Consider the following 44,988-nt stretch of genomic DNA (forward strand, 5'->3'; position numbering starts at 1 on the left):
GCGCGGCCAGGCCCGTCACGCCCATGCCGACCAGCGCGGGCGTGTTCGGCATCGTGCGCACGACGCGCGCGTAGCCGCCGAGCCAGCGGGCGAGATCCGTGCCGCGGATGCCGGCCGCGATGCTGATCACGAGTTGCGACTTCAGGTGCGGCGCGAGCGCCTGCGCGACCTCGTGCAGCACCTGCGGCTTCACCGCGAGCACGATCGCGTCGTAATCGGCGAGCGTCGCGTCGACGGCCGCGCCGGTGCGGATGCCGAACTGCTGCGCGGCGCGCGCGCGGACGTCTTCGTTGACGTCGATGGCGTACAGGCCGTCCGCGGCGACGCCGCGCTTGATCAGGCCGCCGATCAGGGCCGCGGCCATGTTGCCGCCGCCGATGAATGCGATTTTCATGATGTCGGGAATGAGCGAGTGAGTGAACGGAAAGGCGGAAAAGGGCGCGGCATTCAGTGCGCGTAATCGCGCGCGCCGAAGATCGCGGTGCCGACGCGCACGATCGTCGCGCCTTCGAGCACGGCCGCGTCGAGATCGGCGGACATGCCCATCGACAGCGTGTCGAGCGGCAGGCCGTCGGCGCGCAACGTGTCGAACAACGCGCGCAGTGCGCGATGCGGCGCGCGTTGCGCGTCGGTGTCGTCGGCCGGTTCGGGAATCGCCATCAGGCCGCGCAGCCGCAGCGACGGCAGCGCGGCGACCGCCCGCGCGACCTCGGCCACGTCGGCCGGCGCGACGCCGCTCTTCGACGCCTCGCCGCTGATGTTGACCTGCACGCACACGTTGAGCGGCGGCAGGTGCGCGGGGCGCTGTTCCGACAGGCGCTGCGCGATCTTCAGCCGGTCGACCGAATGGACCCAGTCGAAGCGCTCGGCGACGGGGCGCGTCTTGTTCGATTGCAGCGGGCCGATGAAATGCCATTCGAGGCTCGCGCGCAGGTCGGCGAGCGCGTCGATCTTGTCGATCGACTCCTGCACGTAGTTCTCGCCGAACGCATGCTGCCCGGCCGCATGCGCGGCGCGTACGTCGTCGGCCGGGAACGTCTTCGACACGGCGAGCAGCGAGACGGTGGCGGGATCGCGGCCGGCCGCGCGGGCGGCGTCGGCGATGCGGCGGTGAACGGAGGCGAGGCGGGCGGCGAGATCGGACATGACGGGCACGAAAGCAGGCACGGAAGCAGCACGGAAGCGGGCATGAAGCCGATGCGCCGCGACACGCGGCGCATCGACCCGTTCATTATACGGACGCCGCGCGTGCGCCCGTCCACCCGTTGCGCGCCGGGACGAGGCCTAGCCGTACAGCAAATGCTCGACGAGCTGGACCCAGTGGGCGACCGGCACCTGCGTGCCGCTCTGCAGATGCGCGATGCAGCCGATGTTGCCGGACACGATCATCTGCGGCTCGAGCGCCTGCAGCTTCAGCAGCTTCTGCTTGCGCAACCGGTACGACAGCGACGGCTGCGTCAGCGAGTAGGTCCCGGCCGAGCCGCAGCACAGGTGGCTGTCGGCCGGCAGCCGCACGTCGATGCCGAGCGTCTCCAGCAGGCGCTCGACCTTGCCGCGCGACTGCTGGCCGTGCTGCAGCGTGCACGGCGGGTGATAGGCGACCGTATGGATCGCGCGGCGCCGCGCGATCGTCGCGAGTTCGGCCTCGAACGCGAGCAGCACGTCGGAGACGTCGCGCGTCAGCGACACGATGCGCTGCGCCTTCTCCGCGTAGGCCGGATCGTCGCGCAGCAGGTGCGCGTATTCGAGCACCGTCGCGCCGCAGCCCGACGCGTTCATCACGATCGCCTCGACGCCCTGTTCGACGTGGGGCCACCACGCGTCGATGTTGCGGCGCGCATCGTCGAGCGCTTCGTCGTGATAGTTCAGGTGCAGGCGGATCGCGCCGCAGCAGCCCGCGTCGGGCGCGACGACCGTCTCGATGCCGAGCGCGTCGAGCACGCGCGCGGTCGCGATGTTGATGTTCGGCAGCATCGACGGCTGCACGCAGCCGCCGAGCATCAGCATCTTGCGCGGATGCGTGCGGTGCGGCCATTCGAGCAGTCGCGTGCGCGGCGGCACCTTGTCGCGCAGCCGCTTCGGCAGCAGCGGCCGCACGTGCTGGCCGAGCCGCATCATCGGCGAGAACAGCGCCGCGTTCGGCACGACGCTCGCGAGCACGCGGCGCATCAGCCGCTGCTGCGCGGGGCGTTCCACCTGCGCCTCGACGTGCTTGCGCCCGATCTCGACGAGCCGGCCGTACTGGACGCCGGACGGGCAGGTCGTCTCGCAACTGCGGCACGTGAGGCAGCGGTCGAGATGCTGTTGCGTGCTGCGCGTGACGGGTGCGCCTTCGACCATCTGCTTGATCAGGTAGATGCGGCCGCGCGGGCCGTCGAGTTCGTCGCCGAGCAGTTGATAGGTCGGGCAGGTCGCGGTGCAGAACCCGCAGTGCACGCACTTGCGCAGGATCGCGTCGGCCTCGTCGCCGTCGGGCGTATTGCGGATGAAATCGGCGAGATTCGTTTGCATCCAGCCCTCAGAGCTCAGGGTAAAGCCGGCCGCGATTGAAGATGCGCGCGGGATCGAACGCGCTCTTCAGCCCGCGGTGGATTTTCATCATCGGCGCGGGCAGCGGCGTGAACACGCCCGCGCTGCGGTCGTAGGTGTCGCCCGCGCGGAACAGCGTCGCATGGCCGCCGGCCTGTTTCGCGCTCATGCGCACGGTTTGCGCGTCGGCGTCGGTGATCCACCAGCGCTGCGCGCCGCCCCATTCCATCAACTGGGTGCCGGGCAGGTGCATCGGTTCGGTGATCGACGGCAGCGACAGGCGCCACAGCGCATAGCCGGGCGGGATGCCGTTGAAGAACGGGTCGGTATGCTCGCGCAGGCCGGACCAGAAGCGCTCGGCCTCGACCGCGTCGACGACTTCGCCGCCGAGCAGCGTCTTCGCGGATTTCACGGCGGCTTCCGCGCCCGACAGGCGCAGCACGAGCGTGCCGTTGCGCCACGCGCTCGCGCTGACCGGCAGCGGATGGCCGCCCCATTCGTTGAGCTTGCGCACCGCGTCGGTCGCGGTCATCTCGAACTTCAGCGTGACCTCGGCGACGGGCATCGGCAGCACCTTGATCGACAGGTCGAGCATCAGCCCGAGCGTGCCGAGCGCGCCGGCCATCAGCCGCGACACGTCGTAGCCGGCGACGTTCTTCACGACCTGCCCGCCGAAGCGCAGCATTTCGCCGCGGCCGTTCATCAGCGTGGTGCCGAGCACGAAATCGCGCGGGGCGCCGCAGGTGGCGCGGCGCGGGCCCGCGAGGCCGGCCGCGACGCAGCCGCCGACGGTGGCCGTGCGGCCGAAGTGCGGCGGCTCGAACGGCAGCATCTGGCCGCACTCGGCGAGGGCGGTTTCCAGCTGCGCGAGCGGCGTGCCCGCGCGGACCGTGACGACGAGTTCGGCCGGGTCGTACGACACGATGCCCTGAAACGCACGCGTGTCGAGTATTTCGCCCTCGAGCGCCTGGCCGTACCAGTCCTTGGTGCCGCCGCCGCGAATCCGCAGCGGCCGGCCGTCGGCACTGGCGGCGCGGATGCGCTCGGCCCATCCGGCGACGATGTCGTCCTCTTCCATGTCCTGTTGCTTTCTCGTCTCGTTGTTCGGTCGATTGTACCGGGGTGGCGCGATTCCACATCGCGACTATCCCTAAGCCCCGTATCGGATGCGGCCTGCCGGCGCCGGCGCCCGAACGCGTCGCGCGGGCGCGGCAGACCCCTGCACCACGGCCGCCGGTGCGGGGCGCGACCCGCGCGCACCGCTCAGAAGCGCGGCAGGTCGGGGTGCGGCAACAGACCGCCGCGCACGTGCTGGCGACCGTATTCGGCGCAGCGCGCGCGGGTCGGGATGCCCTTGTCCGGATTCAGCAGCCCGGCCGGATCGAATGCGCGCTTGACCGCGAAGAACGCGTCGCGCTCCTGCGGCGAGAACTGCACGCACATCGAATTGAGTTTTTCGATGCCGACACCGTGCTCGCCGGTCACACTGCCGCCGAATTCCACGCAGCATTCGAGGATTTCCGCGCCGAACTGCTCGGCGCGGTGCAACTCGTCCGGGTCGTTCGCGTTGTACAGGATCAGCGGATGCATGTTGCCGTCGCCCGCATGGAACACGTTGATGCAGCGCAGCCCGTAGCGGGTTTCGAGCTGCTCGATGCGTGCGAGCAGCGGGCCGATCGCGCGGCGCGGCACGGTGCCGTCCATGCAGTAGTAATCGGCGGAAATGCGCCCGGCGGCCGGAAATGCGTTCTTGCGGCCGGACCAGAAGCGCAGCCGCTCGTGTTCGTTGCGCGACACCTGGATGCGCGTCGCGCCGTGTTCGCGCAGCACGGCCGTCATCCGGACGATTTCCTCGGCGACTTCTTCCGGCGTGCCGTCCGATTCGCACAGCAGGATCGCCTTCGCGTCGAGGTCGTAGCCCGCGTGCGTGAACGCCTCGACCGCTTGCGTGGCGGGTTTGTCCATCATCTCGAGCCCGGCCGGGATGATGCCCGACGCGATGATCGCCGCCACCGCCTCGCCGCCCTTGACGACGTCGTCGAAGCTCGCCATCACGAGCTGCGCGGTCTGCGGCTTCGGAATCAGCCGTACCGTGACCTCGGTGACGATCGCGAACATCCCTTCGCTGCCGATCATCACGGCGAGCAGGTCGAGGCCCGGCATGTCGAGCGCGAGCGAGCCGAATTCGACCACCTCGCCGTCGATCGTCACCGCGCGCACGCGCATCACGTTGTGCACGGTCAGACCGTATTTCAGGCAGTGGACGCCGCCGGAATTTTCCGCGACGTTGCCGCCGATCGTGCAGGCGATCTGCGACGACGGATCGGGTGCGTAATACAGGCCGTACGGCGCGGCCGCCTCCGAGATCGCGAGGTTGCGCACGCCGGGCTGCACGGTCGCCGTGCGCGCGTACGGATCGACCTCGACGATGCGCGTGAAGCGCGCGAGCGACAGCACGACGCCGAGCGCGATCGGCAGCGCGCCGCCCGACAGGCTCGTGCCGGCGCCGCGCGGCACGATCGGCACTTCCATGCGGCGGCAGATCTGCACGATCCGCTGCACCTGCGACTCCGTTTCGGGCAGCGCGACCGCGAGCGGGAGCCGGCGGTACGCGGACAGGCCGTCGCATTCGTACGGCGCGGTGTCCTCGTCGCGGTACAGCAGGCAGTGCGTCGGCAGTACGGCCATCAGCGCCTGCACGACTTCGCGCTGACGCTGCGCGCGTGCGGCGCTCGACAGTTCGACGGGAGCGTTCATGAGGTCTCCTGCGTGCGGCGCGAGCTCGCGCCGCCGGGTCAGCACGTGAAAATCTTGCCTGGATTCATCAGGTTGCGCGGATCGAGCGCGAGCTTGATCGCGCGCATCGTGTCGATCGCGTTGTCGCCGTGCTCCTTCGGCAGGAAGCGCATCTTGTGCAGCCCGATGCCGTGCTCGCCCGTGCAGGTACCGCCCAGCCGCAGCGCGCGCTCGACGATCCGGTCGTTGATGTGCTCGGCTTCGGCGAGTTCCTCGGGCTTGTCGGGATCGATCAGGATCGCGACGTGGAAATTGCCGTCGCCGACGTGGCCGACGATCGGGCAGGGCAGCGACGACGCGCGCAGGTCGACCTCGGTTTCCTCGACGCACGCGGCGAGCTGCGAGATCGGCACGCACACGTCGGTCGTCACCGCTCGGCAGCCGGGCTTCAGCTGCAGCATCGCGAAGTACGCGTTGTGGCGCGCGGACCAGAGCCGCGTGCGATCCTCGGGGCGGGTCGCCCATTCGAAGCCCTGGCCGGCGTTCTGGCCGGCGAGCGCCTGCACGAGTTCGGCCTGTTCCTTCACGCCGGCCTCGGTGCCGTGGAATTCGAAGAACAGCGTCGGCGCTTCGGTCAGCGTCAGGTTCGAGTGGCGGTTGATCGAGCGCACCGCGAGCGCATCGACGAATTCGACGCGCGCGATCGGCACGCCGATCTGGATCGTCTCGATCACCGTGCGCACCGCGTCGCCCATCGTCGGGAACGTGCAGATCGCGGCCGACACGGCTTCTGGCAGCGGGTGCAGGCGCAGCGTGATTTCGGTGATCACGCCGAGCGTGCCTTCGGACCCGACGAACAGGCGTGTGAGGTCGTAGCCGGCCGACGACTTGCGCGCGCGGGAACCGGTTTTGACCACGCGGCCGTCCGCGAGCACCGCGGTCAGGCCGAGCACGTTCTCGCGCATCGTGCCGTAGCGGACGGCGTTGGTGCCCGATGCACGCGTGGCCGTCATCCCGCCGATGCTGGCGTCGGCGCCCGGATCGATCGGGAAGAACAGGCCGGTATCGCGCAGCGCTTCGTTGAGCGCCTTGCGCGTGATGCCGGGCTCGACCGTCACGGTCAGGTCCTCGGCGTTGATCGACAGCACGCGGTTCATTTCCGACAAATCGAGCGACACGCCGCCGCGCACCGCGAGCAGGTGACCTTCGAGCGACGAGCCGGCGCCGTACGGGATCAGCGGCACGCTGTAGAGCGAACACAGCGACACGACTTCGCGCACGTCGTCGGTGCTGCTCGCGAACACGACGGCGTCGGGCAGTTGCGGATCGAACGGGGATTCGTCGCGGCCGTGATGGGCGCGGACCGCGTCGGCGGTCGACACGCGCTCGCCGAAGGCGGCGCGCAGCGCATCGAGCATGGCGGGGGGCAGCGGGCGGCGCGTGGCGGCCGGCGGGGCAGGGTGATTCACGAATGTCTCCTGACTGCTTGTCGAACTGTCGGCCCATTCTACGCTGTAACGTCCGCTGCGCCTCCCGCCGCGGGCTGCGATAATCGCGTTCCAGCCACCCGGGCCGCATGGCGGCCGCGCACGAGAGGACATTCGCATGGGCAACCGCTTGAGCAAGATCGCGACGCGCACGGGCGACGACGGCACCACCGGCCTTGGCGACGGACGGCGCATCGGCAAGGACGACGCGCGGATCGCCGCGATCGGCGACGTCGACGAACTGAACTCGAATCTCGGCGTGCTGCTGGCCGAGACCCTGCCGGACGACGTGCGCACGGCGCTCGTCACGATTCAGCACGACCTGTTCGATCTTGGCGGCGAGCTGTGCATTCCTGGCCACGCGGTGCTCGACGACACGCATCTCGCCCGCCTCGACCGGTGGCTTGCCGACTACAACGCGACGCTGCCGCCGCTGAAGGAGTTCATCCTGCCGGCCGGCTCGCGCGCGGCGTCGCTCGCGCACGTCTGCCGAACCGTGTGCCGCCGCGCGGAGCGCTCGATCGTCGCGCTCGGGCGCGGCGACACGCTCAATGATGCACCGCGGCGGTACGTGAACCGGCTGTCCGACCTGCTGTTCGTGCTGGCGCGCGTGCTGAACCGCGCCGACGGCGGAACCGACGTGTTATGGGAGCGCGGGCGCGTCCGTTAGCCTGCCGTCACATTTTTGCGCACTGCGACAATTTGCCCGGCGAGCGCTCTCCTTTAAACATGTATTCTATGTGCATGTTTAAAGGAGAGCGAACATGACCCACCTCACCGCTGACCAGATGGCCCGTGTGAAGGCCACCGCCCCCGTCCTCGCCGAGCACGGCGCGACGATCACGAAGCATTTCTATCAGCGCATGTTCGCGCGTCATCCGGAACTGAAGAACCTGTTCAACCAGACGCACCAGAAGACCGGCAGCCAGCCCGAGACGCTCGCGAAGGCCGTTTATGCGTATGCGGCGAACATCGACGACCTCGGTGCGCTGGGCGGCGCGGTGTCGCGCATCTCGCACAAGCACGCCAGCCTGAACATCCGTCCCGAGCATTACCCGATCGTCGGCGAGAACCTGCTCGCATCGATCGTCGAAGTGCTCGGCGACGCGGTCGATGCCGACACGCTCGAGGCATGGCGCGTCGCGTACGGCCAGCTCGCGCAGATCCTGATCGGCGCCGAGGCCGATCTGTACGCGAACGCCGCGTGGAGCGGCTTCCGCCCGTTCAGGGTCGCGCGCAAGGTACGTGAAAGCGACGAGATCACGTCGTTCTACCTGACGCCGGCCGACGGCGGCGCGGCGCCGACGTTCGAGCCGGGCCAGTACATCACGGTGAAGCGCTTCGTCGGCGATCTCGGCGTCGACCAGCCGCGCCAGTACAGTCTCTCGGATGCGCCGCACGGCAAGTGGCTGCGCATCTCGGTGAAGCGTGAGGCCGGCAAGCCGGAAGCGATTCCGGCCGGCAAGGTATCGACGCTGATGCATGACGGCGTCGAAGAGGGCGCGATCGTCGAAGTGACCGCGCCGATGGGCGACTTCTCGCTGAAGCGCGACGTGGATACGCCGGTCGTGCTGATCTCGGGCGGCGTCGGCATCACGCCGATGATGTCGATGGCGTCGACGCTGATCGCCGCGGGCAGCCCGCGCGACGTGCGGTTAATTCACGCCTGCCGTTCGGGCGCGGTGCACGCGTTCCGCGACTGGTTGAACGATACCGTTGGCGAACACGCGAACGTCAAGCGTACGGTGCTGTACGAGCTGGTGGGTCCGAATGATCGCGCCGGCATCGACCACGACCTCGAAGGGCGTCTCACGCCGGAGCGCGTGAAGCACTACGCGCTGGTGCCGGATGCCGATTACTACATCTGCGGGCCGGTCGCGTTCATGAAGGCGCAGCGCGACGCGCTCGTCGCGCTCGGCGTCGCACCGGAACGCGTGAACACCGAAATCTTCGGGTCGGGTGCGCTCGAGTGATGCGCGCACGGACGATCTCCGGCCAATAAAAAGCCCGGCGCGAGCCGGGCTTTTTCGTTGCGACGCAGGCGATCGGTCAGTTCCCGCTACCGCGCGCGACGCGGCGCGCCTTCACCGATTCCGCGAGGCCTTCGAGCACCTTCACGCTGTCGTCCCACGCGATGCACGCGTCGGTGATGCTCTGGCCGTAGGTCAGCGCACAGCCTTCCTTCAGGTCCTGGCGGCCCTCGACGAGGTGCGACTCGATCATCACGCCGACGATGCGTTCGTCGCCGGCCGCGATCTGGCGGCCGATGTCGGCGCACACCGGGATCTGGTTCTCGTGCTTCTTCGAGCTGTTCGCGTGGCTCGCGTCGATCATCAGGCGCGCGGCGAGGCCGGCCTTGCCGATGTCCGCGCATGCGGCGTTCACGCTGTCCGCGTCGTAGTTCGGCGCCTTGCCGCCGCGCAGGATCACGTGGCAGTCCTCGTTGCCGGCCGTCGACACGATCGCCGAATGGCCGCCCTTGGTCACCGACAGGAAATGGTGCGGCTGCGACGCGGCCTTGATCGCGTCGACCGCGATCTTCACGTTGCCGTCGGTGCCGTTCTTGAAGCCGACCGGGCACGACAGCCCCGATGCGAGCTCGCGGTGCACCTGCGACTCGGTCGTGCGCGCGCCGATCGCGCCCCACGAGATCAGGTCGGCGATGTACTGCGGGCTGATCATGTCGAGGTATTCGGTCGCGGCCGGCAGCCCCATTTCGTTGATCTGCAGCAGCAGCTCGCGCGCGGTGCGCAGCCCTTCGTTGATCTTGAAGCTGTTGTCGAGGTGCGGATCGTTGATGAGCCCCTTCCAGCCGACCGTCGTGCGCGGCTTCTCGAAATAGACGCGCATCACGATTTCCAGTTCGCCCTTGAAGCGCTCGCGTTCCTTCACGAGCCGGCCCGCGTACTCGATCGCCGCCTTCGTATCGTGGATCGAGCACGGCCCGATCACCACGATCAGCCGGTCGTCCATCCCGTGCAGGATGCGGTGCATCGACTGGCGCGAGTGGTAGATCAGCTCGGACGCGGCTTCGGAGCACGCGAATTCGCGGATCAGGTGGGCGGGCGGCGTCAGTTCCTTGAGTTCGCGGATGCGGACGTCGTCGGTGTTGTGCGGGGGCATGCTGTTTCTCCTAATTTTCCGGGGCGCCGTTCGGTCAGTGCGCGTGCGGCAGATTCATCAATTCGGGCGATTCAGTGGTGTCGGTCGGGGCTGCTGAACGGCTGCGGCGGCGACCGGCTGGCGAAGGGCGAAAAAAAACCGCCGGGTTCGCCGGCGGTTTTTTCGGGAATTTCGGTTGCGCTTTACGCGCCATCAACCCTCTCGATCCGCCAGCGGTCTGAGATACCAAAAAAAGTAAAAGTAAAACTTGGCGGACATGACGGAAATTCGGCTCGTCAAAAAAGTTGATTCGGAATTTATACCCGGTCCCCGCGCGGCTGGCAACCGGGGGCGCTCGAAAATGCGGACAATCCGCGCGTTTTCTTCAAAATGCGCGGATTGTCTGCGCCACGATGCGGTTATGCCGTACCGCCGACCGTCATCTTGTCGATCCGCAGGGTCGGCTGGCCGACGCCGACCGGCACGCTCTGGCCTTCCTTGCCGCATACGCCGACGCCCGTGTCGAGCGACATGTCGTTGCCGATCATGCTCACGTACTTCAGCGATTCCGGGCCGCTGCCGATCAGCGTCGCGCCCTTCACCGGGTAGGTGATCTTGCCGTTCTCGATCATGTACGCCTCGGACGCCGAGAACACGAACTTGCCGTTCGTGATGTCGACCTGGCCGCCGCCGAAGTTCACCGCGTACAGGCCGTTCTTCACCGACGCGATGATTTCCTGCGGATCCTTGTCGCCGTTCAGCATGTACGTGTTCGTCATGCGCGGCATCGGCAGCGCCGCGTACGACTCGCGCCGCGCGTTGCCGGTGACCGGCATCTTCATCAGGCGCGCGTTCAGCGTGTCCTGGATGTAGCCCTTCAGGATGCCGTCCTCGATCAGCGTCGTGCACTGCGTCGGGTTGCCCTCGTCGTCGATGTTCAGCGAGCCGCGGCGGTTCGGCAGCGTACCGTCGTCGACCACCGTCACGCCCTTCGCGGCGACCTGCTCGCCGATCCGGCCGGCGAACGCGGACGAACCCTTGCGGTTGAAGTCGCCTTCGAGGCCGTGGCCGATCGCCTCGTGCAGCAGCACGCCCGGCCAGCCCGGCCCGAGCACGACCGTCATCGCGCCGGCCGGCGCGGGGCGGGCGTCGAGGTTGACGAGCGCCGCGTGCACCGCGTCGTCGACGTAGCGCGACAGGACTTCGTCGGTGAAGTAGCCGTAGTCGAAGCGGCCGCCGCCGCCGCCCGAGCCGATCTCGCGGCGGCCGTTCTGCTCGGCGATCACCGTGACCGACACGCGCACCAGCGGCCGGATGTCGGCCGCGAGCGCGCCGTCGCTGCGCGCGACCAGTACGACGTCGTATTCGCCGGCGAGGCCGGCCATCACCTGCGTGATGCGCGGATCGCGCCCGCGCGCCATCTGCTCGATGCGTTCGAGCAGCTTCACCTTGGCCGTCGCGTCGAGCGATGCGAGCGGGTCGGACGGCAGGTACAGGTCGCGGCCCGAAATGCCCGTCAGCGACGTGGCCGCCTTGATCTTCTGGCGGCCGCCGCCGGCCGCCGCGATCGCCTTGGTGGCGGCGGCGGCTTGCGCGATCGCTTCGGGCGACAGGTCGTCCGAGTACGCGAACGCGGTGCGGTCGCCCGCGACCGCGCGCACGCCGACACCCTGGTCGATGCTGAAGCTGCCCGATTTGACGATGCCTTCCTCGAGGCTCCACGCTTCGCTGCGGGTCGCCTGGAAATACAGGTCCGCGTAGTCGACGCGATGCGTGAAGATGTCGGCGATCGTGCGCGTGAGCAGGCTTTCGTCGAGGCCGTACGGCGTGAGCAGGATGTCCTTCGCCAGCGCGAGGTTGCGGATGCCGGGTTCGATGATGTTCATGCGGATATCGGGATTCTCAAAAAGTTGTCGGGTGCTGCCGGGCAGATGGGTGGGCCGCACGGCGTTTCAAGCGGTGCGGCGGATTCAGGTCAGCACGCGGTGCCGCCACGCGGGCAGGCTCTGGCGTACGTCGGCGATGCGTTGCGGATCGAGCGTGCCGAGCACGACGCTGGCGCCCTCGTCACGCACCGCGACGATCTCGCCCCACGGGTCGATCAGCATGCTGTGGCCCCACGTGCGCCGGCCGTTCTCGTGCTTGCCGCCCTGCGCGGCCGCGAGCACGTAGCACTGGTTCTCGACGGCCCGCGCGCGCAGCAGCATTTCCCAGTGCGCGCGGCCCGTCGTATACGTAAACGCCGACGGCACGACCATCAGCGCGCAGTCACCCATGCGGCGATACAGCTCCGGAAAGCGGAGATCGTAACAGACCGACAGGCCGACCTGCCCGAACGGCGCATCGAACGCGACGACCGTGTCGCCCGCGCGGATCGTGCGCGCCTCGTCGAACGATTCGTCGCCTTTCTCGAAGTTGAACAGGTGGATCTTGTCGTAGCGTGCGGCCTCGTTGCCGGACGGATCGAACACGAGCGTCGTGTTCAGCACGCGATCGGGTTCCGGCGCCTTCAGCGGCAGCGTGCCGCCGATCACCCAGATGCCGTGGCGGCGCGCGGCGTCGGCGAGGAACTGCTGGATCGGGCCGTCCCGGTACGGTTCGGCGAGCGCGAGCTTGTCGGTGTCGCGGTGGCCCATGAAGCAGAAGTACTCGGGCAGCAGCACGAGTTGCGCGCCTTCACCGGCGGCTTCCGCGATCAGGCGGCGCGCTTCGGCGAGATTGCGGGTGACGTCCGGCGTGCTCACCATCTGCAGCGCGGCGACCTGGAAGGGCGTGGCGGAACGGGCGGGGTCGGTCATCGCGGAATCGGTTGCGTCATAAATGGGGTGCGGCCCGGCGCGCTGCGCGGATCGATGCGCGCTCAATGGCTCGAGGCATCGGCCGGACCGTGATTCATCTTACCCTGATCGCTTCCCACCCGCTCGATGTGCGGGTGCGCCCACGAGCCGGTGATCGCGTAGTCGAGCGCGAACGCGCGCGACAGCGTCTGGGACAGCGCGTAGTTCGCGGCCAGCACGCCGACGCCGAGCAGCGGATTGATGATGGCCGCCCCGATCGCGGCGGCGCCCGCGCTGATTTTCGGCGCGACATGCGCATGCAGGTCCTGCGTTTCGGTGCCGAGATCGACCGCCCCGCGCACGGTGACGTTCGCGGGGCCCGTCATCATCGAGAAGTCGTCGGTGCGCGCGATCCCGTTCGAAATCCGGCCGGTACCGGTGATCTTGTCGAACGGTAGCCCCTTGCCGACCACGTCGCGGAAATTCAGCGTCAGGAAGCGCGCGAGGCTCTGCAGGCTCAGCACACCGAGCAGTTTCGCCGCGCCCGGGTCGACCTTCAGGATCTTCCCGTGTTCGAGATCGAGCGCGACCTGGCCGCCGAGCGACGGGAAGTCGACCGCGGTCGGGCCGCCGCGCCAGCCGACCTTGCCCGTGACAAAGCCGTGACCGTCCGCGAGCGTGCGCGGCAGGCCGACCCGGTCGAGCAGCGCGCCCGCATTGTCGATGTCGAGCTTGAAGTCGAACACGGTGCGGCGCGGCGCGTCGTTTTCGTCGGCGCCGCGGGCCAGCGCGCGGCGCGAGGTGCGCCAGTTGCCGGTCGCCGTGAGCTTCGCGGCCGGGTTCGCCAGTTCCAGCTTGTCGAGCTGCCACACCGGCGTGCCGTCTTCGTCGATGTTGCGCGCGTTGACGACGAGCCGGCCGATGTCGTGATCGCGCGCGACGACCTGGTCGACGATCAGGTCGATCGACGGCATCGGGCGGTCGGTCGGCGTCGGCAGGTTCATCGCGCGGCCGACGAGGTCGTGCTGCGAACTTTGCGGCACGACCAGCTTCGCGAGCCGCGCGTTCAGTACGCCCGCGCCGTTGTGACCGCCGCCCGGCGCCCACGACAGGTAGCCCGAAACCTGGTTCGACGCGATGTTCGCCTGCCAGAGGTCGTCGACGTGCGACGCGCCGACGATCACGTTCTCCCAGTTGCGCTTGAGCAGCTTCAGCGTGCCGAAATGGAACGCGAAGCGCTTCGGCGCGAAGCTCGCGAAATCGACGCGCGGTGCGGCCTGCGGTTCCGGCGCGCGCGGCGTGTCGGGCTTCAGCGTGTGGGCGAGGGCGAGCCACGCGTCGGCGTCCAGCTCGGCGACGTCGACGGCCGCGCTCACGCCGTCCTGCGGCATGTCGGGCATCCGGTGGATGCCCATCGCGCCGCGTACCGCGCGCAGCGGCTGGCCGCGCGTCGCGTCGAGCAGGTAGGTCGCGGTCACCGGGCCGAGCGTCAGGTCGGCATGTTCGAGGCGTTTGCCGTCCACCTGCGGCGCCGGCTGCAGCGTGAAGCGGAACGGCATCGGCGTGCCGGCCGGTTTCGCGAACGGCGCCGGGAAGTTCAGCGCGACGCCCGTCAGGTCGGATTGCGCGCTCACGTCGGGCAGGCGGCCCGGCGCGCCGCGCACCGCGACCTTGTACGGTGCGTCGCCGACCACGTGCTCGAGCAGCGCGGCGGCCGCGCCGTGCAGGTTCAGGCCGCGGGCGGCGTCGAGCGCGAGCCGGCCGTCGACGTCCACCGCGTACGGGCCGTGCGACCGGAAGGTGCCGTTCGCGCGCACCGGGCCGCCGAGGAAGCGCCCCGACAGCGCGTGCAGCGACGCGCCGGCCTCGGTGAAGCGCACGCTGCCGCGCAGGGCCGACAGCGGCGGCACGCCGCTCGTCGACAGCGTGTTGCCGCCGAACGCGAGCGCGCCTTCGACGTGCGTGTGCGGATGAGGGACGTGTTGCGGAATCGTGATCTTCAGCGCGAGCGACGCGGGGCCCTGCGCGTCGATCCGCTGGCCGATATGGTTGCTCATCGTGCCGAGCGAGCTGTTGTCCGCGTAGTCGATCAGGTCGGTGAGCGGGCCCTGCGCATGGCCGTCGATGATCAGCGGCGAGTGCGACGGATTGCCGAGGTCGTCGATGCGGCCCGCGACCTTCGTCAGCGCGACGCGCTTGTAGTGCGCGCGCTCGATGTCGAAACGCAGCTTGTTCTGCGCGAGTTCGAACACGCCGTCGATCCCGTCGAGCGCCGGCCAGACGCTCGGCGTGCCGTTCGCGAGCTTGCGCGGCGGGTACGGCGTCGGCTCGAAGCGGCCGCCGGTGAACGGCGCGACGATATGGAACACGCCGGCGTCCGGCTCGTGTTCGAACGGGAATTTCTCGAGCGGGCCGCGCGCGACGATCGACGCGCCCTTGCTCACGGTGCCGTCTTGCAATGCGTGGCCGAGATAGTCGCGCAGGTGCTCGGACATCCCGGTCGGCAGGTAGCGCGGAATGCGCGCGACCGACGCGCGGGCGAAATCGGCGCGCAGGTCGAGCGTGCCGCGGCCGTGGCCGGGGTTCGTGTACGAGCCCGACACCGCGATTTCGGCATCGGGATTCGACACGAGCAGGTCGGGCAGCGACACGTCGACGCGCGCATGCTTGTCGCCGGGCGCGGGCGTGATCGTCCATTTGGCATTGCCGCGCAACCGGTCGAACGTCAGGCGCGGCTCGTCGAATTCGCCGGGCACGGTGACCGCCGCTTTGACGGTGTCGATATGTGCGGAGCCGCCCGTCTCGTTTGCATCGACGCGGCCCCACAGGTTCTCGACGCCCGGCCAGCCGGCGCGCGGGTGACCGCGCGGCGAGAGCCCGGGCGGCGGCTCCTGCGCGGCGAAGCTGATGCCTTGCAGATCGCCGAGGAAGCGGTAGCGGACGATCGGCGCGGCGCCCATGCGCCGCTCCTCGTCGGCGAGATCGGCATGCGCGGGTTTCGCGCGCTCGACCTCGATGTGATAGTTCGACACCATCCCGCGCGGGTCGATCTTGATCAGCTCGTTGCGCAGGCGCGCCGGCAGCGGCAGCCCGCGGATGAATTCGCTGAGGATGCCGAGATCGACGCGGTCGCCGACCACGCTGAGCAGTTGCCCCTGGTTCGCGGTCGGCACGCGGTAGCGCGCCGTCAGCGTCGACAGCGCGAGCGAGCGGGCGAGCGGCGTGCCGTCCGGCAGCGGCGGCTGGCCGAGCTCCGCATTGAAGCGGGTCAGGTGCAGCGTGTAGTCGTGCCCCGCATCGAGCACCATGTCCCAGCCGAAGCCGACCGTCGGCACGTCGAGCCGAGGCTGCGTCGGGCGCACGCGCAGCGCGACGTCGGCGCCTTGCAGGTCGCCGCCCGCCGAGCGCAGGTGGCCGTCGCCGAAGGTCGCCCAGATCGCGTTGTCGATCCGGCCCGCATGGATCGTGAGCGGCACGTCGAGATAGCGCGTGAGCGTCTGCAGGTCGACGGGGCCGGTCGACAGGTAGGCGTCGCCGGTCCAGTTCGCCGGCTTGCCGATCGGCGCGAGCGGTTTGTGCTTGAAGCGCGCGCGGAAATCGAGCGGGCCGAGCAGCAGCGTGCCGTTCGCGGGCGCCTGCAGCGCGGCCTTGTGCACGCGGCCGTCGTTGAGCACCGCGATCCGGATGCCGGACAGCACGAGCTCCGGCGCGGCGTGCTGCGCATCGCGCCAGCGCAGCGTGCCGCCGCGCAGCACGATCGCCTCCTGTTTCAGCAGCCAGGTGCCGAACGTGTCGTTGCCGCCGTGGGTGGTGGCGACGCCGACGCCCGCGACGCTCAGCGAGCCGTCGGCCGCCCGCGCGACCACGAGATCGGGCTGGTCGACGATCAGGCTCGACAGCGCGGGCGACAGCCGCAGCAGCGACATCCACGACAGCGCGGCCGTCGCGTGCGGCACCGACAGCGCGACCTTGCCGTCACGGCCGCGAATCGTCAGGTTCGTGAGTTCGACGCCCGGCTGCATGCCGGACCAGTTCGGGGAAAGCTTGCCGATCGAAAGTTGGGCGTGGAGCTTGTCGGACACGGCGCGCTCGATGCGCGGGCGGAATTCGTCGATGCGGGGCAGCACTACGTAGCGCAGCCCGAGGAAGGCGCCGGACGCGATGAAGTAGGTGCCGATCCCGACTGCCAGCGTCACCCTGAACACGCGACGCAGGACCGGATGATCGTGCTTCGGAGGTCCCGCTTCGGGCGCAGCTACGGCGGATTCCTGACGGTCGGACATGCGGCGGACGGGCGGCGATATGGTAGTTTTGCAGATTGACGTTGAAATGTATCACAGGGGTTCGTGCCGGCGGCCGTTGGGGGCAGCACGGCACGGGCTTTCCGGCGCGCGGTGTCGCGACGGGCGCGTGCGCGTCCGGCGGGGCCGCGCCGAGTCCATGAGGCTGGCCGGCAGCGGGGGGCGCACACGCCGGTTCGCTGCCGGCCGGCCTTTTCCGCCAGGCCGCTTCTCGATGACCGACGCATCCGCCCTGATCAGCACGTCCTATTCCCGATACCTTGCCCGCGCGGCTGCCGCGCGGCCCGCGCTGGCCGAACAGATTGCCGCGTGGGCGGCCGCGCCGCTCGGCCGCGCGCAGCTCGACGCGCGCCTGACCGAGCTGCTCGCGACGCCCGCCGGCACGGCCGCGCCGGGCGAGGAGCAACTGAAGCGCGCGCTGCGGCAGTTGCGCGCCGAGGCGTTCGGCGCGGTCGCGGAACGCGACCTGCGCGGGCTGGCGGACGTCGCCGAGGTCACCGGCGCGATGACCGATCTCGCCGAAGTGGCCGTGCAGCGCTCGCTCGCGCTGCTGTCGGCCGAACTCGAGGCGCTGTACGGCGAGCCGCGCGGCGCCGACGGCCAGCGCGTCGTGCTCGGCGTGGTCGGGATGGGCAAGCTCGGCGGCCGCGAGTTGAACGTGTCGTCGGACATCGACCTGATCTTCGTCTACGAGGACGACGGCGAAACCACCGGCGGCACGCGGTCGCCGCTGTCCACGCAGGAATACTTCACGCGGCTCGGCCGGCGCCTGATCGGCGTGCTGTCCGAGGTCACGGCCGACGGCTACGTGTTTCGCGTCGACATGCGGCTGCGCCCGAACGGCGATTCGGGGCCGCTCGTCTGCAGCATCGGCATGCTCGAGGAATATTTCTACGTGCAGGGGCGCGAGTGGGAGCGCTATGCGTGGATCAAGGGGCGGCTCGTGTCGGAAGGCGACAGCGACGCCGCGCAGCGGCTGGCGGCGCAGCTGGAATCGATCGTCAAGCCGTTCGTCTACCGTCGCTATCTCGATTTCGGCGTGATCGGTGCGATCCGTTCGCTGCACCAGCAGATCCGGCACGAAGCCGCGCGGCGCGCGTCGATGCGGCCCGACAAGGCCGACGACATCAAGCTCGGGCGCGGCGGGATCCGCGAGATCGAGTTCAGCGCGCAGGTATTCCAGCTGATCCGCGGCGGCCAGGATGCGGAATTCCGCGTGCGGCCGACGCTCGCGGTGCTGCGGCATGCGCAGGCGCGCGGGCTGATCGGCGACGACGTGTGCGCGCGCCTGACCGATGCCTACAATTTCCTGCGCACGCTCGAGCACCGGCTGCAGTACCGCAACGATGCGCAGACGCACGCGATGCCGGTCGAACCCGACGAGCGCGCGGCGCTGGCCGCGTCGCTCGGTTTTGCCGACTATGCGGCGCTGATGACGGTGCTGGACGAACACCGGAACTTCGTCGAGGCGCAGTTCGACCAGATCTTCGCGGACAAGGTGAAGGGCGGCGGCCCTTGCACGGCGGGTGACGACACGGCAGCCGCGTGGATCTGGAGCGGCGCGCTGGCCGACGACGGCGAGGACGACGCGCTGGTCGCGCGCCTCGACGGCCTCGGGTTCGCCGATCCGGCCGCCGTGCTCGCGCGGCTGCGCGCGATCTGGCAGTCGTCGCGCTATACCGGGCTGCCGGAAAAGAGCCGGCAGCGCTTCGACAGCGTCGCGCAGCGCGCGCTCGACGCCGCGCCGACGATCGACGCCGCGCGCCGCGACGACACGATCGTGCGCCTGTTCGATCTGCTCGAGACGGTGAGCCGGCGCGGCGTCTATCTCGCGCTGCTGACCGAATATCCGGCGGCGCTCGACCGTGTGCTGTCGGTGCTCGGCGCGACGCGCTGGGGCGGCGGCTACCTGATCCGCCACCCGCAGCTGCTCGACGAATTGCTCGATGACGAGGCGATCGCGAGCCCATTCGACTGGCCCGCGTTCAAGGATGCGCTGCGCGCGCGGCTCGCGGCGGCCGACGGCCCCGAGCAGCAGATGGACCTGCTGCGCCACGCGCAGCACGCGGAGGTGTTCCGGATCCTGCTGATCGACCTGGCCGGGCAACTGTCGGTCGAGCATGTGAGCGACCGGCTGTCCGAGCTGGCCGACGCGGTGCTCGACGTGACGATCGAAGTCGTCTGGTCGCAGCTCGCGAAGCGCCACCGCGACGTGCCGAAGTTCGCGGTGATCGCGTACGGCAAGCTGGGCGGCAAGGAGCTCGGCTACGCGTCGGATCTCGACCTGATCTTCCTGTACGACGACCCGGACGAGCGCTCGGCGGACGTCTACACGACCTTCACGCGGCGCCTGATCACGTGGCTCACGACCGCGACCGGCGCGGGCGCGCTGTTCGACATCGACCTGCGGCTGCGGCCGAACGGCGAGGCCGGGCTGCTCGTCACCGATCTCGACGCGTTCCGCCGCTACCAGTTGCGCGAGGGCGATGCGGCGAACACCGCGTGGGTGTGGGAGCACCAGGCGCTGACGCGCGCCCGCTACAGCGCGGGCGACGCGCAGATCGGCGCGGCTTTCGAGGCGATCCGCCAGCAGGTGCTGACGACGCCGCGCGACGGCGGCGTGCTCGCGAAGGAGATCGTCGACATGCGCGGCAAGGTGTTCGCCGGCCATCCGAACCACACCGAGCTGTTCGACCTGAAGCACGATCGCGGCGGGATGGTCGACATCGAGTTCATCGTCCAGTACTGGGTGCTGCTGCATGCGTCGAGCGACGCCGAGCTGATCCGCAATACCGGCAACATCGCGCTGCTGCGCGAGGTCGCGCGTTTCGGGCTGATGGGCGAGGACGAGGCCGAGCGTGTCGGCGCGGCGTACCGCAAGTACCGGAAGCTCCAGCACAAGCTGCGGCTCGACGGGATGGAGAAGGCACGCGTCGATCCGGCAGTGGTGGCCGACGAGCGGGCGGCCGTGACGGCGCTGTGGGAGCGCGTGTTCGGGGCCGTTGATGTTCAGGGCGGCTGAAACGGGCGTTTGAGGCGCGCGTTCGAATTCCACGGACGATTCGGCGGCGCAAGGCGGATGCGATCGAGCGGCCGATCGTCCGTCCGTGAAAAAAGACCGGCGCACACGCCGGTCTTCCTGCATTCGGCCAACGCGGTGCCAGCGTCAGGCCGCCAGCATTTCCTTCGCGTGCTTGCGTGTGGTGGCCGTGATTTCGAGCCCGCCGAGCATCCGCGCGACTTCCTCGACGCGGCTCGCCTTGTCGAGCGCGACGACCGACGACACCGTGCCGCCGCGCTCGTCGGCGCCTTTCGCGACCTGGAAATGATGGTCGCCGCGCGCGGCGACCTGCGGCAGGTGCGTCACGCACAGCACCTGGCGGTCGCGGCCGAGCTGGTGCAGCAGGCGGCCGACCACTTCGGCGACGCCGCCGCCGATCCCCGTGTCGACTTCGTCGAAGATCAGCGTCGGCGTCGGGCTCGCCGCGCTGGCGATCACCGCGAGCGCGAGGCTGATCCGCGCGAGCTCGCCGCCCGACGCGACCTTCGCGAGCGGCCGCAGCGGCACGCCCGGGTGCCCGGCCACGCGGAACTCGACCTGTTCGAGCCCGTGCGGGCCGCCGTCGGCGAGCGGCACGAGCGCGACTTCGAAGCTCCCGCCCGCCATCGACAATTCCTGCATGCCGGCCGTGACGGCCGTGCCGAGCGCCTTGGCCGCCTGTGCGCGCGCCTTCGACAGGCGTTTGGCATCGGCGAGATAGGCTTCCCGCGCCTTGGCCTGCGCCGCCTCGAGCGCGCCGAGATCGGCGGCCGCGTCGAGCGCGGCGAGTTGCGCGCGGCGCGCCGCATGCTCTTCGTGCAGCGTGTCGGGCGGCAGCCGGAACTTGCGGGCGGTCGAGTGCAGCGCGTCGAGACGCGTTTCGACCTGCGCGAGCCGCTCCGGGTCGAGATCGACGCGCTGTGCGTAATGCGACAGCGAATAGACGGCTTCCTGCAACTGGATCTCGGCCGGCTCCAGCGACGCGAGCGCATCGCCGAGCGCGGTGTCGTAGTCGGCCAGGCTGCGCAGCTTCGACACGATCGCGCCGAGCTGCGCGAGCATCGCGTCGTCGGACTCGGACAGCGCGTTGAGCGCGCCGCGCACGCCTTCGATCAGGTTCGCCGAATGCGACAGGCGCTTGTGTTCGTTGCTGACTTCGTCCCATTCGCCGGCTTGCGGCGCGAGCTTGTCGAGTTCGGCGAGCTGCCACGCGAGCTTTTCGCGCTCGAGCTGCAGTTCGCGCTCGTGCGCCTTCGCGGCGTCGATCGCCTGCGTCGCGTCGCGCCATACGCGCCACGCGCGCGCGACGTTCGCGGCATCGGCGACGAGCCCCGCATGCGTGTCGAACAGCTCGCGCTGCGCGTCGGGCCGCATCAGCAGCTGGTGCGCGTGCTGGCCGTGGATGTCGACGAGCATCTCGCCGAGTTCGCGCAGTTGCGCGAGCGTCGCGCTGGTGCCGTTGATGAATGCGCGCGAACGGCCGTTCGCGTCGATCACGCGGCGCAGCATCACGCTGTCCTCGGCGTCGAACGCGTGTTCGTCGAGCCAGCGCGCGACGCGGTCGTGCGGCGTGAATTCGGCCGTGATGTCGGCGCGACCGCAGCCGGTGCGCACGACGCTCGCGTCGGCGCGTTCGCCGAGCGCGAGGGCCAGGGCGTCGATCAGGATCGATTTACCGGCGCCGGTTTCGCCGGAAAAGACGGAAAAGCCGCTGTCGAATTCGAGATCGAGCGCGGCGACGATGACGAAGTCGCGGATCGAGAGGTGGCGGAGCATGGTGTCGGGAGCAGCGGCGTCAGGACGCCTTGTCGTCTTCGTTCGATGCGTGTTCGTTCCAGTGCAGCTTCTTGCGCAGCGTCGTGTAGTAGCTGTAACCGATCGGGTGCAGGAACGGCACCGTGTGCTTCGAGCGGCGCACCTCGATCGTATCGTTCAGTTCGAGCGACGTGAACGACTGCATGTCGAAGTTCACGTTGACGTCGCGGCCGCCGACGATCTGGATCGCGATCTTCGAATCGTCGGGCAGCACGATCGGCCGGTTCGACAGCGCGTGCGGCGCGATCGGCACGAGCACGACGCCCGCCAGCTGCGGATGGAGGATCGGGCCGGCCGACGACAGCGCGTACGCGGTCGAGCCGGTGGGCGTCGCGACGATCAGGCCGTCCGAGCGCTGGTTGTACATGTAGCGGCCGTCGACCGACGCGCGCAGCTCGACCATCCCGGAGAAGCCGCTGCGGTTCACGACGACGTCGTTGAACGCGAGCGCGTGGTAGATCGGTTCGCCGTCGCGCACGATCCGCGCCTCGAGCAGCGAACGCTCCTCGCGCTCGAACTTGCCGGCCAGCATCACGGGCACGAGCGCCTGCATGTCGGATGCCGCGATGTCGGTGATGAAGCCGAGCCGCCCGTGGTTGATGCCGATCAGCGGGGTCCGGTACGGCGCGAGCTGGCGGCCGATGCCGAGCATCGTACCGTCGCCGCCGAGCACGATCGCCACGTCCGCTCGTGCCCCGATTTCGGCCGGGGTGAGCGCCGGATAGCCGGCGATGCCGATTTCCCGCGCGGTATCGCCTTCGAAGACGACCTCGAAGCCGAGCGTGGCGATGCTGTCCGCCAGCGTGGCGAGCGGTTCGGCGATGCCGGGCGTGTTGCTCCGGCCGACGAGCGCGACAGTCTTGAACTGATTACCGGTTTTCATGCCGGCATTACACCATAGCTCGTTGACGAAAAGAACCGGCTGTGCGCCGACGGGGCCGGATCGGGCCGCCCCGCGCAACGGTGGCCGACGGTACTCGCCGCAGTCGCGCGGTTGCGCTAAAATTTTCCACCATGCTAGATCCTCGCGCACGAACCCTCCTGAAAACCCTGATCGAACGGTATATCGCCGACGGTCAGCCGGTCGGCTCGCGCACGTTGTCCCGTTACTCCGGGCTCGAGCTGAGCCCGGCGACGATCCGCAACGTGATGTCCGACCTGGAGGAACTCGGCCTCGTGTCGAGCCCGCACACGTCGGCCGGCCGCATTCCGACGCCGCGCGGGTACCGGCTGTTCGTCGATACGATGCTGACGGTCGAGGCGCCGATCGACGCCGAGGCCGTCGCGCGCCAGGTGCAGAACACGCTGCAGGCCGGCGAGCCGCAGCAGCGGGTGGTCGCGGCTGCCGCGAGCGTGCTGTCGAACCTGTCGCAGTTCGCGGGCGTCGTGCTGACGCCGCGCCGCAGCCACGTGTTCAAGCAGATCGAGTTCATGCGCCTGTCCGACAAGCGCATCCTGCTGATCATCGTCACGCCCGAGGGCGACGTGCAGAACCGCATGCTCGCGACGCCGCGCGACTATTCGCCGTCGCAGCTGACCGAGGCGTCCAACTACATCAATGCGCATTTCGCCGGCCTGTCGTTCGACGAGGTGCGCCGCCGCCTGCGCGACGAGATCGACCAGTTGCGCGGCGACATGACGACGCTGATGCACGCGGCCGTGACGGCCAGCACCGAGGTGCCCGACACCGAGGACACCGTGCTGATTTCCGGCGAGCGCAACCTGCTCGAGGTGGCGGATCTTTCTTCCGACATGGCGCGGCTGCGCAAGCTGTTCGACGTATTCGACCAAAAGACGGGCCTCCTGCAACTGCTCGACGTGTCGAGCCACGCCCAGGGCGTGCAGATCTTCATCGGCGGCGAATCGACGCTCGTGCCGATCGAGGAAATGAGCGTCGTCACCGCGCCGTACGAGGTGAACGGGCAGATCGTCGGCACGCTCGGCGTGATCGGCCCGACCCGCATGGCGTACAACCGCGTGATCCCGATCGTCGACATCACCGCGCGCCTGCTGTCGCTCACGCTGAGCCAGCAATAACCGGTGACCCGCCGGCGGTGGCGGGCAATCGCCGGCCAGATCCCGCCCCGCTATCGTGCCGCGCCGCCGCTCGCGGCGACAGTCGGCCGAACGGCACGGGGCGGCCCGCTATAATCGAGGACCGTCCGGTCCCGTGCCTCGAGCACGTTCTTGCCCATGCGTTTCGATCTTGAGCCGCCTTCGAGCGTCGCGGCCGCCCATCGCATCGGTGTGCTGCTGATCAATCTCGGCACACCCGACGCGCCCACGCCGCGCGCCGTACGGCGCTACCTGGCCGAATTCCTGTCGGACCCGCGGGTCGTCGAAATCCCGCAGGCCGTCTGGCAGGTGCTGCTGCGCACGCTGATCCTGCCGCTGCGCGGCCGCGCGTCCGCGAAGAAATACGCGGCCGTCTGGATGCCCGAGGGTTCGCCGCTGCGCGTATACACCGAGCGCCAGACCGACAGCGTGCGGCATCTGCTCACGTCGAACGGCTATCACGTGATGGTGGACTACGCGATGCGCTACGGCAGCCCGAACATTTCGCATGCGCTCACGCAGTTCAAGCGCGCCGGCGTCGAGCGCGTGCTGCTGATGCCGATGTATCCGCAATACTCGGCGTCGACCACGGCCACCGCCTTCGATGCCGCGTTCGACGCGCTGGCGCGCATGCGCAATCAGCCGGAAGTGCGCACGGTGCGGCACTACGCCGACCATCCGGCCTATATCCATGCGCTGGCCGAGCAGGTGCGCCAGTACTGGGTGCAGCACGGCCGGCCCGATTTCGCGGGCGGCGACAAGCTGGTGCTGAGTTTCCATGGCGTGCCCAAGCGCACGCTCGATCTCGGCGACCCGTATCACGACCAGTGTCAGCAGACGGGCGCCTTGCTGATGGCCGCGCTGGGGTTGTCGACCACCGAATGCCGCGTCACGTTCCAGTCGCGCTTCGGCAAGGCCGAATGGCTGCAGCCGTACACCGCGCCGACGCTGCGCGAATTCGGCGAGGCCGGCGTGCGGCGCGCCGACGTGTTCTGTCCCGGCTTCACGGCCGATTGCCTGGAGACGATCGAGGAAATCGGCATGGAGGTGCGCGACGAGTTCCTCGCCGGCGGCGGCAAGACTTTCCACCGGATTCCGTGCCTGAACGGCGCGTCCGCGTGGATCGGCGCGCTCGGCGAGATCGTCGCGGAGAATCTGCAGGGCTGGCCCGTCAAGGCTGCGCAGCCCGAACCGGTCAACTGAGATGAAACGACTGCCGCGTCCACTGCACCCGCTGCCGCCCGAAGGCGCGGCCGGCCTTTGCAGGGCGGCCCGGCGGAGACTGACATGAACTACAAGATTTCCACGGAGCCGGGCGCGAAGCTGCGGATCGACAAATGGCTGTGGGCGGCCCGGTTCTTCAAGACGCGCTCGCTCGCGACCGATGCGGTCGACAAGGGGCACGTGAAGATCGGCGGCGCGGCGGTCAAGCCGTCGAAGGACGTGCGGGTCGGCGACGAGGTGGAGATTGCGATCGACGGCATCGTCTGGCACATTGCCGTGCTGGGCGTGTGCGACGTGCGCGGGCCCGCGAGCGTCGCGCAGACGCTTTACGAGGAAACGGAAGCGGGGCGGGCCGCGCGGCTCGCCGAACTGGAGCGGCGCCGCACGTATCGCGAGCCGGCGGCCGAACTGCACGGCCGGCCGACGAAGCGCGACCGGCGCATCATCGACAGATTTTCTGGTGGGAGCTGAACATCTGGTCGAACGTCGCCCGCGCGCTTCCGTATTCGGTCGTGCGGTCGGTGACGGCTCCCGACAGGCAGATGGTGGTGGTGCCGGCAATGAGTACCAGCGCGACCACCGATATCGCAAAGGTCAGTTTCACGGTACTCCCCTCGACAACAAGGGTGAAAACGGCGCCAGGTGGATGTCAGGCGACGGTCAGCTCAGGGTAAACACGCTTTCCGACGCTTGAATGGAGTGTAGTGCAGCCGGCCTGTGCGGAGCTAGTCCTTGCCCGGTAAGCGTTGTTACAGGCCGTTTCGCCCGATCCGGCGGACTATGCGACGCCTGCACCGGAAAGTGCGCGGTTGTTTCGCGGCATTGGCGAATGCCGGCGAAAGACCCTCTTGAAATCGCAGTTTTCGCCCTTATTTGCACCAGTAATGTGCGGTGCCGCCGGGTATACGTCCGACGGTTGCCGATTTGGCTTCAACCTCTAATCGACTTTCAGCGACATGGAAAACACGCAAGAGAACCCGACTACCCCATCGGCCGAAGACATCGGCAGCGAGAAGCAGGCGGCGCAAGGCGCCGCACCCGCTGCCGAAGCTGCCGACGCGGCACTCGCGGAGGCTCAAGCCAAGGTCGCCGAGCTCCAGGAAAGCTTCCTGCGGGCGAAGGCCGAGACCGAGAACGTGCGCCGCCGCGCGCAGGACGACGTGTCGAAGGCGCACAAGTTCGCGATCGAGAGCTTCGCGGAACACCTGCTGCCCGTGCTGGACAGCCTGGAAGCGGCCGTCAACGATACCTCCGGCGACATCGCGAAGGTGCGCGAAGGCGTCGAGCTGACGCTGCGCCAGTTGACGAGCGCGCTCGAGAAGGGCCGCGTCGTCGCGATCAACCCGGTCGGCGAGAAGTTCGATCCGCACCAGCACCAGGCCATTTCGATGGTGCCGGCCGAGCAGGAGCCGAACACCGTCGTCACCGTGCTGCAAAAGGGTTACATGATTGCCGACCGCGTGCTGCGCCCGGCGCTCGTCACCGTCGCGCAGTCGAAGTAAGGCAGCGGAAATGGTGCCCGCCGGCGTCGATCCGGCCGCGTTCGACGCGTTCGACATGCAGGCGCTCGACGCCGGCACGTTCGACGCGGCCGTCGGCGGCGCGGGCGATGCGCTGGCCGTGGTGTTCTTCTGGGGCGTCGACTGCTTCAACTGCGAGATCGCGAAGAAGGCGATGCTCGCCCAGCCCGACGCGATCCGTGCGCTCGGCCTGAAGTGGTTCCATTGCAACGTGTACGAACACCATGAACTGGGGCGCCGCTTCGGGCTGCACGGCGTGCCGACGTGGTTCTTCTTCCACCGCGGCAAGCGGCTCGGCCGCGCGACGGGCTGGCATGGCCTCGCGCAGTTCCAGGCAGCCGTCGCGGCGGCGCGGGGGAAGATCGCCACGGCGGCCGGTGCCGCGGCGGCCGCTACACCGGCCGGCGAGCGCGCCGCCGGCCCGCACGATCCGCTAGCCGGCGACGATTGAAAAAATTTAATATCCGCATCGCTCGTCCGGTCTTGAAAACGGATCGGACGGACGCATTTCGGGAACAGAGTTGAATTCTGGCGTGCGAAATCGCCCAAAAACGCGGCGTTTCGTGCAGCAAACAAGCATTTCTGGAGATTAGGAAAAAATGGGAAAGATCATCGGTATTGACCTCGGCACCACGAACTCGTGCGTCGCCATCATGGAAGGCAACCAGGTCAAGGTCATCGAGAACTCGGAAGGTGCGCGCACCACGCCGTCGATCATCGCGTACATGGACGACAACGAAGTGCTCGTTGGCGCGCCGGCCAAGCGCCAGTCGGTGACCAACCCGAAGAACACGCTGTTCGCGGTGAAGCGCCTGATCGGCCGCCGCTTCGAAGAGAAGGAAGTCCAGAAGGACATCGGCCTGATGCCGTACTCGATCATCAAGGCCGACAACGGCGACGCATGGGTCGAAGCGCACGGCGAAAAGCTCGCGCCGCCGCAGGTCTCGGCTGAAGTGCTGCGCAAGATGAAGAAGACGGCCGAAGACTACCTCGGCGAGCCGGTCACGGAAGCCGTGATCACGGTGCCGGCGTACTTCAACGACAGTCAGCGCCAGGCGACCAAGGACGCCGGCCGCATCGCGGGCCTCGAAGTCAAGCGGATCATCAACGAGCCGACCGCGGCCGCGCTCGCGTTCGGCCTCGACAAGGCCGAGAAGGGCGACCGCAAGATCGCCGTGTATGACCTCGGCGGCGGTACGTTCGACGTGTCGATCATCGAGATCGCGGACGTCGACGGCGAAATGCAGTTCGAAGTGCTGTCGACCAACGGCGACACGTTCCTCGGCGGCGAAGACTTCGACCAGCGCATCATCGATTACATCATCGGCGAGTTCAAGAAGGAGCAGGGCGTCGACCTGTCGAAGGACGTGCTCGCGCTGCAGCGCCTGAAGGAAGCCGCTGAAAAGGCGAAGATCGAGCTGTCGTCGGGCCAGCAGACCGAAATCAACCTGCCGTACATCACGGCGGACGCGTCGGGCCCGAAGCACTTGAACCTGAAGATCACCCGCGCGAAGCTGGAAGCGCTGGTGGAAGACCTCGTCGAGCGCACGATCGAACCGTGCCGCATCGCGATCAAGGACGCAGGCGTCAAGGTGTCGGACATCGACGACGTGATCCTGGTCGGCGGCCAGACCCGCATGCCGAAGGTCATGGAGAAGGTGAAGGAGTTCTTCGGCAAGGATCCGCGCCGTGACGTGAACCCGGACGAAGCCGTCGCGGTCGGCGCGGCGATCCAGGGCCAGGTGCTGTCGGGCGACCGCAAGGACGTGCTGCTGCTCGACGTGACCCCGCTGTCGCTCGGTATCGAGACGCTCGGCGGCGTGATGACGAAGATGATCAACAAGAACACGACGATCCCGACGAAGCATGCCCAGGTGTACTCGACGGCCGACGACAACCAGAGCGCCGTGACGATCAAGGTGTTCCAGGGCGAACGCGAAATGGCAGCGGGCAACAAGCTGCTCGGCGAGTTCAACCTCGAAGGCATCCCGCCGGCACCGCGCGGCGTGCCGCAGATCGAAGTGACTTTCGACATCGACGCGAACGGCATCCTGCACGTCGGCGCGAAGGACAAGGCGACCGGCAAGGAAAACAAGATCACGATCAAGGCGAACTCGGGGCTGTCCGAGGCTGAAATCGACCAGATGATCAAGGACGCGGAAGCGAACGCAGCGGAAGACCACAAGCTGCGCGAGCTGGCCGATTCCCGCAACCAGGGCGACGCGCTGGTGCACAGCACGAAGAAGGCGCTGACCGAGTACGGCGACAAGCTGGACGCGGGCGAGAAGGAAGCCATCGAAGCGTCGCTGAAGTCGCTTGAAGAAGTGCTGAAGGACACGTCGGCCGACAAGGCGGCGATCGACGCGAAGGTCGAGGAACTCGGCAAGGTTTCGCAGAAGCTCGGCGAGAAGATGTACGCCGACATGCAGGCCCAGCAGGCGGGTGCGGCCGGCGCGGCTGGTGCGGCGGAAGGCGCGGCCCACGCGGGCGGTGCGCAACAGGCTGCCGACGACGTCGTCGACGCCGAGTTCAAGGAAGTGAAGAAGGACTAAGCCGGGTTGCAATGACACCGTACGCCGCGCGCGCGAAAACGCGCGCGGCGCGGCTGACAAGCGGTCTGTCTTTCCTTCCGGATGGCCGGATCGACTCCACGCCTGGCGGGCCTTGCGGCCCTCCGGGCACATTTGTTTTTTGGCGGGTGCTGCGCGAGCCGTCCGCGGACGGTGCAGCGCCAGACGAGTCGAGAGACTTTACTGCGGGCGAAAGGAGCCGCCGCGTGCGCGATGCGTGGCGGCACAGTGAATCGATATGGCGAAACGGGATTACTACGAGGTTCTGGGCGTCGCGAAGAATGCGAGCGACGACGAAATCAAGAAGGCATATCGCAAGCTTGCGATGAAGTATCACCCTGACCGCAATCCGGACAGCAAGGATGCGGAAGAGCATTTCAAGGAGGCGAAGGAAGCCTATGAAATGCTCTCGGATGGTCAGAAGCGGGCCGCGTACGACCAGTACGGCCACGCGGGCGTCGATCCGAACATGGGCGGTGCGGGCGCACAGGGTTTCGGCGGCTTCGCGGATGCATTCGGCGACATCTTCGGCGACATCTTCGGCCAGGCTGCGGGCGGCGCCGCGCGCGGCGGCCGCGGTGGCCCGCAGGTGTACCGCGGCGCCGACCTGCGCTACAGCATGGAAATCACGCTCGAGCAGGCCGCGCATGGCTACGACACGCAGATCCGCGTGCCGAGCTGGGTGTCGTGCGAGGTTTGCCACGGGTCGGGCGCGAAGCCCGGCACGAAGCCGGAAACCTGCCCGACCTGTCATGGCCAGGGCACGGTGCGCATGTCGCAGGGCTTCTTCAGCATCCAGCAGACCTGCCCGAAGTGTCACGGCACGGGCACCTATATCCCCGAGCCGTGCGCGCATTGCCACGGGTCGGGCAAGGTGAAGGAAACCAAGACGCTCGAAGTGAAGATCCCGGCCGGGATCGACGACGGGATGCGCATTCGCTCGGCCGGCAACGGCGAGCCTGGCATCAACGGCGGGCCGCCGGGCGACCTGTACGTCGAGATCCACATCAAGCCGCACTCGGTGTTCGAGCGCGACGGCGACGATCTCCACTGCCAGATGCCGATCCCGTTCACGACCGCCGCACTCGGCGGCGAGATCGAGGTGCCGACGCTGGCCGGCCGTGCGTCGTTCCCGGTGCCGGAAGGCACGCAGTCGGGCAAGACGTTCCGCCTGCGCGGCAAGGGCATCAAGGGGTTGCGCTCGAGCATCGCGGGCGATCTGTACGTGCACGTGCAGGTCGAGACGCCCGTGAAGCTGACCGACCAGCAGCGCGACCTGCTCAAGCAGTTCGAGAAGTCGCTGGCCGAAGGCGGTGCGCGTCACAGCCCGCAGAGCAAGAGCTGGTTCGACCGTGTGAAGAGCTTCTTCGAGTAACGGCATGACTGAAGGCAACGAGAGCGCGTCGTTCGCGCTCTTGGACGATTGCGACTCGACCGCGTCCGCGCGGTCGAGTCGTTTGTATTCGGGCTTCGTGCGCGAACGCGTGTGCACGGACCCGGCGCAGCTCGACGCCATCGATGCGGCGCTCGCGCAGGATTTGCGCGACGGGCTGCATGCGGTCGTCGTCGGCGATTACGCATTCGGACGCAACCTGCAACGGGCGCAGCCGGGCCATGCCCCGCTGCGCTTTTTGCTGTATGCGTGCTGCGAGCGGCTGTCGCGCGACGAAGTCGACGCGTGGCTCGCGCAGCAGGACGGCGGCGGCACGCCGTCGATCGCGGGTGTCGCGCATGTCGCGAAGAGCGTGTCGCGCGATGCGTTCGATGCGGCGATCGGCGCGGTGCACGACGCGCTGCGCGCGGGCGATTCGTATCAGGTTAACTACACGTACCGGCTGAATTTCGACGTGTTCGGCACGCCGCTCGCGCTGTACCGGCGGCTGCGCGCGCGCCAGCCCGTCCGGTACGGCGCGCTGATCGCGCTGCCCGGCGGCGCGTGGGTCGTATCGTGCTCGCCCGAGCTGTTCGTCGAGAAGCAGGGCGACGTGCTGCGCGCGCGGCCGATGAAGGGCACCGCGTCGCGTTCGGCCGATCCGCGCGAAGACGCGGCGGCCGCCGCGTTCCTCGCGAGCGATCCGAAGAATCGCGCGGAGAACGTGATGATCGTCGATCTGCTGCGCAACGACGTGTCGCGGATCGCGCGCACGGGCACCGTCAAGGTGCCGGCGCTCTTCTCCGTCGAGCCGTATGCGTCGGTGTGGCAGATGACGTCGACGGTCGAAGCCGGCTGGCGCGACGGCACGACGTTCGCGCAGATGCTGCGCGCGCTGTTTCCGTGCGGATCGATCACCGGTGCGCCGAAGTACAAGACGATGGAATTGATCGACGCGATCGAGTCGACGCCGCGCGGGCTCTATACGGGTGCAATCGGCTGGCTCGATGCGCCGAAGGACGAGGCTGGGCAGGCAGGCGCTGCCGCGTCCGGCGGCGTGGCCGGTTGCGGCGATTTCTGCCTGTCGGTGGCGATCCGGACGCTGACGCTCGATGCGGTCGACGTCGACAACAACGACACGGACGGCGCGGACGGCACGGGCACCGCCATCGTCGGCCGGCGGCGCGGCACGATGGGCGTTGGCGCGGGCATCGTGCTCGACAGCGTCGCGGCCGACGAATATGCGGAGTGCGAATTGAAAGCGCGATTCCTGACGGACGCCGACCCCGGCTTCCAGTTGTTCGAAACGACGGCCGCCACGCGGGCGGACGGCATCCGCCATCTCGATCGCCATCTCGCGCGGCTGCAATGCAGCGCCGATGCATTCGGCTTCCGCTTCGATGCTGACTCGCTACACAGCGAGATCGATGCGCGCTGTGCGGCGCTCGACGGCGACGGCCCGTACCGGATGAAGCTCACGCTGGCGAAGGACGGCACGATCGAGATCGTTGCGGCGCCGCTCAAGCCGCTGCCGGCAGGGCCGGTCGGCGTGCTGCTGGCAGCCGCGCACGGCTTCGCGCCGACCCGCGCGAGCGATGCACTGCTGCTGCACAAGACCACGCGCCGGGCCGAATACGACCGCGCGTGGCAGGTGGCGGAGGCGCTCGGCGGGTTCGACATGCTGTTCGTCAACGAGCGCGGCGAGGTGACGGAAGGTGGGCGCTCGAACCTGTTCGTGAAGCTCGACGGCCAGTGGGTGACGCCGCCGCTGGCGTCCGGCGTGCTGCCGGGCGTGATGCGCGGGGTGCTGCTCGACGATCGCGCATTCGGAGCGGCGGAGCGCGTGGTGACGCGCGACGATCTCGCACGCGCGCAAGGGCTGCTGCTGACCAATGCGCTGCGCGGTGCGCTCGACGCGGTGCTGAAGTGACGAGGTGACGGAGCGGGGCACCGTATGCTTGCTCCGGCGCGACGAACCCGTTCATCCACGCGGCGCACAAACGAAAAAGCGCGGCGCCCCGCAAAGGGCGCCGCGCTTTTTTACATCCGGTCTTCCACGTCAGAACGAGTGTTCGGGGCCGGGGAACGACCGATCCTTCACCGCGCTCACGTAGGCTTCGACGGCCGCCTGAATGTTCGGCTGCCCCTGCATGAAATCCTTCACGAAACGCGGCCGCTTGCCGGGGAATACGCCGAGCATGTCGTGCAGCACGAGCACCTGTCCCGAGCAGTCGACGCCGGCGCCGATGCCGATCGTCGGGATCTTCAGCATGTGCGTGACCTCGGCCGCGACGAGCGTCGGCACGGCTTCGAGCACGACGAGCTGCGCGCCGGCATCCTCGATCGCGCGCGCATCGCGCAGCAGTTGCGCGGCGCCGGCTTCGGTCTTGCCCTGAACCTTGAAGCCGCCGAACGCATGCACCGACTGCGGCGTGAGGCCGAGGTGCGCACAGACGGGCACCGAGCGTTCGACGAGGAAGCGGATCGTGTCGGCGAGCCATTCGCCGCCTTCGAGCTTGACCATCTGCGCGCCCGCGCGCATCAGCTTGACCGCGTTCGCGAACGCGTCGACCGGCGTGCCGTACGTGCCGAACGGCAGATCGGCGACGACGAGCGCGCGCGGCTGCGCCCGTGCGACACAGGCGGTGTGGTACGCGATGTCGTCGATCGACACGGGCAGCGTGGTCGTGTGGCCCTGCAGCACGTTGCCGAGCGAATCGCCGATCAGCAGCACGTCGGTGCCGGCGCGATCGAGCAGCGCGGAAAAGCTCGCGTCGTAGCACGTGAGCATCGCGATCTTCTCGCCGGCGTCGCGCATTGCCTGCAGCTTGGGTACCGTCACGGCAGGCCGGCTCGATTCCTGGAGATAGGTCATGGGAAATCCGGGTCGATGGGGGTAGAACGACAGGCGGGACGCGTCAGCGCGTCGTCTCGCCCTTGACGAAGAATTCCTTGCGGCCGCGCATCGTCTCGATGCGCTCGACCAGCAGGGCGAGATCTTCGGGGGAATCCAGCGGGTTCAGGTGTTCGGCTGCGACCGTCAGCACCGGCGTGCGGTCGTAGTGGTAGAAGAATTCGTTGTACGCGTCGACCAGCGAGCGCAGGTACGCGTCGCTGATCTGCAGTTCCATCGGCAGCCCGCGCTTCTGGATGCGCGAGAACAGCACTTCGGGGCTGGCCTGCAGATAGACGACGAGATCGGGCGACGGCGCCTGCGGCACGTCGACGTGCGTGGCGATCGAGCGATACAGCTGCCACTCGTCTTCCGGCAGGTTCAGCCGCGCGAAGATGTCGTTCTTCTGCGGCATGAAATCGGCGATGACGGGGCGGCCGGTTTCGAGCGCGCCGATCAGCTCGCGCGCCTGCTGCGCCCGCTGCAGCGCGAACGACAGCTGGACCGGCAGCGCGTAGCGCGCGGTGTCGCGGTAGAAGCGTTCGAGGAACGGATTGTCCTGCGGGCGCTCGAGCAGCGTCTGCATCGACCAGCGCTCGCCGAGCAGGCGCGCGAGCGACGTCTTGCCGACGCCGATCGGCCCTTCGATCACGAGATAGCGGTGCGGGGCGCGAAGGTCGGGCGCGGTGACGGTCAGCGGAGTCGAGTTCATCGGCAGCGGGTCTTGTCGGCGTCTTCGCCGGCAGCGAGCGCCTTCTGCATCAGGCACTGGCAGGTTTGCACCTTTTCGACGCGCTGATCCGCGACGGCGGCGAGAAAGGCGTCGGCACGGCCGCGCGCGGGGATGTCGAGCGCCGGCTCGATCTCGACGAGCGGCACGAGCGCGAATGCGCGGTCGGTGAGGCGCGGGTGCGGGACGATCAGGTCGGGTTCGTCGATCGAATCGGCGCCGTACAGCAGGATGTCGAGGTCGAGCGTGCGCGGCGCATTGCGATACGGGCGCTCGCGGCCGAAGTGATGTTCGATCTTCTGGCAGAGCGCGAGCAGCTCGCGGGCCGACAGCGTCGTGTCGAGCTTGACGACGCAGTTGTAGTAGTCGTCGCCGCCTGCTTCGAAAGGCGCCGTGCGATACAGGCTCGACTTGCCGAGGATCGAGATGGTGCGCTGCTGCGCGAGGCACACCACCGCGTCCTTCAGGGTCTGGCGCGCATCGCCGAGATTCGCCCCCAGTCCGATATATGCAACCGTCATGGCATCACTTCCTACGTCGTTCGCCGGCGCGCGCGTCAGTCGTCGGAACCGCTCGCGGTACCGCCTGCGGCATCCGGTGCCTGCTCGGCGGCACCTTCACCCGGCTTGCGGTTTCGTGCACCGCCGCGGCGGCGCCGCTTGCGGGGCGATTTTTCCTTCGAGCCGCCCTGCGTGAGCAATGCCTCGCGAGCGGCCGCGTCGCCTTCGATGAAATCCGTCCACCACTGTCCGACTTCCGCATCGAGCTCGCCGGATTCGCAGCGTAACAGGAGGAAATCATACCCCGCTCTAAACCTTTGGTGTTCCAGCAGCCGCATCGCGCTGCGGCCCGAGCGCTTCTCGAGGCGCAGCTGCAGGCCCCAGATCTCGCGCATGTCGGCCGAATAACGCTTGTGGATCGCGAGTTTCTCGGTCTGCATGTCGAGCACGTCGTCCATCGCGCGATGGAGCGCCGGCACCGGGATTTCGCCCGCGGCCGTGTATTGCTCGAAGCGCTGGCGCATGTCGTGCCACAGCAGCGTCGCGAACAGGAAGCCCGGCGACACCGGCTTGCCGGCACGCACGCGCGCGTCGGTGTTGTTCAGCGCGAGCGTGATGAATTTCTCGCCCTGCGGCTGTTCGAGCACGACGTCGAGGAGCGGCAGCAGCCCGTGATGCAGGCCTTCCTTGCGCAGCCGCTGCAGGCACGCGAGCGCGTGGCCCGACAGCAGCAGCTTCAGCATTTCGTCGAACAGGCGTGCGGCGGGCACGTTGTTGATCAGGTCGGCGAGCGCGTGGATCGGCTCGCGCGTATGCGGTTCGATCTCGAAGCCGAGCTTCGCCGCGAAGCGCACGACGCGCAGCATCCGCACCGGATCCTCGCGAAAGCGCGTGGCCGGATCGCCGATCATCCGCAACAGGCGGGCGCGGACGTCGGCCATCCCGTCGTGGTAGTCGAGCACCGTCTGCGTCGACGGGTCGTAGTACATCGCGTTGATCGTGAAGTCGCGGCGTGCGGCGTCCTCGTGCTGCTCGCCCCACACGTTGTCGCGCAGCACGCGGCCGCTGGCGTCGACCGCATGCGTGCGGCGATCGAGTTCGTCGCGCTTCAGGCGCCGCGGCGGCTCGGCCGTGGCCGCGGCCGCCTCGGGCGGCGCGTCGACCAGCGCGCGGAACGTCGACACTTCGATCAGGTCCTGGCCGAACTGCACGTGGACGATCTGGAAGCGGCGGCCGATCAGGCGCGCGCGGCGGAACAGGCGCTGCACCTCGGTCGGCGTCGCGTCGGTCGCGACGTCGAAATCTTTCGGCGCGATGCCGAGCAGCAGGTCGCGCACGGCGCCGCCGACGATGAACGCGCGGAAACCCGCCTGCTGCAGCGTGTCGGTCACGCGCACCGCGTTCTTCGAGATCAGCGCCGGGTTGATGCCGTGCACGCTGGCCGGCACGACGGTTGGCTCATGGTTGCTGCGCGGTTTCTTCGCGCCGCCGCCGCGGGCGCCCTTCGGGGTGCGCGGGGCAGCAGGGGCCGCTTTGTCGGCCGGGGCCGCTGCGGGATGCGTTTGCTCGGTTTCGTCCTGGCCGAGGAGCTTGCGAATGAATTTTTTGATCACGACGTTCAGAAGAGATCGAGGATACGCCAGCCGCGGTTGCTTGCATGCGCGCGCAGCGTGTCGTCAGGGTTGGTCGCGATCGGGTCGGTGACTTTCTCGAGCAGCGGGATGTCGTTGTGCGAGTCGCTGTAGAAATAGCTGTGTTCGAAGTCGTCCCAATGCTTGCCGAGCGATGCGAGCCACGCTTCGGTGCGCACGATCTTGCCTTCGCGATAGCTCGGCGTGCCGGTCGGCCGGCCCGTGTACGGCGAATCGGGATGCCCGTCGGTCGTTTCGACCTCGCACGCGATCAGCGTGTCGACGCCGAACGCGGTCGCGATCGGGCGCGTGATGAATTCGTTGGTCGCCGTCACGACGCAGCACAGGTCGCCCGCATCAAGGTGCTTGCGTACCAGTTCGAGCGCGGCGGGCGTCATCGCCGGCCGGATCACCTCGTGCATGTACTGCTCGTGCCATTCGGCCAGCTGCGCGCGCGAATACTTCGCGAGCGGCGTGAGCATCGCCGTGAGGTACGCGTGGATGTCGAGCCGGCCGGCCTTGTAGTCGGCGAAGAACTGGTCGTTCTGACGCGAGAAGCTTTCCGCGTCGACGATGCCGAGCTTCACCATGAAGCGACCCCATTCGTGGTCGCTATCGGTCGGGATCAGCGTGTGATCGAGGTCAAAGAGTGCCAGATTAGTCATGGAAGCGCATTTTACTCGAAGCGGTTCGGGCCCGTGCCCGGTGGTGTGATGTCGTCGCCGGGACGCGCGAGCATCCGGCGCAGCAGCGGCAGCGTGACCGCTCGCTTTTGCTCGAGCGAGAAGCGGTCGAGCGCGTCGAGCAGGGCCATCAGGCTCGGCATGTCGCGGCGGAAATGGGTCAGCAGGTACGCGGCGATGTCGTCGGTGAGCGCGATCCCGCGCTCCTTCGCCGCGAGCTTGAGCACGGCGATCTTGCCGGCGTCGGACGGCGGCGACAGGTGGAACACGAGCCCCCAGCCGAGGCGCGTGCGCAGATCCTCGCGCACGTCGAGCGCGAGCGGCGCCGCCGGGCCCGCCGCGACGAACGCGCTCGACGGGTGCGCGCGCACTTCGTTGAACAGGTTGAACAGCGCGACCTGCTGCGTGTCGCTCATCCGGTCGCAGTCGTCGATCGCGTAGATGCCGATGCGCGGGTCGAACGTGAACGCGCCGAGCGGGCTCTGCGGCGTCAGGTAGCGCGCATAGCCGTACGACGCGTCGCTCACGAGCGCCTGCAGCAGGTGGGTGCGGCCGCTGCCCGGCTCGCCCCAGATGTAGAACGACCGGTCCGGCACGGGGCCGGCCGCGAGCGCGAGATCGAGCTTCTGCAGGCGCGTGACGAGCTCGTCGTTCTCGTCGCTCATGATGAAGTTGTCGAACGTGGCGGGCGGCGGCGTGCCGAGATCGAGCGTCAGTTGACGGGACACAGCAGTCACAATGCGGATCGGTTGAAAAAACGCGCGCCGTACGCCGGGCACGCGCGGGGGAAGGCGCCTCGGCTGGCTTCACGCGCGACCGTACGCACGGCGGCGCGGCGCGGGTTTCGGCGCGCTTCGCCCGGCGATGAAAACGGGGACGTGTTGACCAAGATGCAATCCCTGACGATTCGGTGCTGGGAATTCCGGCCAACGGGCCGGCTTCGGGTAAAATCGCATTTTACCGACCTTCTCGCATTCCCCCATGAATCCTCCGAAATCCGCTCCCGACGCTCAGGGTCTGTCCTATCGCGACGCAGGTGTCGACATCGACGCAGGCGACGCGCTCATCGACAAGATCAAGCCTTTTGCGAAGAAAACCCTGCGCGACGGCGTGCTCGGCGGCATCGGCGGGTTCGGCGCGCTGTTCGAAGTGCCGAAGAAGTACAAGGAGCCCGTGCTCGTGTCGGGCACCGACGGCGTCGGCACCAAGCTCAAGCTCGCGTTTCATCTGAACAAACACGACACGGTTGGCCAGGATCTGGTCGCGATGAGCGTCAACGACATTCTCGTGCAGGGCGCCGAGCCGCTGTTCTTCCTCGACTACTTCGCGTGTGGCAAGCTCGACGTCGACACGGCCGCAACGGTCGTCAAGGGCATCGCGCAGGGCTGCGAACTGTCGGGCTGCGCGCTGATCGGCGGTGAAACGGCCGAAATGCCGGGCATGTACCCGGACGGCGAATACGACCTGGCCGGCTTCGCGGTCGGCGCGGTCGAGAAGAGCAAGATCATCGACGGCAGCACGATCGCCGAAGGCGACGTGGTGCTGGGCCTCGCATCGAGCGGTATCCATTCGAACGGCTTCTCGCTCGTGCGCAAGATCATCGAGCGCGCGAACCCGGATCTGTCCGCCGATTTCCATGGCCGCTCGCTGGCCGACGCGCTGATGGCGCCGACGCGCATCTACGTGAAGCCGCTGCTCGCGCTGATGCAGAAGCTGTCGGTGAAGGGCATGGCGCACATCACGGGCGGCGGCCTCGTCGAGAACATCCCGCGCGTGCTGCGCGAAGGTCTCACCGCCGAGCTCGACCAGAAAGCATGGCCGCTGCCGCCGCTGTTCAAGTGGCTGCAGGAGCACGGCGGCGTCGCCGACGCGGAAATGCACCGCGTGTTCAACTGCGGGATCGGCATGGCCGTGATCGTGTCGGCGGCCGATGCCGACGCGGCGATCGCCGACCTGACCGCCGCCGGCGAACAGGTGTGGAAGATCGGCACCGTGCGTGCGACCCGCGAAGGCGAGGCGCAGACGGTCGTGGTCTGACGCAGGGCAAGCAGATGCAGCAGGAAAAGCCGCCCGGAGCGATCCGGGCGGCTTTTTTTTCGGACGGTCGCGGGCTCAGCGCGACGGCGCACGCCGACGCTTATGCGGACGCTCGCGGCGCGTTCGCCGGGCGCGCGCCGGCCAGCAACGGCGGCACGAGCAGGTACAACAGGGCGGCCGCGGCCCACACGAGCCCCGGCCATGTCGCACGCGTCGCCGCGTAGGTCGTGGTGACGACCAGCGGCCCCGCGATGCCGATCAGGCTCGCCACGCTCGCCAGCGTGCCTTGCAGTTCGCCCTGACGCGCATCGTCGACCTGCCGCGCGAGCATCGCCTGCAATGCCGGCAGCGTCATGCCGCCAGCCGCGAACAGCGGCAGCAGCGCGAACGGCACCCATGCGGCGGTTGCGAACGCGATGATCGCCAGCCCGAGCGCATCGCCCGCGAGGCCCAGCGCGAGCGCGCGCCGCTCGCCGAGCCGCGCGATCAGCGGCCCGATCGCGAACGCCTGCGCGAGCGCGTGGCACGCGCCGTAGCCGGCGAGCGACAGCCCCGCGACCGGCGTCGACCAGCCGAAATGTTCCTGGCCGTACAGGATCCACAGCGTCGCGGGCGCCTGCGACACGAGCGCCACGATCACGTAGATGCCGACCAGCGGCGCGAGCGCGGGCGCGCCGCTCAGCCGGCGCAGGCTCGCGAACGGGTTGAGCGCGCCGACCGCCTGGCCTTCGCGGGCCGAACGCGGTCGCGATTCCGGCAGCACGCGCCATACGAGCAGGAGATTCAGCGCGTTGAGCACCGCGGCCGCGACGAACGGCGCACGCAGATGCAGCACGCCGAGCAGCCCGCCGATCAACGGGCCGGCGATGAAGCCGATGCCCATCATCGCGCCGAACTGGCCGAAGCGCCGTGCGCGGTCGGGCTCGGCCGTCACGTCGGTCACGTACGCGGTCGCGACCGCGACGTTCGCGCCGGTGATGCCCGCGATCAGCCGGCCGACGTAAAGCCACGCGAGTGTCGGCGCGAGCGCCATCAGCAGATAGTCGAGCGCGGCGCCGGCCAGCGACGCGAGCAGCACCGGGCGGCGGCCGAAACGGTCGCTCAACGCGCCGAGCAGCGGCGCACACAGGAACTGCGCGAACGCGTACAGCGCGAGCAGGACGCCGTAGTGGGTGTCGGTGCTGCCCGCGGCTGCGAGCGAGCGCAGCAGCCCGGGCAGGATCGGCATGACGATCCCGACGCCGATCGCGTCGAGCAGGACCGTGGCCAGGATGGCAATCAGGGACGGATTCAAGAGCATCACTCTATCGATGATAGAGTGCACAGTATTCCACAGTTTCCCTATCGGTGATAGAGATGAAAGACACAGGCGCGCGACTGACGCGCGACACGGTATTGCGCGCGGCGCTCGAATTGCTGGACGAGGTGGGGATCGACGGGCTGTCCACGCGGCGGCTCGCCGAGCGGCTCGGCGTGCAGTCGCCGACGCTGTACTGGCATTTCAGGAACAAGGCCGAGCTGCTCGACGCGATGGCCGAGGCGATCATGCTGGAGCGCCACGGTGAGTCGCTGCCCCGACCGGGCGACGTGTGGGATGTGTGGCTCGCCGAGAACGCGCGCAGTTTTCGCCGCGCGCTGCTCGCCTATCGCGACGGCGCGCGCCTGCACGCCGGCACGCGGCCGCGCGCGCTGCATTTCAGTTCGATCGAACGCAAGGTCGCGCTGCTCGGTGAAGCGGGTTTCAAGCCGGACGAGGCGGTCGACGTGATGGTCGCGATCGGGCGCTTCGTGGTCGGATGGGTGCTGGAAGAGCAGGCGCGGCCGGACGGCGACACCGATGCGCTGCTGCCGGACGCGGCCGAGTACCCGTTGTTCGCGAAAGGCTGGGCCGCGCTGCGCGAGCGCAGCGGCGACGAAGCGTTCGAGCGCGGCATCGCGTGGATCGTCGACGGCGCGCGCGCGCGCCTTGCGGCGCGTCGGGCGGGCTGAGCGGCTAGTCCGGCGTGCGGCCGTCGAGCACGCGTTCGAGCGCGTCGAGCGCGCGGGCCGTCGAATCCGGCGCGATGCAGTCGACCACGATCCGCTCCGGCATCGCGCGCAGCCACGTGATCTGGCGCTTGCACAGCTGGCGGGTCGCGAAGATGCCTTTGTCGCGCATCGTCCGGTAGTCGGTATCGCCGTCGAGGAATTCCCATGCCTGCCGGTAGCCGACGCAGCGCATCGACGGCAGGTCGGGATGGAGATCGTCGCGGCGGCGCAGCCGTTCGACTTCGTCGATGAAGCCCGCGTCGAGCATCGCGTCGAAGCGCTGCGCGATCCGCGCGTGCAGTACCGCGCGGTCCGACGGCTCGAGCGCGACCGGCACGAAGCGGTACGCGGCGGCCGCATCGTCGGTGCGGCGCGGTGCGGCGAGCAGCGCCGACATCGGCTGTCCGCTCAGCATGAAGATTTCCAGTGCACGCTGGATTCGCTGCGAATCGTTCGGCGCGAGCCGCGCGGCCGTGTCGGGGTCGACCTGCGCGAGCCGCGCGTGCAGCGCGGGCCAGCCGTCGCGCGCGGCGTCGGCGTCGAGTGCCGCGCGGACTTCCGGGTCGGCGCCCGGCAAGTCGTTGAGCCCTTGCGTCAGCGCCTTGTAGTACAGCATCGTGCCGCCGGCGAGCAGCGGCGTGCGGCCCCGCGCGACGATCTCGCCGATCAGCCGGAGCGTGTCGGCGCGGAATTCCGCGGCCGAATACGCGTCCGCCGGGTCGATGATGTCGATCAGGTGATGCGGCACGCTCGCACGCTCCTCGCGCGACGGTTTCGCGGTGCCGATATCCATGTCGCGGTAGACGAGCGCCGAATCGACGCTGACGATCTCGATCGGGCGGCGCGCGGCGAGCGCCAGCGCCGCGGCCGTCTTGCCCGAAGCGGTGGGGCCGAGCAGGCAGGCGATCGTCGTCGGGCGGGACTGCGAAGAAGCGCTCATTGCCCGCGCATGAAGAGACGGTCGAGATCGTTCAGCGTGAGCTGATACCAGGTCGGCCGGCCGTGATTGCACTGGTCCGCGCGCTCGGTCGCCTCCATCTGGCGCAGCAGCGCGTTCATCTCGTCGAGCGTCAGGCGCCGGTTCGCGCGCACCGCGTGATGGCACGCGAGCGTGCCGAGCAGTTCGTGCTGGCGCTCGGTGAGCACGCGCGAGCCGCCGAACGCGTGCAGATCGGCGAGCACCGCGCGCGCGAGCGACTGCAGGTCGGCATCCTTCAGCAGCGCCGGCACCGCGCGGATCGCGAGCGTCGTCGGCGACAGTACCGCGAGGTCGAAGCCGAGCGATTCGAGCGTGTCGCGCTCTTCCTCGACCGTGCCGATCTCGACCGGCGTGGCCGTCATCGAGATCGGCAGCAGCAGCGACTGCACGGCGACCGTGCGGTCGGCGAGCGCACTCTTGAACTGCTCGTACAGGATTCGTTCGTGGGCCGCGTGCATGTCGACGATCACGAGCCCGTACGCATTCTGCGCGAGCACGTAGATGCCGTGGATCTGGCCGAGCGCGAAGCCGAGCGGCTGCTCGTCGTGCGCGCCGGCGGCGAGCGGCGACGCGGCGAAGCCCTGCAGCGGCGCGGCTGGCGCGTCGGTCGAATCGGCCGCATCGCGCGCGATGAGCGTCGTGCCGTCCGGCGTGCCCGCGCCGCTGTCCTTGCGGCCGAACAGCGCGTCGTAGAGCGCGAGCGGCTGCGCGACGGGCAGCGTGCCCTGCGTCATCCGCGCCTGGCGCATCCACGTGTTGCCCGCCGACGATGAAGACGATGGCGACGAGAAGCCGCTGCCGCCCGTGCCACCGGTCGTGTGGCTCGTGCCCTGACCGAGCGGTGTGTCGAGGAACGACGCGGGCCCGCGCGGGGCCGGTTCGAGATGTGCGGCATGGCCGCCCGCGGTGGTTTCCGGCGACGCGCCCGCGTGGCGCGCGAGCGCTCGCTGGACCGCGTGGAACACGTACTGGTGGATCGAGCGCGAATCGCGGAACCGTACTTCGATCTTCGACGGATGCACGTTCACGTCGACGGCTTCTGGCGGCAGGTCGAGAAACAGCACGTACGACGGGTAGCGGTCGCCGTGCAGCACGTCCTCGTAGGCCGCGCGCACAGCGTGCGTCAGCAGCTTGTCGCGCACGAAGCGCCCGTTCACGAAGAAATACTGCTGGTCGGCGCGCCCGCGGCTCGCGGTCGGCAGGCCGGCGCAGCCGTAGACGGCGAGCGGGCCGGCCTGCTCGTCGAGCGGCAGGTGCGCGGTCGCGAAGCTGTCGCCGAGGATTTTCGCTACGCGCTGCGCGGGCTCGGTCGCATTCCAGTGCTCGACGGCCTTGCCGTTGTGCAGCACCGAGATCGCGACGTCCGGCCGCGCGAGCGCCGCGCGACGGATCATTTCCAGGCAGTGGCCGAATTCGGTCTGCTCGCTCTTCAGGAACTTGCGCCGCGCGGGCGTGTTGAAGTACAGCTCGCGCACCTCGATCGTCGTGCCGATCGAGCCGGCGGCGGGCGACAGCACGCCCGTCTGCGCATCGATCTTCATCGCATGCGCGGCGTCGGCCGTCCGGCTCGTGATCGACATTTCGGCCACCGACGCGATCGACGCGAGCGCTTCGCCGCGAAACCCCAGCGTCGCGACCGCCTCGAGCTCCTCAAGCGAGCGGATCTTGCTGGTCGCGTGGCGCATCAGCGCGAGCGCCAGTTCGTCGGGCGGAATTCCGCAGCCGTCGTCGGTGATCGAGATGCGCTTGACACCGCCTTCTTCCAGCACGATGCGCAGCGTCGTCGCGCCGGCGTCCATCGCGTTCTCGAGCAGCTCCTTGACGACCGACGCCGGGCGTTCGACGACCTCGCCGGCGGCGATCTGGCTGATCAGCTGGTCGGGCAGGGGCTGGATCGCGCGCAGCGGGCGCGCGGCGGGGGCGGGCGCGGCGCCCGCGGCCGTTTCGGTGATATCGGACATGGCCGAATTATAGCGAGGCGGCGAACGCGTGCCGGCGCGGCCGGCCGTTACGTTTTTTCACGGAGCCTTAAGGTAGTTTCGGTATCATCACCCCGTTGCACGCGCCGCCTTGACTGGCGCGCGCCTCGGCCATGTCTGGCCTGTTCGGCCGTTCCGGCCCCATCGCCTTCGAGGAATCGCATTTGGATACGCTGCTTCATTTCGTCAACCTTGTCCTGCATATCGACGCTTTCCTCGGCGATTTCATCCGGCAGTACGGCGCGTGGGTCTATCTCGTCCTGTTCCTGATCGTGTTCTGCGAGACGGGGCTCGTCGTGTTCCCGTTCCTGCCCGGCGATTCGCTGCTGTTCATCGGCGGCGCGTTCGCAGCCACGGGCGAAATGAACGTCGGCCTGCTGATCGTGCTGCTGCTCGTCGCGGCGATTTCCGGCAACACCGTGAACTACCTGATCGGCCGCTGGGTCGGCCCGAAGGTGTTCAATACGCATATCCCGGTGCTCGAGCGGTTCCTCGATCGCGCCGCATTGCAGAAGACCCACTCGTTCTACGACAAGCACGGCGGCAAGACGATCGTGCTCGCGCGCTTCATCCCGGTCGTGCGCACGTTCGCGCCGTTCGTCGCGGGGGCTTCGTCGATGAGCGTCGCGCGCTTCCAGTTGTTCAACGTGATCGGCGCGCTGGTGTGGGTGCTGCTGCTCGTGCTGCTCGGCTATTTCTTCGGCAACATTCCGTTCATTCGCCAGTACCTGAATGTCATCGTGCTGGTCGGGATCGGCGCGGCGATCGTGCCGGTCGCGCTGGGTGCGGTGTGGAAGCTCGTGCGCGGGAAGCAGTCGGACAATGTGCCGAAGGCGGGCGGGCGCTGAGCGGGGGCTTCGTTTTCGATGAATAAAAATCTATGGTCAGCCCGATTTTTGCAAGCGAGGCAGTGTTGACCTAAAGTGGACTTGCTCGAATCTATCCGGGGTCGTGGATGGAGTGATCCAGCCCCATGATGGGAGCCGCGCCGGGCAAACCT

36 protein-coding genes are annotated in these 44,988 nt (G+C 68.5%); 14 read left to right on the top strand and 22 right to left on the bottom strand.

Translation table 11 applies throughout. The features are described 5' to 3' along the window. The 6 genes from H3O04_RS10075 to H3O04_RS10100 all read right to left on the bottom strand — a co-directional run. On the bottom strand, positions 1-394 hold a 394-nt coding region (locus tag H3O04_RS10075; RefSeq protein ID WP_202587609.1), incomplete at its 3' end, for a pyrroline-5-carboxylate reductase family protein. A gap of 53 nt (positions 395-447) precedes the next feature. After that, positions 448-1,146 (bottom strand): YggS family pyridoxal phosphate-dependent enzyme, encoded by a 699-nt coding sequence (locus H3O04_RS10080; RefSeq protein ID WP_012327932.1) that lies wholly within the window; start codon positions 1,144-1,146, stop codon positions 448-450. Between the two features lie 138 nt (positions 1,147-1,284). After that, entirely contained in the window at positions 1,285-2,511 is a 1,227-nt protein-coding gene (gene glcF / locus H3O04_RS10085) for a glycolate oxidase subunit GlcF (protein WP_006476859.1), read from the bottom strand. Positions 2,512-2,518: 7 nt separating this feature from the next. Continuing rightward, complete coding sequence (glcE, locus tag H3O04_RS10090; RefSeq protein ID WP_006476858.1) at positions 2,519-3,607, bottom strand: glycolate oxidase subunit GlcE; 1,089 nt, start codon at positions 3,605-3,607, stop codon at positions 2,519-2,521. 185 nt (positions 3,608-3,792) lie between these two features. After that, positions 3,793-5,286 carry an FAD-linked oxidase C-terminal domain-containing protein gene (locus H3O04_RS10095; RefSeq protein WP_006497501.1) on the bottom strand — a complete coding sequence of 498 codons (1,494 nt, stop codon included), beginning with the start codon at positions 5,284-5,286 and terminating at the stop codon, positions 3,793-3,795. A 38-nt stretch (positions 5,287-5,324) separates the two neighbouring features. After that, complete coding sequence (locus H3O04_RS10100; RefSeq protein ID WP_202587610.1) at positions 5,325-6,734, bottom strand: FAD-linked oxidase C-terminal domain-containing protein; 1,410 nt, start codon at positions 6,732-6,734, stop codon at positions 5,325-5,327. Positions 6,735-6,870: 136 nt separating this feature from the next. Here H3O04_RS10100 and H3O04_RS10105 point away from each other — a divergent pair, with 136 nt between their 5' ends. Both H3O04_RS10105 and hmpA read left to right on the top strand, forming a co-directional pair. Beyond that, a complete protein-coding gene (locus tag H3O04_RS10105; protein WP_011544630.1) occupies positions 6,871-7,422 on the top strand; it encodes a cob(I)yrinic acid a,c-diamide adenosyltransferase in 552 nt (183 codons plus the stop codon). 94 nt (positions 7,423-7,516) lie between these two features. Continuing rightward, positions 7,517-8,725 carry an NO-inducible flavohemoprotein gene (gene hmpA, locus H3O04_RS10110; protein ID WP_202587611.1) on the top strand — a complete coding sequence of 403 codons (1,209 nt, stop codon included), beginning with the start codon at positions 7,517-7,519 and terminating at the stop codon, positions 8,723-8,725. Between the two features lie 76 nt (positions 8,726-8,801). Here the strand turns inward: hmpA and aroG are convergent, their stop codons facing one another. From aroG to H3O04_RS10130, 4 genes are all read right to left on the bottom strand, one after another. Continuing rightward, positions 8,802-9,875, bottom strand: a complete 1,074-nt coding sequence (gene aroG, locus H3O04_RS10115) for a 3-deoxy-7-phosphoheptulonate synthase AroG (RefSeq protein ID WP_006476851.1) — start codon at positions 9,873-9,875, stop codon at positions 8,802-8,804. A gap of 398 nt (positions 9,876-10,273) precedes the next feature. Continuing rightward, the gene (tldD, locus tag H3O04_RS10120; RefSeq protein ID WP_059791796.1) at positions 10,274-11,740 is read right to left on the bottom strand and encodes a metalloprotease TldD; all 1,467 of its coding nucleotides are present in this window, start codon (positions 11,738-11,740) and stop codon (positions 10,274-10,276) included. 84 nt (positions 11,741-11,824) lie between these two features. Further along, a complete protein-coding gene (locus tag H3O04_RS10125; RefSeq protein ID WP_012327936.1) occupies positions 11,825-12,652 on the bottom strand; it encodes a carbon-nitrogen hydrolase family protein in 828 nt (275 codons plus the stop codon). A gap of 62 nt (positions 12,653-12,714) precedes the next feature. Further along, a complete protein-coding gene (locus tag H3O04_RS10130) occupies positions 12,715-16,914 on the bottom strand; it encodes a YhdP family phospholipid transporter (protein ID WP_202587612.1) in 4,200 nt (1,399 codons plus the stop codon). Positions 16,915-17,146: 232 nt separating this feature from the next. On the opposite strand from H3O04_RS10130, the gene glnE reads away from it, so the two are divergent. Further along, entirely contained in the window at positions 17,147-19,954 is a 2,808-nt protein-coding gene (gene glnE / locus H3O04_RS10135; protein ID WP_054927381.1) for a bifunctional [glutamate--ammonia ligase]-adenylyl-L-tyrosine phosphorylase/[glutamate--ammonia-ligase] adenylyltransferase, read from the top strand. Between the two features lie 144 nt (positions 19,955-20,098). Here the strand turns inward: glnE and recN are convergent, their stop codons facing one another. Both recN and H3O04_RS10145 read right to left on the bottom strand, forming a co-directional pair. Then, positions 20,099-21,748: a DNA repair protein RecN gene (gene recN / locus H3O04_RS10140; RefSeq protein ID WP_012327939.1), complete on the bottom strand. Its 1,650-nt coding sequence runs from the start codon at positions 21,746-21,748 to the stop codon at positions 20,099-20,101. Between the two features lie 19 nt (positions 21,749-21,767). Next, positions 21,768-22,670 (bottom strand): NAD kinase, encoded by a 903-nt coding sequence (locus H3O04_RS10145; protein WP_011544636.1) that lies wholly within the window; start codon positions 22,668-22,670, stop codon positions 21,768-21,770. Positions 22,671-22,801: 131 nt separating this feature from the next. Here H3O04_RS10145 and hrcA point away from each other — a divergent pair, with 131 nt between their 5' ends. From hrcA to H3O04_RS10160, 3 genes are all read left to right on the top strand, one after another. Beyond that, entirely contained in the window at positions 22,802-23,824 is a 1,023-nt protein-coding gene (gene hrcA, locus H3O04_RS10150) for a heat-inducible transcriptional repressor HrcA (RefSeq protein ID WP_027783618.1), read from the top strand. A 156-nt stretch (positions 23,825-23,980) separates the two neighbouring features. Then, complete coding sequence (gene hemH, locus H3O04_RS10155) at positions 23,981-25,045, top strand: ferrochelatase (protein ID WP_202587613.1); 1,065 nt, start codon at positions 23,981-23,983, stop codon at positions 25,043-25,045. An 84-nt stretch (positions 25,046-25,129) separates the two neighbouring features. Next, on the top strand, positions 25,130-25,537 hold the full coding sequence (locus tag H3O04_RS10160) for an RNA-binding S4 domain-containing protein (RefSeq protein ID WP_202587614.1): 408 nt from the start codon (positions 25,130-25,132) through the stop codon (positions 25,535-25,537). Here H3O04_RS10160 and H3O04_RS10165 read toward each other — a convergent pair. Next, entirely contained in the window at positions 25,509-25,670 is a 162-nt protein-coding gene (locus H3O04_RS10165; RefSeq protein ID WP_006476841.1) for a hypothetical protein, read from the bottom strand. The genes H3O04_RS10160 and H3O04_RS10165 overlap by 29 nt on opposite strands. Positions 25,671-26,022: 352 nt before the next feature. On the opposite strand from H3O04_RS10165, the gene grpE reads away from it, so the two are divergent. The 5 genes from grpE to H3O04_RS10190 all read left to right on the top strand — a co-directional run bounded on the left by grpE (position 26,023) and on the right by H3O04_RS10190 (position 32,458). After that, positions 26,023-26,568, top strand: coding sequence for a nucleotide exchange factor GrpE (gene grpE, locus H3O04_RS10170; protein ID WP_023477682.1), 546 nt, complete (start codon positions 26,023-26,025; stop codon positions 26,566-26,568). A gap of 10 nt (positions 26,569-26,578) precedes the next feature. Next, the gene (locus tag H3O04_RS10175) at positions 26,579-27,037 is read left to right on the top strand and encodes a thioredoxin family protein (RefSeq protein WP_202587615.1); all 459 of its coding nucleotides are present in this window, start codon (positions 26,579-26,581) and stop codon (positions 27,035-27,037) included. A gap of 148 nt (positions 27,038-27,185) precedes the next feature. Further along, positions 27,186-29,138: a molecular chaperone DnaK gene (gene dnaK, locus H3O04_RS10180; protein ID WP_023477680.1), complete on the top strand. Its 1,953-nt coding sequence runs from the start codon at positions 27,186-27,188 to the stop codon at positions 29,136-29,138. A 256-nt stretch (positions 29,139-29,394) separates the two neighbouring features. Further along, complete coding sequence (dnaJ, locus tag H3O04_RS10185; RefSeq protein WP_006476837.1) at positions 29,395-30,531, top strand: molecular chaperone DnaJ; 1,137 nt, start codon at positions 29,395-29,397, stop codon at positions 30,529-30,531. A 4-nt stretch (positions 30,532-30,535) separates the two neighbouring features. Next, positions 30,536-32,458 carry a chorismate-binding protein gene (locus H3O04_RS10190; RefSeq protein ID WP_202587616.1) on the top strand — a complete coding sequence of 641 codons (1,923 nt, stop codon included), beginning with the start codon at positions 30,536-30,538 and terminating at the stop codon, positions 32,456-32,458. A 129-nt stretch (positions 32,459-32,587) separates the two neighbouring features. Here the strand turns inward: H3O04_RS10190 and panB are convergent, their stop codons facing one another. The 6 genes from panB to hda are packed head-to-tail and all read right to left on the bottom strand — an operon-like array spanning position 32,588 to position 37,693. Continuing rightward, the gene (gene panB, locus H3O04_RS10195; RefSeq protein ID WP_006476834.1) at positions 32,588-33,403 is read right to left on the bottom strand and encodes a 3-methyl-2-oxobutanoate hydroxymethyltransferase; all 816 of its coding nucleotides are present in this window, start codon (positions 33,401-33,403) and stop codon (positions 32,588-32,590) included. 43 nt (positions 33,404-33,446) lie between these two features. Then, complete coding sequence (locus tag H3O04_RS10200; protein ID WP_023477678.1) at positions 33,447-34,133, bottom strand: deoxynucleoside kinase; 687 nt, start codon at positions 34,131-34,133, stop codon at positions 33,447-33,449. Next, complete coding sequence (folK, locus tag H3O04_RS10205; RefSeq protein ID WP_023477677.1) at positions 34,130-34,672, bottom strand: 2-amino-4-hydroxy-6-hydroxymethyldihydropteridine diphosphokinase; 543 nt, start codon at positions 34,670-34,672, stop codon at positions 34,130-34,132. Before folK ends, H3O04_RS10200 begins: the two co-directional genes overlap by 4 nt. Before the next feature lie 35 nt (positions 34,673-34,707). Continuing rightward, positions 34,708-36,264 (bottom strand): polynucleotide adenylyltransferase PcnB, encoded by a 1,557-nt coding sequence (gene pcnB, locus H3O04_RS10210; RefSeq protein WP_202587617.1) that lies wholly within the window; start codon positions 36,262-36,264, stop codon positions 34,708-34,710. 5 nt (positions 36,265-36,269) lie between these two features. Beyond that, positions 36,270-36,947: an HAD family hydrolase gene (locus tag H3O04_RS10215; protein ID WP_043888533.1), complete on the bottom strand. Its 678-nt coding sequence runs from the start codon at positions 36,945-36,947 to the stop codon at positions 36,270-36,272. 11 nt (positions 36,948-36,958) lie between these two features. After that, positions 36,959-37,693: a DnaA regulatory inactivator Hda gene (gene hda, locus H3O04_RS10220; RefSeq protein ID WP_012327945.1), complete on the bottom strand. Its 735-nt coding sequence runs from the start codon at positions 37,691-37,693 to the stop codon at positions 36,959-36,961. A 253-nt stretch (positions 37,694-37,946) separates the two neighbouring features. On the opposite strand from hda, the gene purM reads away from it, so the two are divergent. Further along, positions 37,947-39,002, top strand: a complete 1,056-nt coding sequence (gene purM / locus H3O04_RS10225) for a phosphoribosylformylglycinamidine cyclo-ligase (RefSeq protein ID WP_069255850.1) — start codon at positions 37,947-37,949, stop codon at positions 39,000-39,002. Positions 39,003-39,102: 100 nt separating this feature from the next. Here the strand turns inward: purM and tet are convergent, their stop codons facing one another. Continuing rightward, positions 39,103-40,296 (bottom strand): Tet(A)/Tet(B)/Tet(C) family tetracycline efflux MFS transporter, encoded by a 1,194-nt coding sequence (tet, locus tag H3O04_RS10230; RefSeq protein ID WP_414429503.1) that lies wholly within the window; start codon positions 40,294-40,296, stop codon positions 39,103-39,105. Positions 40,297-40,358: 62 nt separating this feature from the next. Between tet and tetR the strand changes: the two genes are divergently transcribed. After that, positions 40,359-40,991 carry a tetracycline resistance transcriptional repressor TetR gene (gene tetR, locus H3O04_RS10235; RefSeq protein WP_202587619.1) on the top strand — a complete coding sequence of 211 codons (633 nt, stop codon included), beginning with the start codon at positions 40,359-40,361 and terminating at the stop codon, positions 40,989-40,991. 4 nt (positions 40,992-40,995) lie between these two features. On the opposite strand, the gene miaA is transcribed toward tetR, so the two are convergent. Continuing rightward, a complete protein-coding gene (miaA, locus tag H3O04_RS10240; RefSeq protein WP_078040678.1) occupies positions 40,996-41,970 on the bottom strand; it encodes a tRNA (adenosine(37)-N6)-dimethylallyltransferase MiaA in 975 nt (324 codons plus the stop codon). Further along, a complete protein-coding gene (gene mutL / locus H3O04_RS10245) occupies positions 41,967-43,970 on the bottom strand; it encodes a DNA mismatch repair endonuclease MutL (protein ID WP_011544649.1) in 2,004 nt (667 codons plus the stop codon). Before mutL ends, miaA begins: the two co-directional genes overlap by 4 nt. 182 nt (positions 43,971-44,152) lie before the next feature. Here mutL and H3O04_RS10250 point away from each other — a divergent pair, with 182 nt between their 5' ends. After that, positions 44,153-44,836: a DedA family protein gene (locus tag H3O04_RS10250; protein WP_174389351.1), complete on the top strand. Its 684-nt coding sequence runs from the start codon at positions 44,153-44,155 to the stop codon at positions 44,834-44,836. Positions 44,837-44,988 lie beyond the last annotated feature (152 nt).

Origin of the sequence: Burkholderia sp. KCJ3K979, from assembly GCF_016759955.1 — a bacterium.
Classification (GTDB): Bacteria; Pseudomonadota; Gammaproteobacteria; order Burkholderiales; family Burkholderiaceae; genus Burkholderia; species Burkholderia orbicola.

What these genes read in the sequence shown, in the direction of transcription:
- H3O04_RS10080 (WP_012327932.1), bottom strand. Translation starts at nt 1,146, where the DNA reads ATGTCCGATCTCGCCGCCCGCCTCGCCTCCGTTCACCGCCGCATCGCC.
- glcF (WP_006476859.1), bottom strand. Translation starts at nt 2,511, where the DNA reads ATGCAAACGAATCTCGCCGATTTCATCCGCAATACGCCCGACGGCGAC.
- glcE (WP_006476858.1), bottom strand. Translation starts at nt 3,607, where the DNA reads ATGGAAGAGGACGACATCGTCGCCGGATGGGCCGAGCGCATCCGCGCC.
- H3O04_RS10095 (WP_006497501.1), bottom strand. Translation starts at nt 5,286, where the DNA reads ATGAACGCTCCCGTCGAACTGTCGAGCGCCGCACGCGCGCAGCGTCAG.
- H3O04_RS10105 (WP_011544630.1), top strand. Translation starts at nt 6,871, where the DNA reads ATGGGCAACCGCTTGAGCAAGATCGCGACGCGCACGGGCGACGACGGC.
- hmpA (WP_202587611.1), top strand. Translation starts at nt 7,517, where the DNA reads ATGACCCACCTCACCGCTGACCAGATGGCCCGTGTGAAGGCCACCGCC.
- aroG (WP_006476851.1), bottom strand. Translation starts at nt 9,875, where the DNA reads ATGCCCCCGCACAACACCGACGACGTCCGCATCCGCGAACTCAAGGAA.
- tldD (WP_059791796.1), bottom strand. Translation starts at nt 11,740, where the DNA reads ATGAACATCATCGAACCCGGCATCCGCAACCTCGCGCTGGCGAAGGAC.
- H3O04_RS10125 (WP_012327936.1), bottom strand. Translation starts at nt 12,652, where the DNA reads ATGACCGACCCCGCCCGTTCCGCCACGCCCTTCCAGGTCGCCGCGCTG.
- H3O04_RS10130 (WP_202587612.1), bottom strand. Translation starts at nt 16,914, where the DNA reads ATGTCCGACCGTCAGGAATCCGCCGTAGCTGCGCCCGAAGCGGGACCT.
- glnE (WP_054927381.1), top strand. Translation starts at nt 17,147, where the DNA reads ATGACCGACGCATCCGCCCTGATCAGCACGTCCTATTCCCGATACCTT.
- recN (WP_012327939.1), bottom strand. Translation starts at nt 21,748, where the DNA reads ATGCTCCGCCACCTCTCGATCCGCGACTTCGTCATCGTCGCCGCGCTC.
- H3O04_RS10145 (WP_011544636.1), bottom strand. Translation starts at nt 22,670, where the DNA reads ATGAAAACCGGTAATCAGTTCAAGACTGTCGCGCTCGTCGGCCGGAGC.
- hrcA (WP_027783618.1), top strand. Translation starts at nt 22,802, where the DNA reads ATGCTAGATCCTCGCGCACGAACCCTCCTGAAAACCCTGATCGAACGG.
- hemH (WP_202587613.1), top strand. Translation starts at nt 23,981, where the DNA reads ATGCGTTTCGATCTTGAGCCGCCTTCGAGCGTCGCGGCCGCCCATCGC.
- H3O04_RS10160 (WP_202587614.1), top strand. Translation starts at nt 25,130, where the DNA reads ATGAACTACAAGATTTCCACGGAGCCGGGCGCGAAGCTGCGGATCGAC.
- grpE (WP_023477682.1), top strand. Translation starts at nt 26,023, where the DNA reads ATGGAAAACACGCAAGAGAACCCGACTACCCCATCGGCCGAAGACATC.
- H3O04_RS10175 (WP_202587615.1), top strand. Translation starts at nt 26,579, where the DNA reads ATGGTGCCCGCCGGCGTCGATCCGGCCGCGTTCGACGCGTTCGACATG.
- dnaK (WP_023477680.1), top strand. Translation starts at nt 27,186, where the DNA reads ATGGGAAAGATCATCGGTATTGACCTCGGCACCACGAACTCGTGCGTC.
- dnaJ (WP_006476837.1), top strand. Translation starts at nt 29,395, where the DNA reads ATGGCGAAACGGGATTACTACGAGGTTCTGGGCGTCGCGAAGAATGCG.
- H3O04_RS10190 (WP_202587616.1), top strand. Translation starts at nt 30,536, where the DNA reads ATGACTGAAGGCAACGAGAGCGCGTCGTTCGCGCTCTTGGACGATTGC.
- panB (WP_006476834.1), bottom strand. Translation starts at nt 33,403, where the DNA reads ATGACCTATCTCCAGGAATCGAGCCGGCCTGCCGTGACGGTACCCAAG.
- H3O04_RS10200 (WP_023477678.1), bottom strand. Translation starts at nt 34,133, where the DNA reads ATGAACTCGACTCCGCTGACCGTCACCGCGCCCGACCTTCGCGCCCCG.
- folK (WP_023477677.1), bottom strand. Translation starts at nt 34,672, where the DNA reads ATGACGGTTGCATATATCGGACTGGGGGCGAATCTCGGCGATGCGCGC.
- H3O04_RS10215 (WP_043888533.1), bottom strand. Translation starts at nt 36,947, where the DNA reads ATGACTAATCTGGCACTCTTTGACCTCGATCACACGCTGATCCCGACC.
- purM (WP_069255850.1), top strand. Translation starts at nt 37,947, where the DNA reads ATGAATCCTCCGAAATCCGCTCCCGACGCTCAGGGTCTGTCCTATCGC.
- tetR (WP_202587619.1), top strand. Translation starts at nt 40,359, where the DNA reads ATGAAAGACACAGGCGCGCGACTGACGCGCGACACGGTATTGCGCGCG.
- miaA (WP_078040678.1), bottom strand. Translation starts at nt 41,970, where the DNA reads ATGAGCGCTTCTTCGCAGTCCCGCCCGACGACGATCGCCTGCCTGCTC.
- mutL (WP_011544649.1), bottom strand. Translation starts at nt 43,970, where the DNA reads ATGTCCGATATCACCGAAACGGCCGCGGGCGCCGCGCCCGCCCCCGCC.